The sequence below is a fragment of the Marinobacter sp. NP-4(2019) genome (assembly GCF_003994855.1).
In the GTDB taxonomy this organism is placed as follows: Bacteria; Pseudomonadota; Gammaproteobacteria; order Pseudomonadales; family Oleiphilaceae; genus Marinobacter.
The window spans coordinates 922,062-979,732 of sequence record NZ_CP034142.1 but is presented as its reverse complement, the minus strand read 5'-3'; the positions used below and the strand labels follow the sequence as shown (position 1 = coordinate 979,732).

Below are 57,671 nucleotides of genomic sequence, written 5' to 3'. Positions count from 1 at the left end.
GGCGCCCGCCTGTCCGCAGCCGAGTAACTGAATGCTTCGTATGCCTTGAACTCCGGCAAAGGTTCAACGTGACCTCTTGGCTTGGCTCTGGTATCAGCCATGAATTTGTCAAGATCAGAGAAACCATTTCCCTGGGAACAAGCCGTCAAAAGGGATACCAGACAAATACCCAGCCAGGCCTTTCCCGCATGCTGTCCTGCCATGCTCATTCTCCAGCCCGGTAGCGATAGGTACGGGCAACAACCTGCATATCAAGTCGCTCACCGTCCCCGCCAGTTGGTTTAATGGTTAAATCGTGCAGCGTCACAATCCGCGGCAAACTGGCCACACTACTGACAAACGAAGCCAGCTCATGGTAGGAGCCCGACACACGGATGTTAATCGGCAACTCCGAATAGAAATCACGACGCTGTTCGGGTTGGAGCTTAACCTCCTGCAATGCAAGACCACTGCCCAGCGCAGTGTTGGTAATATCCTCCAGCAACCCCGGCACCTCGGTTTCACTGGGCAACTGCCGCACCAACGCCCCAAAGGTTTCCTCCATTTCTTCCATCTGCGCCCTGAAGACATCAAGGTTCGCCACCTGGTAGGCCTTGTCTTCGTATTTCTTCCTTAATTCCTGCTCGGTACGCTCAACACGTTCCAGCTGCCCATACTGATCCTTAATGAAGAACCAGTAGCCGCCGCCCAGTATCAGGCCAAAGACAATCAGGACAACGATTGCTTTTACCGGTGCCGGCCAGATACCCGCGTTGTTGACATCAAGATCGTTGATATCAAATTCGTTAAGACTTTTGAGTGAGTCCGCGAGGCTCATTACTTATCCTCCCCTTCGGGCTCTGGAGTTTGTTGCTGAACCGACAGGTTGAACTGGCTGTAACCGGCTCGACGATTGTCCGCCGCAGAGACATTTGACAGGTTTGGATTGGTAAACCAGTCCGACTCATCAAAGCGCCGCATCAGGGTCGAAATCCGACTGTTGGATTCGGCCATACCAACGATATCAACCCGGTCACCGGTCTTCTTGAGATCGGTATAGTAGAGCCCATCGGGCAATGTCCGCACCAGCTCGTCAAACACTCGCACAATAACCGGTCGCTTGCCCTGGAGATCCTGGATCACCTGCATACGCGACAGCAGTTCATCACGCTTGCGTTTCAGGTTCTCAATTTCCTTGATCTGCTTATCCAGTTCCTTGGTCGCGGTTTCGATATAGGCGTTGCGTGACTGCTGATAGGCAATCCGGTTGTCCATATCCGTTTTCCAGAGAAACGCCAGGCCCGCAGCCACAATGGCGGCACCCAGTATCATCACGACAAACTGTTTCTGCTTTTCGGCCCGAAGCTCTTCACGCCATGGTCTGAGGTTAATCTTTGCCATCAGTCAAAGCTCCTCATCGCCAGCCCACATGCAATCATCAACGAGGGCGCATCACTCGCAAGCGCTGACGCGTTGACCCTGGAGCCTACGGACATATCGGAAAATGGGTTGGCAACCAGAGTCGGCGTTCCCGTTTTCTCTTCGACCATTTCTGTCAGGCCCTGTATCGACGCAGTACCACCGGCCAGAATCACGTAATCCACCGCATTGTACTGACTTGCACCAAAGAAGAACTGGAGTGCCCTGGCCACTTGCTGCACGACGGCCTCCCGGAAGGGGGTCAGCACTTCGGACTCGTAGTCATCCGGTAATCCCCCCTGTTTCTTGGCGAGCCCGGCCTCTTCCACAGACAAGCCATAGCGACGCTGGATCTCCTCGGTCAACTGCTTGCCGCCGAAAATCTGTTCACGGGTATAGACCGTCCTGCCGTCAGCCAGAACACTCAGGGTGGTCATAGTGGCGCCGATGTCGACGATGGCCACAACCAATTCCTCCCCCTGGGAGTCCAATTGAGGCTCAATCAAGGTGTAGGCCCGCTCAAGTGCGTAGGCCTCGACATCAACAACCTTGGTGGTGAGTGACGCAATCTCCAACGCGTCTTCACGGATGTCGACGTTTTCCTTACGGCATGCCGCCAGGAGCACATCGACCTGATCAGGATTGGTTTCGGAGGGTCCCTGCACCTCAAAATCGATAGCGACTTCGTCCAGAGGGTACGGAATATACTGATCCGCCTCCAGCGCGATCTGGTCTTCCATTTCAAACTCATTAAGGCCGCCGTCCATCTGAATAACCTTGGTTATGACGGCAGAACCCGACACAGCAACAGCGACCTGCTTCACGCCGGTGCGGGATTTGGAGGCGACGCGCTTGAGGACTTCGCCGACCGCTTCCACATCTGTGATATTTTTTTCAACAACAGCGTTAGCCGGCAAAGGCTCCACTGCGTAACTTTCGACCTTGTATCGGTCTCCGTTCTTTGAGAGTTCCAACAGCTTGACTGAACTGGAGCTGATGTCCACACCCAAGACGGCACTGGATTTTTTTCCAAACAATCCGAACACGCGCTCACCCTATACCTGGTTACATGCACCCGGTTACGTAACTTATGTGTTTTTTATTTAAGAGAATTTCTTCAGTTTTCCGTCTACAATGCGAGTTCTTCTTAAATTGAGAGACATTGCGACAGTGAAGCGACTCATCCTTCCTAAAGCAATTTCTCAAATGATAGACCTATATCCAACAGTTGTCAGAAAAAAATGTCTCATTTGTTGCGTACATCCCGCCTGTTTGCCTGGTTATTTATCACCGGACTCAGCCTTTCTACAATCGTAGCGTCAGGCTTCTATCTCTATCTGCGCCCCGGGCTTCCTCCCGTGGATCAACTTCTTGATATCAAGTTGCAGACACCGCTGAGGGTCTACAGCGCAGACAACAGATTAATAGCAGAATTCGGTGAAAAGAGAAGGGCACCGGTCACAATCGAACAGATCCCTACAATTCAGTTACATGCCTTTATGGCGGCTGAAGACGCCCGTTTCTACGAGCATTTCGGAGTCGACTTCAAAGGCCTGATGCGGGCTGCCATCGAACTGGTCTCCACCGGCGAGATCCAGTCTGGAGGCAGTACCATCACAATGCAGGTTGCAAAAAATTACTTTTTGTCACGTGACCGGACCTTTATACGAAAGTTCAATGAGATACTCCTGGCACTTCAGATAGAACGTGAACTGAGCAAGGAGCGCATTCTCGAACTCTACCTGAACAAGATTTACCTTGGTAATCGCGCCTACGGTATCGCAGCTGCCGCACAGGTTTACTACGACAAACCGGTCACCGACCTGTCACTGGCCCAGATGGCCATGCTGGCCGGACTGCCCAAAGCACCGTCGGCCTATAACCCCCTGGCCAACCCCGAACGAGCGCAAATTCGACGCAACTGGATTCTGGGCCGCATGAGGGATCTGGGTTACATCACGGAAGACGCCTACACCCTTGCAGCTTCCGCCCCCCTGACCGCCAGCTACAATGCCGCCGACACCGAGGTGGACGCGGACTTTGTTGCCGAAATGGCCAGAACAGAGATGGTTCAGCGGTTCGGTGACAAGGCGTACACCGATGGCTACAAGGTCACCCTGACCGTCGACAGCAAAAAACAGCAGCAGGCCACCCTGGCCCTGCGCAATGGCCTGGAGGCTTACGACCGGAGACATGGTTTCCGCGGTCCGATCGGGCAGATTGACGAAGCGGAACTCCAGCCCGAAAACCTGGAGGAGCTGATTGCAAACTACCCGCGAGTTGAGGCTCTGATTCCGGCCGTTGTGACTCGGATCAGCGACGAAGAGGGCGAAGTCGAAGTCTTTGCACGCACCCTTGGCAAGACAATCATGCCTTTTGAGACCATGACCTGGGCCAGACGCTATAAAACAGAAAACCTGACCGGCCCGAAACCGGAGAAACCATCGGACGTTGTCGGCATCGGCGATGTTGTCTACGTCAAACCCTCCGCTGACCCCGCCCTCGACACCATGGATGACGACTCATCCGCGGCAGATGAAGCCGACAGTCAGATCAACACGATCGACATCCGAACAGTGGGACTGGCTCAAATCCCACGGGCGGAAGGCGCGCTGATTTCCCTTGATGCGGATACCGGTGCCATCGAAGCGCTCGCGGGCGGCTACAGTTTCAGCCAAAGCAAATACAACCGCGCCCTCCAGGCGAAAAGACAGCCCGGCTCCAACTTCAAACCGTTCCTCTATCTTGCCGCCCTGGAGCGCGGTATGACGCCAGCTACAATCTACAACGATGCGCCCATCGTGTTTGACGACGAACAACTGGGAACATCATGGCGTCCGGAAAACTCCTCGGGGCGGTTTGAAGGGCCCACCCGCCTGAGAAAGGCGCTGTACCAATCAAGAAACCTGGTATCCGTTCGACTGCTACGTGATCTGGGCATCCAGTCCACGCTGGACTACCTGGAGCAACTCAAGATACCGACCGCAGATATGCAAAAAGACCTCTCCCTTTCTCTGGGAAGCGGCCTGCTAACCCCTATGGAAGTCGCCAGGGGCTACGCCGTGATCGCCAACGGTGGCTATGACGTTCAGCCATTTCTGATCCAAAGCATCTCTGACGTTAACAGCGAAGTACTCTTTAGCGCGCCAGAGGTCATTCTCTGTGACAGTGACTGCAACGACTTTGATAATAAGGAAATGGAAGAGAATGCCAGCAAACTCGACGAGCAGGATCGCTCAGTAATAGTTGCCCGCCGCCTGGCGGATGAACGAAGCGTCTACCTCATGCATTCCATTCTGAAGGATGTCATTACCAGAGGAACAGGGCGCCGGGCCCTGGCATTGGGGCGTAGCGATATAGCAGGCAAAACCGGCACAACCAATGAGCAAAGGGATACCTGGTTTTCCGGTTTCAACCATGACATCGCCACTACTGCCTGGGTTGGCTTCGATCAACCCGCCCCCCTTGGCCGCCGCGAGTTTGGCGCCAGCACCGCGCTGCCAATCTGGATGGACTACATGGAGGTTGCCCTTGAAGGCACCCCCTCATCACATATGCCGCGCCCCAACGGGCTCGTCAACGTACGCATTGACCCGGAAACGGGAAAACGCGCCCGCCCTGGCCAGGACGGTATATTCGAACTCTTCAAGGAAGAGGATGCCCCACCGCCCCTGGACCCGCGGGAGGCGTCCGGCAACGGTGACAATGGCAACGGTGACGACCTGTCCCGCCAGATATTCTGAGCTGTCACTCATCCACAAAAAAACCGGCGGGATCACCGCCGGTTTTTTTGTGCTCAGTCACTAACCAAGAACCTACTGAATGTCTTCCATCGACGTCAGCGGGTAGTGAGAGGGGTACGGGTTGCGAGCGACACCGGAATCCACCGCTGCGCGCGCAACCGCAGCCGGAACCACTTCCAGCAGACGCACGTCCATTGGTTTGGGAATGATGTACTCCCTACCAAACTCAAAGGTTGCCACATCGTATGCTTCACAGATTTCCTGCGGCACCGGCTCTTTCGCCAGCTCACGAATCGCGTGAACCGCTGCAACCTTCATTTCCTCATTGATGGCAGTGGCACGTACGTCCAGAGCACCACGGAAAATGAACGGGAAACCCAGCACGTTGTTCACCTGGTTCGGATAATCCGAACGACCGGTTGCCATGATCAGGTCATCACGGGTTGCCAGGGCAACTTCCGGGCTGATTTCCGGATCCGGGTTGGAGCAGGCGAATACAATCGGGTTCGGCGCCATCTTCTTCAACTGATCCGCACTCAGCAGATCCGGGCCAGACAGCCCCAGGAAGACATCCGCACCATCGATTGCGTCGTCAAGGGTACGACGGTCAGTATCGTTGGCGAACATCGCCTTGTACTGATTCAGATCATCACGACCAGAGTGGATCACACCCTTGCGGTCGAGCATGAAGATGTTTTCAGAGCGAATACCGCAGCTGATCAGCAGCTTCATGCAGGCAATCGCAGCAGCACCGGCACCCAGGCACACCACTTTTGCTTCTTCAATCTTCTTACCCTGAAGCTCGAGAGCGTTGAGCATACCGGCCGCAGTTACAATTGCGGTGCCGTGCTGATCATCGTGGAAGATTGGCACATTGCACTTCTCGATCAGAGCACGCTCGATTTCGAAACACTCCGGCGCCTTGATGTCTTCCAGGTTGATACCACCGAAGGTATCGGCAATACGCTCTACCGTTTCAATAAACGCCTGGGGGCTTTCGGAATCGACCTCGATATCAAAGACGTCAATACCAGCAAAGCGCTTGAACAGTACGCCTTTGCCTTCCATTACCGGCTTGCTCGCCAGGGGACCGAGGTTACCCAGACCAAGAATGGCGGAACCGTCGGAAATAACGGCCACCAGGTTACCCTTGGCAGTGTATTTGTATGCGTTCTCGGGGTCCTTCGCGATCTCGCGGACCGGTTCGGCAACCCCGGGGCTGTACGCCAGGGAAAGGTCGCGGGAGGTCTGGGTCGCCTTGGTGATTTCAACACTCAGCTTACCAGGCCGCGGCTTGGCGTGATATTCAAGGGCTGCTTCTTTCAGATCTTGAGACATTGCCACTGTTCCGTTTGTCACGTTTAAGAGGTAATAAACCGCCGGGACCCGTCCCAGCGGAGCGCGCCATTATGGCGCGAAGGTTCACATCAAACAAGGGCCGGTTGCGCAATTACTGAACAGTCAATAGGGCAAACTGCGTATAGATGAAGACTGACAGGCCCGCTGAGGAAGCCCAGACACAAAAAAAGCGCCGTTGCAGGCGCTTTTTCTGTGTCGAAAGCTTGAATCAGCCCTTCTTGCCACCGATGCGGCCGCCGAAACGCTTCTGGAAACGGTCGATACGACCACCGGTATCCATGACTTTCTGCTTGCCGGTATAAAACGGATGGCACTGGGAGCAAACATCCAATTGCAGATCATGCCCGATGGTGGAACGGGTCTTGATGACATTACCGCAGGAACAGGTAGCGGTGATGTCTTCGTACTTGGGGTGGATACCTTCTTTCATGGCGAACCTCTGTCGGTCATGCCGCCACCTGATCACGGGAGCTTCTTCACTCCAGGCGCCAGGCACCGCATGTTTGAATCAATTGAGAAGACGGGGCACAATCATGCCCTGCCGGAAACAGACCGCGAATCTTACTTGCAAACGCTACGGCAGGCAAGTCCCAACCCCGGGGGCAATCAGCCTGATTCATCGCCCGGGCCTGCGCGCAGGCAAAACCAAGGATACGCAAATACCGTGACAGCCTCACTACAGCGGAGTTCCAGTGTGCGGGAGCGCCCCCCGTTAACCGCGCGCATAGCCCTCAACCGACCTTTGAGGCGGCTCTTTGACTACCTGATTCCCGAGAACCTCACGCTTACACCGGGCCAACGCGTGAGCATCCCGTTTGGCAGGCAATCCGCAACCGGCCTTGTTGTCGAAACCGGCGTGAAACCACCCCGGGGCATCACCCTGAAACCCGTTCACTCAGCCCATGAACCCTGGCCCGCATTACCCACCGAAACCTTTCAGTTGTTGACCTGGGCATCGGACTACTATCAGCACCCGCTCGGGGAATGTCTGTTTACCGCCCTACCCCCGGCCCTGCGCCGTGGCAGGCCAGCATCAGAAAAACGGGATACCTGGTGGAAAGCCATCGCTGGCCCTGAAGCACTCGCTGGCAACGCTCATCGACAGAGAGCACTGCTGGCATGGCTACAGAAGCACCCAAAGGGCACAAGTACCTCAAACCTGACAGCCGCCGGTTTCACCCGAGAGCAAATCAGGACGTTACAGAAAAAGGAACTCATAGAGGAAACTGTAGCCGCAGAGGCCGGGGATAACCCTGGCAACGCCGACGTGGGAGGTGAGCAGCCGGGGCCACTTCTCTCACCCGCCCAACAGCTGGCCGCAGACCAGATCCCCTGCCCCAGCGACGGCTTCAGCGCTTCTCTTTTATACGGGATTACCGGAAGCGGCAAAACCGAACTGTACCTTCACTATCTGAAGCAGCAGTTAAGCGCCTCAGCCCAAGCACTGGTGTTGGTACCTGAAATCAACCTTACACCTCAGACTGTGGCCAGATTCCAGCGCTACTTCGGCAACCGCATTGTCGTCTGGCACTCAGCACTTAATGACGGCAAGCGCCTGTCGACCTGGCTGAAAATCCGCAATGGCGAGCCTGTTATCCTCATCGGCACCCGATCCGCCGTTTTACTGCCCTTTACCAGACTGCAAACGATTGTTGTGGACGAGGAACACGATAGCTCCTACAAGCAGGGGGAAGGCTTTCGTTATTCCGGGCGGGACATGGCAGTATACCGTGCGCACTTGAATCAGTGCCCGGTCATCCTTGGCTCGGCCACGCCATCCCTTGAGTCCTACCAGAACGCTTTGACCGGGAAATACCACCTGATCAGGCTTGAAGAGCGGGCGGGTAATGCAAAGCCGCCCACCATCGACCTCCTGGATATTCGCAGTCGCCCGCTGGAAGGCGGTCTGTCACGTCCCGCGATACAGGCGATCAAACAATGCCTGGCCGATGGGCAGCAGGCGCTGGTATTCGTCAACAGGCGTGGTTTTGCGCCAGTCATGATGTGCTTCGACTGCGGCCATATGGTGGAATGCCCTCGTTGCGACACGCGCCTGACCTACCATCGGCGGGACCGCGCCATGCGCTGCCACCACTGCGATTATCAGGCAGCTGCCACCGAGCACTGTCCCAAATGCCGCAGTGAGGCGTTCAAACCCGTTGGGCAAGGCACGGAAAGAACCGAGGACATATTGGCTTCAGCTTTCCCCGATACGCCGGTGGTTCGAGTGGACAGAGACAGCACCCAGCGCAAGGGCAGCATCCAGGGCATTCTGAAAAAGGTGAATACCGGGGAGCCCTGCGTGCTGGTAGGCACCCAGATGCTCGCCAAGGGCCATGACTTTCCGAACGTTACCCTGGTGGTCGTGGTCAACGCCGACGGCGGCCTGTTCAGTGTGGATTTTCGCGCCCCGGAACAGCTCATCCAGACGCTACTGCAGGTGAGTGGTCGCGCCGGCCGTGGTGAAAAATCCGGACAGGTATTGGTCCAGACATGCCACAGCGATCACCCCATACTGAAATCGTTACGTCAGGGGCAGTACCTCACACTGGCCGATCAATTGCTGACGGAACGGGAAACCGGGCAGTTTCCCCCGTTCCGCGCCATGGCCATATTCAGGGCCGAGGCAGATACCATGGCCAAAAGCCTGGAACTACTGGACATGATCAAGCCCCAAGCCAACAGCGTGCCTGGCATTGAGACCTGGGGACCACTACCCGCTCTGATTGCCAGGCGCGCCGACCGCCACCGAGCCCAGCTGGTGCTCTGCTGCGACAATCGAAAGCGACTGAATCATGTTCTGAGCCATCTATGCCAGAGCCTGGACCAGCAAAAACTACCCTCGGGTGTGAAATGGATGATTGATGTGGACCCTCAGGAAACTGGCTGAGAATCGGCCACAAATATGACATCATTTTACATTTCGCCGGCCAACTCCGCCGTAACCTCTCGATTCCTGTGCTAATATCCTGACAATCTATCAACATTACATTAGGTGACAAAATCATCTATGCGGTTCTCATGGAGAGAACCTGCCGTAAGGAACGCTTAATAATCACAACACGGACTAAGGGAGAAAACAGATGTCAGGGAATTTCCTTGCACGTGCGTCGGCGTTGTCGCTGGCGCTGGTTTTGGCAGCATGCGGGGGTGACGATAGTTCATCTTCGTTGGCAGGCACGGGAAACAATAATAGTGGCGGAAGCAACTCTACGGAGGAGGATACAACTTCAGAAACGTCTGTCAGCCTTGAGCTAGGTACGGGGACCGAATCAAATTTCCAGTCGGGCCGCATTCAGGCCTCCGCAACCCAACTGTCATCAGGCGGCTCAACGCGCCTTGAGTTCAACGTAGTTGATGCGGCCGCCGGCAACAGTATCTTCAATGCCGAACCCACAACCATATCTATAACATCCACTTGCGAAACTTCCGTTTTCGACTCCGAAGTCACTACAAGTTCGGGCAGCGTTAGTACGACCTATGAAGCCAACTGTTCAGGCAGTGATACGGTAACAGCCAGACTCCCGAATGGAGCATCGGCCATAACAACACTGAACATTGCATCCCCAGAAGCTGGCTCACTCAATTTTGTGAGTGTCGATCCAGACTCTATTGCCTTAAGCGGATCATCAGATAGCTCAAGAGGAAGCGTTTCGGATGTGACATTCCGGCTTGATGACAAGAGCGGTAACCCAATTGTAGATGGTGAAATAACTGTATCTTTCGCTTTGACTACGACCGTCGGTGGCATATCACTCTCACACACAGAAGCGGGTGTAAATTCCAGCGGGGAAGTCACGACTAGAGTTAATTCCGGCTCTGTTCCAACCGTCGTCAGTGTCGTTGCCACTGTTGAGCTTGATACCGGGGAAACACTACAAACTACCTCCGACCCAATTTCGATTAGTTCCAGCATTCCCGACCAGGACAGCTTCTCAATATCCGTTGAAGATACCTTTTTACCCAATGCTCGCAACTATGATGGGGTTGAGGTTCCAATCACAATCAGAGCTGCCGATCGCAACAATAACCGTGTCGACAATGCGGTAGTCAACTTCCTTACTAATGGCGGGTCTGTTCAAAGCGAATGCACCATTCAGGACGGTGCGTGCACAATTGAATGGAGAAGCCAGGACCCCCGACCTGATAGCGGGACAGTTTTAATCCTTGCGAGGACGGTTGGAGAAGAAAGCTTCGAAGACCTCAATAGCGACGGAAAATATGATGATAGCAATGACAACTTTGACGTTGCCAGGGATGATCGTGGCGAAGCCTTCCTCGACAAGAATCTGAATGGAAGCAGGGACGGTGATGAGCCCTATTTTGATTACAACAGCAATGACCAATACGATGCCCCGAATGGCATTTACAATGGTACGGCCTGCCTGACTGAGGCAACCTGTTCAACTGACTTGCTTGAGATTTCGGAAACTGCCCGGCTTTTCATTGCCAGCGATGACATCCAAATTACCTTCCTCACAGCTGAGCCTGCAGGCCCAGGAGCTGTGTGTGTGGAAATCGCTGGCATCTTCAATGACAGCACCGGCACACTGGTCGAGGGCCCGCCCCCTGGCGGTACCAATGTCGCGTTCGAGACGTCCAACGGAACCCTTCTGGAACCGACGTCCTTCAGCACAACCAGCAAGTATCAGGAAGTTCCCGTAGAAATATGCGCTGAATTGGAAGCTGACGACACCCCCTCCACGGGAAAAGTGACGGTCACGGTTACGCCTCCAGCACCTTACTCCGGCGCACCGTTTATCGAGCGTATCGATTTCACGGACTAGATTGGCGAGCATTAACCAAATGCGAGGCTCCCAAGGAAGGTGCCTCGCATTAATTTGAGTCCCTCAAGTCTTTCCGCGATAATACCCGCCTCCGATTACAGGCGATTTCCCGCCTTATCCCAATTCTCTTGTAAACCGAGTCATCCGACAGCATGAAAGAGACCGTATCCGATCTGATCCAGTCTGCACTGGCCACGCTGCAGTCCGAAGGCACCCTGCCAGCGGACCAGTCGTTCACTCCGCAGGTGGGCAACACCAAGGACAAATCCCATGGTGACTATGCCTGCAATATCGCCCTGGTGGCGGCCAAGGCAGCAGGCTGCCCTCCGCGACAGCTGGCGGAAGCCCTGGTGGAGCGACTTCCGGAGAGTTCAGCCGTAGAGAAGGTGGAAATCGCCGGACCCGGTTTCATCAACTTTTTCATGAGCACCGCCAGCGCCTTTGAGGTGGTTAATACCATTCTCGAAGAAGCAGATCAGTTCGGTCGTAACCGCAACGGCCAGGGCGAAAAGGTGCAGGTGGAGTTCGTATCCGCCAACCCCACGGGGCCGCTGCACGTAGGCCATGGCCGTGGCGCGGCCATTGGTGACTGCCTGTGTCGCCTGTTGGAGGCCAACGGGTATGACGTCACCCGGGAATTCTATTACAACGACGCGGGGGCCCAGATCAACAATCTCGCGCTGTCAGTACAGTCACGGGTGAAGGGGCTGACACCGGACGATGACAACTGGCCTGCCGATGGCTATCGTGGTGATTACATCATCGATGTTGCCAAAGCATATCTTGCGGGTGAAACGGTCACAGCAGATGACCGGGAAGTTACCGGCAAGGCCGACCCGGACGATATGGACGCGATTCGCGAGTTTGCCGTGGCCTACCTCCGTCGGGAACAGGACCTTGACCTCAAGGCCTTTGGCGTCGAGTTTGACGTTTACTTCCTGGAGTCTTCCCTGTACGAGGACGGTAAAGTGGAAGCAATCGTGCAACGCCTGCAGGAAAACGGCTATACCTACGAGCACGACGGCGCCATGTGGCTGAAAACCACCGAATTCGGTGACGACAAGGACCGCGTCATGCGCAAGAAGGATGGTGGTTACACCTATTTCCTGCCGGACGTGGCTTACCATTTGGACAAATGGCAGCGCGGCTTCACCACGGTGATCAACGAACAGGGTGCCGACCACCACTCCACTGTCACCCGTGTACGGGCAGGTCTGCAGGCACTGAACGCCGGCATTCCCAAAGGTTGGCCGGATTATGTCCTGCATCAAATGGTGATGGTTACCCGCTCCGGGCAGGAAGTTAAGATCTCAAAGCGTGCCGGAAGCTACGTCACTGTGCGCGACCTGATTGACGAAGTCGGGCGGGACGCCACCCGCTTCTTCCTCGCAGCTCGTCGTGTGGATTCACAATTGACCTTCGACATCGATCTGGCCCGTTCCCAGACCAATGAAAACCCGGTCTATTACATTCAGTATGCCCATGCTCGCATCTGCAGCGTACTGCGCAAGCTGGCCGAGGAAGGCGTTGAACGGGGCCGGAACGAGTGCCTGGGCGACCTGTCGCTGCTGACCCTGGACGAAGAGAAGGAATTGGCCAATCAGCTGGCAAAATATCCCCAACTGATCGCCAACTCCGCAGCCCAACGGGAGCCGCATCACCTGACTCATTACCTCAGGGATCTGGCAGGACAGTTCCACACCTACTACAACGCCCATAAGGTGTTGATTGAGGATACCGCCATCCGGGATGCTCGCATCAGCCTGTACCTGGCGGTTCGCCAGGTCATTGCCAATGGCCTGGATCTGCTGGGCGTCAGTGCCCCGGAAGAAATGTAAGACAGGAAGCGCCAGGATATGTCCCGAGACTATGCCCGCAAGAATCCTAAAGGCAAGGCAGCCGCCACGCCCCACAAGGCAACACGGAGCCAGAGGAGCAGCAAGCCGGCACGGCCAGAGCGGCGGACGCCTGCGCGCGCGCAACAGGGCGGCCTGTCTCTCAAGTGGATTCTGTCCCTGGCCGCCGTTGGTGGCTTTATTGGCTTTATTGTTTACCTCAACTCACTACCCGCCCCGGAACCCACCCGGCAGACCAGCGAGCCAGTACCGGTGACGCCACCGACCAAAGAGCAGGAAACCGCCACTGGCGAGGAAAAAAAGCAGCGGTACCGCTTTTATGAAATGCTCCCCGAGAGCGAAGTAGTGCCTCCCAAAGTGGAGGAGTACACGCCTGGCCCGGCACAACGAGATTTCACGTACCTAGTCCAGTCTGGCTCGTTTCGCAGCCAGAAGGATGCTGAACGCCAGCGCGCACAGATTGCCTTCCAGGGCCTGCGAGCCAACGTCCAGCGAATTGACCTGGATAACGGCAGCACCTGGTACCGGGTTAACGTCGGGCCATTCAATTCCCGCAGCCAGATGAATTCCGCCATCGACAAGCTGGTGTCCATCAACATTGAGCCGCTGGTGCGGAAAATTCCCAAAGAGGGCTGAATGGCCCTCTTTGCATGACAGCTCGGTCAGCCTGCCGCCCCACTGCCCTTGAAAAAAAACCACTCGCCTCCATAACTGCTGAATACCGTTTTCTATCAGGCAACTGGAGCCCACATGACTACCATACTTTCCGTCAGGCGCGACAACGAAGTCGCCATGGGTGGCGATGGCCAGGTTTCCCTGGGCAACACCGTAATGAAAGGAAATGCACGCAAGGTTCGCCGCCTGTATAACGGCAAGGTACTGGCAGGATTCGCCGGTGGTACCGCCGATGCATTCACCTTGTTCGAACGATTCGAGGCCCAGCTGGAAAAGCACCAGGGCAACCTGACACGGGCAGCGGTTGAGCTGGCCAAGGACTGGCGAACGGACCGGGCGCTACGTCGGCTCGAAGCCCTTCTGGCAGTCGCCGATAAAACCGCTTCGCTGATCATTACCGGTAATGGTGACGTCATCGAGCCGGAACAGGGCCTGATTGCCATCGGTTCCGGAGGCCCATTTGCACAGGCCTCAGCGCGTGCCCTGCTTGAAAACACCGACCTGAAAGCCAGTGACATTGTGGAAAAAGGCCTGGATATCGCGGCCGACATCTGCATTTACACCAACCACAATCGCACCCTTGAAGTGCTTTCCGCCAACGACTGATTCGGAGCAACCATGTCTGCAATGACTCCCCGTGAGATCGTTCACGAACTCAACAAGCACATCGTAGGTCAGGATGAAGCCAAGCGGGCGGTTGCCATTGCCCTACGGAATCGCTGGCGTCGGATGCAGCTGGACAGCAGCCTGCGCGAGGAAATTACCCCCAAGAACATCCTGATGATTGGTCCCACCGGCGTGGGTAAAACCGAGATTGCCCGCCGTCTGGCCAAGCTCGCCGACGCTCCCTTCCTGAAGGTAGAGGCCACCAAGTTTACGGAAGTGGGTTATGTGGGCCGCGATGTGGAGTCCATCATCCGCGACCTGGCGGACATGGCGGTTAAAATGCTTCGCGAGAAAGAAAAGAAGCGCCATGAACATCGTGCGCTGGATGCGGCGGAAGAACGTATTCTGGACGCTCTGCTGCCCCCGGCCCGGGATTTCAACGAAGACAGTCAGCGCCCCGAGGATTCATCCACGCGGCAGCTATTCCGCAAAAAACTGCGGGAAGGCGAACTGGATGACAAGGAAATCGAAATCGACCTTCGCAGCAGCGGTCCGGGTGTTGAGATCATGGCACCGCCAGGCATGGAAGAGATGACCAGCCAGCTGCAAAGCATGTTCTCCAACATGTCCTCCGACAAACGTAAAACCCGCAAAATGAAAGTGGCCGATGCCCTGAAGCAGGTTCAGGACGAGGAAGCCGCAAAGCTGGTAAATGAGGAAGAAATCAAGCAGAAGGCGGTTCAGTCTGTGGAGCAGAACGGGATCGTGTTTATCGATGAAATCGACAAGGTCGCCAAGCGCTCCGAGAACACGTCTTCCGATGTTTCCCGCGAAGGCGTACAGCGCGATCTGCTACCGTTGATCGAAGGCAGCACTGTCAGCACCAAGTACGGCACGATCCGTACGGATCACATCCTGTTTATTGCCTCTGGCGCATTTCACCTGTCCAAGCCATCGGACCTGATTCCGGAACTCCAGGGTCGCCTCCCTATTCGGGTTGAGCTGCAGGCACTGACCCCGGATGACTTCAAGCGCATCCTGACCGAGCCGGACGCCTCTCTGGTGCAACAATACGAGGCACTGATGGGCACGGAAGGCGTGAAACTGACGTTCGCGGAAGACGCTATCACCCGGATTGCGGAAGTGGCCTGGAAAGTGAACGAGACCACCGAGAATATTGGTGCGCGCCGCCTGCATACCGTGCTTGAACGCCTGCTGGAAAGCCTATCGTACGAAGCGGGTGACCAGGTTACCGACGGCTTTGAGGTGACGGCGGCGTTCGTGGATGAGAAGCTTGGGGAACTGGCAGAGGATGAGGATCTGAGCCGGTATATACTCTGATATTGATAGTCGATAGTGTCGGATTACGGCTTTGCCTAATCCGACCTACGGGCATAGCAAGCGGTCCAGGGGTAAGACGTGCGCTCTATGCGTGTAGGTTGGATTAGCAAAGCGTAATCCAACAACATGCCAGCATACCTTACCCTTCTCTACTCCGCCCGTGAAAACAGGTGCGTCACATTCTCCAGCCCGGTAGCCAGCTTGCCCTTCTGCGCCTGCTTCTTGCGCCCCTTCGCCACGTACAATGGCAACATTTCTCCATAAAGACTGGTACTGATAGTGCGCTGCTCGTCCTCAAGACGATCACGGCGCAGCTTGATACCGTATTTCTCCAGCTTCGGCTCCAATTCGTCCGCACGGGCCAGCAGATCACGACGGGTCATCTGGTAGGCATGCTCACACACCATACGCCGGGACTGGAAGCTGAACACATTGGAGAAAAACAGCTTGGCATCGTCGCGGGTGGGCTCAAACAGCAGGATATCCTTATCAGGATAATCTCGTGCATATTGGGCAATACCGGACTGCATCCGTGAATAAACCATTGTCCGGAACATCTGGGACAGCAGGTTTGGCATACCCGACCGGGTCAACTCACCCGGTCTCATAGTCCCTGCCCTGACCGCCGCACTGGCGTCTATCGGCACCTGGGGGTTCACCGCAAACACCAGATCGGCTCCATCCTCAAACGCAACCGAGGCGTGAAGCCCCTTACGCAGGGTGCCATCCACATAATAACGGCCGTCAATGTTGACTGGCACATAGAGACCAGGAGAGGACATGCTGGCCTGTATCGCACGGGAAATCGGCACATGGTCAAAGCCTGGTGCGCCAAAACAGACGGCGTCGGTGCTTTCGACATCCGCCGCCACAATGTAGAGGCTGCGCTTGAGTTGGCGGAAATCGTTGGTGCGCCCCAACATGGTGAACGCCCGTTTCAGATATTCATGCAGCCCTTCGTTATCAAACAGTCCGGCAGGTGCGGCCTGGGCGAGAATGGTCATCGCCTCCAGCAGGCTTTGATCGTAAGGATTATTGATGAAGCGACGAACCGCTGTGGTGAGCAATCCCGGTACCGCTAACAGTCGGCTGCCAAACTCGCGGAGGGCCGGGCGATAAAACACCTCAGGATGGAAAGGATGCACTTCGGCTTCGTTGCGCACAAAAATACGGCACAACTGCGCTGTGGTCATCTGGTTTGCCAGGTTTGCAGCGGCAAAGGAACCGGCGTTGACCCCCACGTAGACGTCAATATTATTGAAATCGAGCCCATCAAGTGCCTCATCAAGCGCTCGCAGGGCACCGATTTCATAGATCCCACCCAAAGGACCACCGCCGCCCAGCGCAAGGCCGATGCGGGGTCTGGGCTTGATATCAGTGGTCGCTGACGTCATACAACTTTCCCTTCCGGGTTTTTATACGTTTAATGCCGATAAGGTAACAACCGGTTTTAGAGTCTACACCCTATTATTTAACCAGAACGCGGCAATGGCTCATGACGCCGCCTGTTCTGCCAGGGCAACCGGGGTCGTCCTGCTGGGGCGCAGGTAACGACCGAAACCGGCATTGCGTAGCGCCAGGTCCACGCAACTCTTGATAACATGTGGCGAATCCAGCAGCAGGACATCTTCCAGAAGTTGGCTTGCCCACTCACGGCTGACACTGCGAATGACAGACTTTACCTTGGGCAAACTGGCGGCGTTCATGGACAGGGAGTCGTACCCCATGGCCATCAGCAACAGGGCGCCACCCGGGTCACCCGCCAACTCACCGCAAATACCGACCGGTTTCCCAACGGAATGGGCATCCTGGGCGATGCGAACCAGAGCCTGCAGTACCGCCGGGTGATAGGAATGATATAACTGAGCAACACGGGGATTGTTGCGGTCCACCGCCAGAAGGTATTGGGTCAGGTCGTTGGAGCCGACCGAGAGGAAGTCCACCCGGTCCGCCAGCTCGCGAATCTGGTAGACCGCTGCCGGAATTTCCACCATGACACCGACCTTGGGCATGTGAATCTCGTAACCCTCTTCCCTGACCTCATGATAAACCCGGTAAATCAGATGCAGCGACTCTTCCACTTCTGAAATATTGCTGATCATCGGCAGCATGATCTGCAGATTGTTCAGACCCTCGCTGGCCTTGAGCATAGCTCTGACCTGCACCAGGAAAATCTCTGGATGATCCAGAGTAACGCGAATGCCGCGCCAGCCCAGGAAGGGGTTCTCTTCCTCAATCGGGAAATAGGTCAGCGCCTTGTCACCACCGATGTCCAGCGTGCGCATGGTAACCGGGCTCGGCGCAAAGGCCTCCAGTTGCTCCCGGTAATACTCACGCTGCTCCTGCTCAGAAGGGAAGCGATCCTTGATCATGAATGGCACTTCGGTGCGATAAAGACCGATACCTTCAGCGCCATGATTCAGTGAACGGACGACGTCGGTCATCAGCCCCGTGTTAACGAGTAACGACACCCGATGACCGTCGGTCGTTTCGCAGGGCTTGTCTCGCAGGACCTCAAGCCCCTTGATCAGCTCGTCTTCCTCGTCACAGATTTCCTGGTAGTAAGCCCGAAGTTCGTCAGAGGGCGAGGCGAAAATCTGACCCTCAAAACCGTCAACCACGAGGTCCCGACCATCAAGCTGATTGACCGGAATATCCACCAGCCCCATAACGGTTGGTACTCCCATCGCACGCGCCAGGATAGCGACGTGGGAGTTACTCGACCCCTTGACCGACACCAGCCCAACCAACTGCCCCTTGGGCACCTCACCCAACATGGCAGGAGTCAGTTCTTCGCTCACCAGCACGGTTCGTTCCGGGTAGTCCTGGTCTTTCTGCTCCCCCTCCTGGAGGTGGGACAGCAAACGACGACCAAGGTCGCGGATATCCACGGCCCGCTCCTGAAGGTAATGGTCATCCATCATCTCAAAGTGGCGCACGTACTGCTGAACCACCTGTTTCAGGGCTCCCTGTGCCCAGTACCCTTCTCGGATCTTGTTGGCGACCTCGCCGGGCATGGCATCATCACCCAGCATGCGCAGATATACATCAAACAGGGCCTGCTCTTCCGGACGCAACTGGGAAGCAAGTCGGCTGGCGACCCGTTCGATGTCTTCACGGACCGCGGTAACCGCCTCGGCAAACAGCTCAAGCTCCAGATCTATATCGTCTGTCGGCTTTTCAGGCACCACGTCGAGGTCAGCTGCAGGATAGACGACTACCCCTGTGCCAATAGCAACGCCCGGGGCGCCGGGCACACCATTGAAACTGACGTCCCTGGCCTCTTCCCCCGTGAGGGACAAACCGCTGATGGCACCCGTTGCTTCGCTGTGCGCGATAACACCAGCCAACTGCGCTGAAACCGTAACAAGGAAAGCTTCTTCCCCTTCATCAAAACACCGTGAGCTTTCCCGCTGCTGTACGACCAGCACACCCAGAACCCGACGATGGTGGATAATTGGCACGCCGAGGAAAGAACGGAAGCGCTCTTCACCGGTTTCAGGAAAATAACGATAGCGGGGGTGGGAAGGGGCATCTTCCAGATTAATCGGCTCTTCACGGGAGCCAACCAGCCCGACAAGACCTTCGGAATAGGCCAGGCTGACCTGTCCGACCGCCTTACGATAAAGACCTTCCGTCGCCATCAGGATGTAGCGGTTGGTAGCAGGATCCAGCAAGTAAACGGAACAGACTTCGGTCCCCATGGCCTTTTGCACCCGCGATACAATGATATCCAGCGCTTCCTGCAAGTCGCGGGCGCTGTTTACCTCTTGTACCAGATTTCGCAGTATGCTCAGCATGGCGGTTTCAGCCCGTCATTTCTGTTGGTCCTTTAAGCGCTGATTCTGCTCGCTCCGATACCACTGTTCCATGTTGTAGAACAGTCGCGGTGCGAGCTCCCTCAACGCACGTCTATACACTTCACGCTTGAATGAGACCACTTGCCCCAAGGGGTACCAGTAGCTCACCCACTGCCAGCCGTCGAATTCCGGCGAATCCGTGCGGTCTACACGCACTTGCGCGTCCGGCGATAACATCCTCAGCAGGAACCATTTCTGTTTTTGTCCCACACACACGGGATGCGAGTTATGTCGCACCATCCGCCGCGGGAGGCGATACCTCAGCCAGCCCCGGGTACAGCTGATGATTTCGACATCCGCCGCACTCAAGCCTATTTCTTCCCCCAATTCCCGATACAACGCATCTTCCGGCGATTCGTTGTGCTTGATACCACCCTGCGGGAACTGCCAGGAGTCCTGCCCTATTCGCCTAGCCCAGAGAACCTCGCCCCTGTGGTTGGCCAGAATGATTCCGACGTTGGGTCTGAAACCGTCTGAGTCGATCACGGCACAGTCCTCATATAAGTCGGTGGACCAGTACAAAAATTCACCGGTCGGAATTGTCCAAGTTGCTATCATTCTTACAGAATCCCAAGGGTTCGGCAAACGAAGCCGTTACCTACATGTCGTGGTAGACTGTCACCTTTTCCCGCAATCCCTGCCATAACCGGAGGTAACACCCTTGACGCTTGCGATCTTTGACCTTGATAACACCCTGCTCGCCGGGGACAGCGACCATGCCTGGGGCGAGTTTCTGGTGGAGGAAGGCATTGTTGATGCCGAGGAATACCGCAAGGCCAACGATCGCTTCTATCAGGAGTATCTGAATGGAGAACTGGACATCCTGCATTACCTGGGCTTTGCGCTGCAGCCGCTGGCTAAACATGCCATGGAGGACTTGCTGGCCTGGCGCGAACGCTTCATGGACAAAAAAGTACGGCCCATGCTGCAGGATAAAGCCTTTCAGTTACTGGAAAAGCACCGGAACCAGGGCCATACCCTGATGATCATCACCGCCACCAACCGGTTTGTGACCGAGCCGATTGCCGAGGTTCTGGGCATTGAGCACTTGATCGCCACCGATCCGGAACTGGTCAATGGTCGCTACACGGGCAAAGTGGCCGGTATTCCCAGCTTTCAGGACGGCAAGGTGACCCGACTTGACGACTGGCTGGCCTCGAACAGCGAGACTCTGGATGGTGCCTGGTTCTACAGCGATTCCCACAACGATGCGCCATTATTGAGAAAAGTCGACAACCCGGTGGCCGTTGACCCGGATCCGACACTGGAAAAGCTGGCAAAGGAAAGTGGCTGGAAAGTGATGTCTCTCAGAGACTAGCTGCCAAACTCTGCACCCGCTGGTGGGCTTCTCCCAAATTGGAGGGCTAGAAAAACCCAGTCAACGACCGCACAAAGCAGGATTTGATGTAATCCGTCTCCGGAATACCCGGAATCACCGGATGATCCGGCGCCTGGTGGCCCTGCTCCAGCAGCTGGACAAACCGATCGATCTTGCGGCCGCTGCCACGAATAATGTCCGTCAGCTTTTCCTGGGATAGATGCATCGAACAGGATGCGGAAATCAGCAAACCGTCCCGCTCCAGCAGCCGCAGCCCCAACTGATTCAGCCGCGCGTAAGCCTGCTCACCCGCTTTCTGGTCACGGCGACGGGGAATCAACGCCGGCGGGTCCAGCACGACAATGTCGTACTTTTCTTTCTCATCCGCCAGCGCCTTCAGGGCCTCAAACGCATCCCCCTCAACGGTTTCCACATTGTCCAGGCCGTTCAGTTTTGCGTTATGGTGAACCGAATCAATCGCCGACGAAGAACTGTCCACACAAGTCACCTGACTGGCCCCGGCACAGGCTGCCTGAATCCCCCAGCCACCCACATAACTGAACACATCCAGCACCCGCTTACCGGGCGCATAAGCCTGCAGACGCTGACGATTCATACGGTGATCGTAGAACCAGCCGGTTTTCTGACCACCTTCCAACGGCACCTCAAAACGCACACCGTTCTCTTCCACCTTCAGCAGACTGGCTTCCGCACCGTGGGCCTGCTCGACGTAGGTATCCAGTCCTTCCACTTTGCGCATTTTGCCATCGTTTTTCAGGATAATCGCAGAAGGATGCGCCAGACGCTGTACCGCGCGAACAATCGCCTCTTTCATCAACTCCATACCGGCGGTGGAAATCTGCACCACCACGGTATCGTCAAAACGATCGATCACCAGCCCCGAAAGCCCGTCACTGTCCCCGAACACCCAGCGGTAAAAGGGCTTATCAAACAGCCGCTCACGCAACGCCAGGGCGGCCTCCATACGTTGGGTCAGACGCTGTGGCGTCATGCCATGGTTGGCATTCCGACTGATCAGACGACCGCAAATCAGTGCATGGGGATTCACAAACACCGTCCCCATCGGCTTGTCATTGGCCGCCCGCAACTCCGCCTGTGTCCCGGCCTCGAAGTCCGTTAGCGGCGTCCGACGGGTATCCACTTCGTTGCTGTAAACCCACAGGTGACCGGCTTTAAGCCTGCGCTCAGCGCCTTTGCGTAGGTATAGGACAGGGAAATTCATAACGGCTTCCTGATGGATAACAAAAAGGGGAAGGATTATACATGACGCGGGCGGCAAGAATGATACCGATCACCGGAGTTTGGGGAGCGAGCGGGCAGGGCTACCCAAAACTGTGCGGAGCCAGGGATGGCGGAGCCAAGCGTACAGGGACGTATCCACAGGGTGTTTTGGGTAGCCCTGCCCGCTCGCTCTTCCACCAAACGTCAGAGATTACTCTTCGGCAGCCACATGCTCCGCATAGGCGACCGCATCCATCAGCCCATCCAGCTCGCCCTGGTCTTCCAGACGAACCTTGAACAGCCAGCCATCCCCGTAAGGATCCTCATTCACCTTCTCCGGCTCGTCCTCCAGGCTCTCATTCACCTCGATCACCTCACCGGTCACCGGACTGAACACATCCGACGCCGACTTGACGGACTCCGCCACACCGGCCTCTTCACCGCCATTCACGGTAATACCCAGTTCAGGCACGCCGATGTAAACCACATCCCCCAATTGCTCCTGGGCAAAATCGGTAATGCCCACGGTGGCCGTGCCGTCGTCGGACACACGCACCCACTGATGGGTTTCGATATATTTCAGATCTGCGGGTATATCACTCATGATCGGATTCCCTGTTGATTTTTTCGCGCAGTTTAACCGAAGACGCTAATGCCAGCGAACCCCTCGGGCCATGTTCATGAACGAATTCAGGTAATCTACTTCACGATCACGGTCACGAAGGCCTAAAAAGATCTGCTTCTGGATCCCCTGCTTCCCCAACCGGACCGGTGCCAGGGGCATTTTCTCCCCGTACTCATCCACCAGCCAGCGCGGCAGGGCCGCTACCCCCCGACCCGCTGCCACCATCTGTAACATGATATCCGTGGTTTCGATGGTCTTGTGCCTGGCCGGACTGGCGTGAGCCGGTAGCAGGAAATGGGTGTAGATATCCAAACGCTCCACCTCCACAGGGTAGGTAATCAGGGTCTCATCCGCCAGATCCGACGGATCAGCCCAGGCTTTCGAAGCAAGCGGATGGTCAGCCGAAACCACAAGCACCTGTTCATAATCAAAAACCGGCTCAAATACCAGGCCGGGGCGATGCAGCGGGTCCGGGGTGACCAGCAGATCAATCTCGTGCCCGAAAAGCGCGCCTATACCCCCGAACTGAAAACGCTGCTTCACATCCACGTCCACCGTCGGCCATTGCTCCAGGTAAGGCCCCACCACTTTCAACAGCCATTGATAGCAGGGATGGCATTCCATACCGATGCGCAGGGTGCCGCGCTGCCCCTTCGCAAACTGCCCGATCAGCATTTCCGCGTGCTCGAACTGTGGCAATAGACGCGTTGCCAGCGACAGTAAGTACTGACCTGCCTGGGTCAACCTCAGCTGACGCCCCTCCCGCTCCCAGACTGGTGTGCCCAGTTGGGACTCCAGCTTCTTGACTGCGTGACTCAACGCCGACTGGGTCAGATGCAACGATTCAGCCGCTGCCGTCAGCGAGCCCTGGCGCTCCACCTCCCTGAGAATTTCCAGATGGTTCCGCTCAATCATGGCTCGTCGCCACCTCGCCATTTATGTGAATTAAATTCATGGATTGTTGAAATAATACCATTATTTTTCATCATACCAGAGGCGTAACCTTGGTGCTTCTTCCCGAAACCCCATGGACACACGCAAGGACAACACCATGATTACGACACACAATCTGGGCTTTCCCCGGATAGGCGCGCGACGAGAACTCAAGTTCGCCCAGGAAGCCTTCTGGAAAGGCGAACTCACTGTTGACGAACTGAACATTACCGCGGCCGATCTGCGCCGTCGGCACTGGCAGCAGCAATCGTCACTGACATTCGCCCCCGTTGGCGACTTCTCCTATTACGACCAGGTGCTGGACATGAGCTTCACCCTTGGCCACTTGCCTGCCCGTGCCCGGGATACCAGCGGCAGCGAGCTGGACCGCTATTTCCGGGTCGCCCGGGGCCGCTCCGCCAACGATACCGCGTGCTGCGCCATCCATGCCGGCGAAATGACCAAGTGGTTCGACACCAACTACCACTACATCGTGCCGGAATTCGACCGTAGCACCCGGTTCCAGCTCAACCCCGAACGCCTGCTGGCGCAACTGGCGGAAGCCCGGGCCCAGGACGTGAATGCCAAACCCGTGATCATCGGCCCCGTGACTTATCTCTGGCTGGGCAAAGGCAAGGACGACAGCGACCGGCTGACCCTGCTGGACGATCTGCTGCCGGTATACGCGGAACTGCTCAACCTGCTGGCAGAACAGGGGGTGGACTGGGTTCAAATCGACGAGCCCGCCCTGGTCACCGAACTCGACGGCGACTGGCGGCACGCCTTCAACCTGGCTTATCACCAGCTGAAAGCCTGCCCGGTCAAACTGCTGCTGACCACCTACTTCGGCGAGCTGAGAGAAAACCTGCAACTGGCCTGTGAATTGCCGGTCGCCGGGTTGCACCTGGATGCTATCAGCGCCGCAGGCGAAGTGAGCCAGGTGACCGACTGGCTGCCCGCCCATAAGATACTGTCCCTCGGAGTGATCAACGGTCGCAACGTCTGGAAAACCGACCTTGAGGCCACGCTGAACTGGCTGGAACCGATACACGAGCGCCTTGGTGAACGGCTCTGGCTGGCACCTTCCTGCTCACTGCTCCACGTCCCCGTGGACCTGTCGTCGGAAACGGCCATGGATCCGGAGGTTCACTCCTGGCTGGCGTTTGCCGTACAAAAGCTTGATGAGCTGCAGACCCTGGCCAACGCCCTGAACCATGGGCGTGCGGCCGCCGTTGAGCCACTGGCACAGAATGCCCTGGCCATTGCCAGCCGCAGGAACTCCACCCGCGTACACAACCCCGATGTCACCCGGGCTGTTGCCGCGATTACACCAGAGCTGGGCCAGCGCAAAAGCCCATACGCCCAACGCCTGGAACGCCAGAAGCAACACCTTGACCTGCCGGCCTTCCCGACTACTACGATCGGTTCGTTCCCACAGACCCGGGAAATCCGCCAGACCCGGCTCCAGTACCGCAAGGGCGACCTCAGCGAACGGGAGTACACCGCCCGCATTCGTAACGAGATTGCCCGCTGCGTACAGGAACAGGAAACGTTGGGACTGGATGTGCTGGTACACGGCGAAGCCGAGCGCAACGATATGGTGGAATACTTCGGTGAGCAACTGGAGGGCTATGTATTCAGCAAGTTCGGCTGGGTTCAGTCCTATGGCTCCCGTTGTGTGAAACCACCGATCCTCTTTGGTGACATCCAGCGCCCGCAGGCGATGACGGTGGACTGGATACGCTATGCCCAGTCACTGACCGACAAACCACTGAAAGGCATGCTCACCGGTCCGGTAACCATTCTCAACTGGTCTTTCGTGAGGGATGACCAGCCCAGGAAAGACACCTGCCTGCAACTGGCCCTGGCGATTCGAGAGGAGGTCCTGGACCTGGAAGAGTCCGGCGTACGAATTATCCAGATCGACGAAGCCGCCCTGCGGGAAGGCCTGCCATTGCGCCAGTCGGACTGGCAGGGTTACCTGGACTGGGCCGTGGAGTCCTTCCGCATCAGCGCCAACGGTGTCAGCGACGAAACCCAGATTCACACCCACATGTGCTATTCGGAGTTCAACGACATCATCGAAGCCATCGCCCGTATGGACGCAGATGTAATCACCATCGAAACATCACGCTCGGACATGGAATTGCTCGACGCCTTCAAGGGCTTCCAGTACCCGAACGACATCGGCCCCGGCGTGTACGACATCCATTCGCCGAACATTCCGGCAAAACAGCAGATGGTGTCTCTCATGCAGAAAGCGGCGGAACGGATACCCGCTGAAAGGCTCTGGGTGAACCCGGACTGCGGCCTGAAAACGCGGAGCTGGGAGGAAGTCATCCCGGCGCTGCAGGGAATGGTGGATGCTGCCCGGGAATTGCGGGGAAGCTGATTTTGCGGAGAGAGGCCCTCTGGCCTCTCTCCGACATCGTTCATTCACCCGGAGTAAAGAGCACACGAACTTCCTCGCCACGGCTGTAACCCGGAGGATTGCTGCCGCTTGAAGACCGAAATTCCATCGGACTACCCGGCTCATACTCCAATCGGACAATGGGATAATAGGCATTGGAATCACTGGACCGCGAGCGAATCAGATCAGTCACAACCCCGGGCTGGCTGTTGCGGTTTCAAGAAAGGTTGACGTGCTCTGGAATGTGAAAAAGGCACCGGCCAGCATGCCGAGGCCCACGAGCGTCAATATCACCCGCAGGGTGTTGAAGGTTTTCGTATCAGTTCCTTTGATGGTTGCTTCCGTACCCGATAACGACCTGTTTTCGGGAGGCGGGAATTATACCCGGTTCCTCTTGAAACTGTGAAGTTTGCGGGCAATCCTGCATGGAGTGGTCACCTCAAGTCGGGTAGAATTGCCCACTCCACGACAAATGACGGAAAGGACGCCGCATTCATGCTCGATTTGACACCCTCGTACCGGTTACTCCCAGCCCTGATCCTGAGTTTTTCCACCCTGCCCGGATGCAGCTTTTATTATGATGCCAAGGCCGAAGACATGGCGGAGCGTCAGATGGAGACCATGGTGTTTGTGGAAGGGGGCGAATTCATGATGGGTAACCCTGGGGGCTGGGATGGTAGCCGGGACAGCTGGCCGCCTCACCAGGTAGTTCTGGATGACTTTCACATCCAGAAATACGAAGTGACTCAGAAGGACTTTGAGTTGTTCATGGCGCAGACAGGCTATGAGCCATCCGACAAGCGCTATGAAGAAATGATTGATGAGAATCCAGAGCGCTTTGCCGGCGAGCTACCAGCAGTAGCTTCCTGGACAGATGCCAATACTTTTTGCCAGTGGCTGGGCGAACAAACCGGCAAGAACGTCACGCTACCCACGGAAGCGCAGTGGGAATACGCCGCTCGCGCCGGTGGCCAGATGCTTCGATATGCAACCCGCAATGGCAAGGCCATTCCGGACGAGACTATGGCTGCCGGGCCAACCCCCCATGCACGGGACGGTCGCCCCTACGATGAGATGCTTCCAGTGAAGCCAGGTTCCTTTCCTCCAAATCCATTGGGACTCTACGACATGTCAGGGAACGTGGGGGAGTGGGTCAGCGACAATTATTCCAAAGATTACTATCAGGAATCTCCGGTGAGCAATCCAAGTGGCCCCGAGGAAGGACAGAAGGATATCTTTGATGGAGATCCCTACCGCGTCCTTCGTGGTGGCAATTTCCAGGATTTCGGCGGAAATACAACGGTTACCCGCAGGAAGGGATCCCAACCTCTAGCGTCTGAAACCCGCGGCTTTCGATGCACCTTTAGCGAAAGAGCAAGTTAATCACGTGTATCAACTCAGGCGTATAGATTAGATAACCACGCTTCCGTTCGCTGCGCCTGAGCGGATCTGAATAATCGCTGGATTATCAGTTTCGAATAGTTGTTCTTCAGGTCCTGAAACCCTCCCTTTTTTCCGTCATTTCCTATCCGTTTGAGTATCTCAATAAATTCACGATCACTCTTGACCGTTTCCAGTACCTTTATTGCTGCTTCATCCGCCAGCCCCCTGTATGGGTCTTCAAAACTTAACGTCGCGGAGCTGTCTCTCATAAGAATTTCAAGTACCTCTGCCTTGGCACCCGGTAAAAGTTTGTGAACATCAGGGCTTGCGATAATACTATTCCCAGCAACTCTTACTCTTGTGTCTGCCTTATTCAGGCCTTCCCAAAAGCTCTCAATTTTTTCGATTCCTTGATCGACAAAATCCGTGAAATCGGCTTTGGTAAACACAAATGCCTTGAGCAGAAAAGTTACGCGTTCAAACGCACTTTCCTCAATCCAATCCAGAAACCGGAAATCACTCTTTTCCAATGACCACCGAATAAACTTCACCAGTTCCCATATCTGCTCACCGTTCAATTCCGCAGCGATGCCGCCACCTCCACCAGCGCCTACAACCAAGCTCCCTTTCAATGCCATGTATAACTTGCCGCCCGACAAGAAAAGCTTGTAATCAAAACCCGCACCTATTCCAGCAGAGATCGCGATTTCGAGTTTAACATCTAACAGTGACAGATAATCCGAGTCCGCTTCACTTTGGGCCTCACTGACTTTGGAGGACTGGCCACCCTCAACCTCTTGATATGCCGCCTTCCATTTAACCCCGAAGGAGGCCTCATTGCTCACACTGGCACCAGCAAAGGCTTCGCCGTTGGTTTCACCGGAAATACCCACTTCGCCCGGGGCGCTGGAGACCCTGGCCCGCGCGGCCAGGGAGGCGCAAGCGCCGGCAAACCCGCGAATACAGTACTCTGCATCAGTCCGGAAATATCCACAGTGCACCTTCTGCTCTACTCCTTCGTGGTTTTCATAGCGGAGGATCAGGCGTGAGCCCTTACCGTCTGGCAGCTTGGCTTTGAGGGTCGCCTCCCCTTGTAACAGGCTGTAGGCACCTTGCATCTGGCCGCCGATATAGGCTTCCTGCCTCTTCGGATCGTAGGCAGCTTCCAGGCCACACTGGGCGGCAAAGCGGAACATCTGAGCTTCAGCACTGGCCGCAAAACGGCCATCCGCTGTGGCGGCTTCCTTCTTGAGCAGTTCCACCTCCAACTGGTTGAAGAAGTTATCTTCCTTGCTCTTCCACTCCTTCAGCTTGAGCTTCAAAGTGGTATTAGCTTTCAGCGATTCCCTGGCCTCGCCCCAGGCACGTTTGAACTCTTTGCCTGCCATTGCGGCACGCACATCAGCGGTTTTCAGGGGCTTCCAATTGCGGCGCAGCTGATCACCGACCTCTCGACGCATGTATCGGTAACCACCAGTACCTGTGTGTTTGACCTCCACAAGGGGATGGGCTCTCATTGAAGCTATCTGAGGCCTGGCGACCTGCTCCACAGGTGCGGAGGAACTGGTGTTGACCAGTCGGGTCAGTGTCTTTTCTATGTCAACCATCAGGGCACGGCGCTCTTCCTGGCGCTGTCGGTGCTTTTCCGTTCGCGCCCGGTGCATGACAGCTATCAGCGCTATCAGCGTGACGGTATTGCTGACCTCCTCCATGTACCTTTCAAGACAGTCCCGGTATGGAATCCGCTCGTCGCCCAGCTCATTAAGCCTTTGCTGCTTTCGCACCAGGTCATTAACATCCTTTTCGGCAATATAGTTTGGCCACAGCGTGGATTGTTTTAATTCGTTTGCTTCGTAACTGAGTTGTTTCACCTCAGCAGCCGTTGTGTCACCGGAATTCTTCGCCACTCGATAACGAACTTCGGCTTCCAGAGCCGCTCGAAGGAGCTTAAGTCGGCGCTCCATGCGGGTGAGCTCTTCCCGTCGTTCGACTGTAGCTTCTTCGTGAGCAGAAATCCTGTCTTCCACCACGGTAAGGGTGGTCTCCAACTCGCCGCAAAACGTCACAAACACCTTTACCGAAAGTCGGTCTTTCGGCTCGGTCAGGTTGCGCTGACTGGCGGGAAAAAGAATCTGACGGCGAATCTGATCGATTTCGTACTCAATCCGTTTTTTGCGACGACGCTGGTGCTCCAGCCGCGCCTGCTCACGCTGCCAGCGAACCTCATATTCCTTAAGCAGTTCTTCAGCAGTGGTACTGTGTTCCGGTCTGGGGAGGGCGCCCAGTTCCCGGAGCTTCTTCCAGGTTTTTTCCCGAGCAGCGGGAATATCCGATTCGTTTCCTTCTTCGGCTTTTTTCAGTTCAGCCATCGGCGCGTTCAGTATCTCGATTTCATCATTCAGATGCCTGAACTGAGTCTCTGTCAGTGCATAGACTGCATCGTCTTCGCCAGTGACCTGAACCAGCGCAACACACTCCAATGCACAATCCGAGATTTCGACGTCATCCGTGGTATCGTCATTGGCGGACTGGGCGGCTGGCATGTCGTTCTTGCTTGCGGAACTCTCTGGTACTGACAGGGTCCACCCCGCCTCAATGTCATTCACGTCCTTGATGATCGGATTTTCCGCCTGCATAGCATCCAGTGATACCTGGTATTGGGCGGCAATACCGGACAGGGTTTCGCCTGCCAGAACCTTATGCTGTGGCATTCGGAGACTCCATTAAGCTTTCCATAGCATTCAAACGATCCGCCGGTGCCAAGTCCGGCGCGTTCATGATTTCCCTGTGCTCGGGCCTTGATAGCAAGGGCGCCTGATTGCGAATCCCCAGGCGCAGCCACCTCTCCTGCTGAGAGGCAGATTGGAACCCCAGACCAGCGGCTTCCTGCAACTGCTCCAGCACCCACACACGGTGATCGCTCACTTCCGGGAGATGGTCCCGATAGATAGCGGCGTAACTAATGGCCCTGTCCGCCATACGATAGCCCGGCAGGTCGGCAAGCTCCGCCCGGGATAACCGTACAGGCTCGATTGTCGCAGCCTCATGCTGCTCCCGTGGCCAGGATTGCCAGACACCATGATGAGACCAGTACACGATGGTTCCGGGGCTTACCAGGGATTTGCGCTTCTCCCCCAACGTTGCCAGAAGCGGGCCAAGGGATCGGGGATCATAAAACCGGAACAGGTATTCATCCGAATCGGCCATCGCAAGCAGCAGCGAATGTGCCCATCCAAATACCTGATCGAAGGACTCTCCGGCTTCCAGCAGAATTCCCAGCGGCGATGCGTTGAGCCTGACTTTAAGGCTGTCCAAGAAGTTGGGGTGTTCAGAGAACCCGATAAGTATGGGGCCCGCCTGCCAGCCTGACTGCCAGCGGGTATTCTCCAGCAGGCTCCGCCACTGGATATTACTCTGGCTGGCTGCCTCGTAGAGGTACCGTAGAAAATCACTATCCAGAGCCAGGTCGATGATCGCATATTCAACCTGAGCGGGCTCTGCCTTCGATACCTTGAGCCGGTCAAGCGTGTCGATGTACTTTGCAGCGTCCATTCTCATCGTACTCACAGTCGGAAATCACGGAAGCGCCACGGTTGGCGGACTCTTCCAGCACGGAGGTGTAATCGGTTACAGGTATCGGGCTAACTTTGTCGGCGTTGGCACGCTGTCCGGTTTCGGCCATGGCAGCCCCTCCTCCACCCTCAACTTCCGGGTTGATGCTCTGCGGGGCTTCCGGCTGCATAGGGGCCGCTGCCGTCCCACTCCCCGGCCCACCCCCAGAATTCATTTTCACCATGGGCCCGGACACGGTCACACCACTCGGATCCACCTTCACAAAACTGCCACCGGCCTTGAGAGTCACTTCCGCACCGGCTTCGATCACGATTTTCATTCCGGCCTTGTGGTGGATCTCGCTGCCAGCTTCGATGAGCTGATTTTTTCCCTGCTTGCTGTGATGGCTGCCGTTGACGGTTAGGCTGGCGTCGCCGCCCATGGATTCGCGCTTCTCACCATCCACCGTGACGTGGTCATTGCCCTTGATGTGGGCCTTGCGGTGGTTGTCGACGGTGAGGTGGCTGTCGTTGCGGATGACCTCGGTGCGGTTGTTCTCGGTCAGCAGGTCCAGGTCTTTCTGGGCGTGGACGTAAATCTGTTCTTTGTCGGCTTCGTCCTCGAACCTCAGTTCGTTGCTGCCCTCGCCCTTGTGGGTCTGGGTCTTCAGGGTGGTGCGGGTCTTGTGTTCCGGCAGCGCGTACGGCGGGGTGTTGGTGGCGTGGTAGGTGCGGCCGGTGATGATCGGCTGGTCCGGGTCGCCGTCCAGGAAGGAGACAATCACTTCGTGGCCGATTCTTGGGATGGCCATGAAGCCGTACTGGCCGCCGGCCCAGCCCTGGCTGACCCGGAGCCAGGCGCTGCTGTGCTCGTCGTTCTTTGAATAGCGATCCCACGGGAATCTGACTTTCACCCGGCCGTGTTCGTCGCAGTGAATCTCTTCCCCCTCCGGGCCGGTGACCATCGCCATCTGCGGGCCGTCCATTCTTGGGCGGTGTTTGATTTGCGAGCGCCAGGTGCGGTCGGCGGGGATGGCGTCGAAGCTGTTGCTGTAGCTGGTGGGTTCGGCCCCGCCCTCTTCTTCCAGCGCCTGGGGCTGTTTGCCGGTGTGGGTGATGGCGGTCAGCAGCCATTCCCGGTTGAGGGTGTCGCTGTCGTGGTCGGTGAGGGTGATCCTGGCGCCGGCGGTGAAGTCGGCGCGGTTGCTCTTGCCACGGGCGGTGCTGGCGTCGTGTCGCAGGGCGTCCAGCCGGGCCTCGGTGAAGGGCTGGCCGCTGGCGTCGGCCTTGAAGCGGCCGGGGTAGTCGTAGTGCTGGTAGTCTTCCCGGTGGTTGGGGCTGCCCGCCTGCTGTTCGTGCATCAGCGCGTAGGCGGGATTCTGGAAGGTATAATCCTTCAGCGCCACGGCGCTGGCGCGGACCCGTTCCTGGTGGGCGAAGCGGAACACGCAGGGCGTTCGGGTGCTGCCGCCGGCCTTGCCGTTGTAGGTCACCGGGTCCAGTTTCGGGGCGTCGCCGTGATGATCGGCGATGATCAGGGCCGGCTGCTCCTCGCCGTCCACAGAGCCGTGATGGTAACGGTAGTGCCAGCCTTCCTCAGCCGCCAGCCGCGCCACAAACCCCAGGTCGCTTTCCCGGTGCTGGACGCAGTATTCCCGCTCTTCCGGGTGTCGCTTGAGATCGAACACGGTATCGACGATGCCCCGCTCTTCCAGCAGGGTGCGCACGATGGCGTCGGTGGTCCGGGTCTGGAAGATGCGGCTGTTGTGCATCAGGCCCAGGCGCCACAGCGGGGGCTGGACGATGACTTCGTAACGGGTGCGGCGGTGGCCGGTATCGCCGCGGGCGAATTCGTTGACCACGCCGGTGAAGCGCCGCAGGGGCGCGCCGTCCTGCCAGATCACCAGATCCACGGCCTGCTCCAACACATCCATTGCCGCCACCGACGGGTCGGTGCTGGCCAGCTCGAGCTTGCCGTGACACAGATCGGACAGGGCTTCGGTCAGCGTAAAGCCGACCACGGAGAAATGATCAGAGGAAAATCCGCCAATGGTGGCGGTGAACTGCAGTCCGCTTGCCTGGGGCATGTCTTCGGTCCCTGAAGAGTGTGGTGTTGGTTCCATCAATCGCTCATCCTGAGCGGTGCCGATTATATACAGATTCCGTCGGTACTTAACAGTCGGCACAACCAAACTGTGATCAATAACCGGTACTGTTGACGTCCAGCTCAAACTCAAAGTCAGTTGCCCGCTGCACTTCCGTCTGGAACTGTCCGGACGTTTCGAGTTCGAACCAGCGGTATCCCGGTGGCAATGCTTCCACGGCAAACGTGGGGGAACCCGAAGTAAACTGAATACAGGTGGAAGGCGTAGCCAGCAACCTTACCCCGCGCCGCTCCAGGTCATGCTCCTGATGGATATGCCCCCACAAAACAATTTTTACCTGAGGGAAACATTCAACGATTTGCCAGAACGCATCCCGGTTGCGAAGGCCTATACCCTCCATCCAATCCGATCCAATATCCACCGGATGGTGGTGCAAGGCAACCAGGGCTGGCAAGTCCGGGTTCTGCGCCAGCGTTGACGCCAGAAATTCGAGCTCAGACTCTGCCAGCTCACCATACACCTGCCCGTGAACCGACGAGTCCAGCAGAATGAATTGCCACCCACCCTGGACAATATGACGGCGATTCGCCTGATGCTCACCGGCAACCTGTGCCAGGACATCCGAATCATCATGGTTGCCCGCAATCCACGCCGAAGCACAGGGAAAGGCACTCAACTTCTCGCCAAACACCCGGTAAGCCTCTTCCGATCCATCCTGCGCAATATCCCCTGTGGCCAGCACAAGGTCCGGCTGACCGTGGTCCCTGACGACCTTATCAATAACGGCATCAAGGCTGTCCCGGGTGTTCACGCCGAGCAACCCGCCAGCGGGATCGGCCAGGAGATGGGGATCGGTGATCTGCAGTACCCGGAGGGCCCGGGGTTTGTCCTTTCTGGTCATGGCGCTCTGTTTCGTATCGGGTCAAGACGCTAGGCTTTAGACCGGCTATACGGTGAGGGTAATCCGTTTTCTCACCTCTGAACTAAACCATGATCACATTATGCCTATCGTTACAGGACATATTGCATCATTTGACAACTATGACACAGCCTTTGGACTCCACCATCACACCTTAGTACACCCTGAAAGGGCGCCCTCAGTCCACTCCCTCACCAGCCGACCATAGGGAATGTTCCATGGGCAGGTGCCCGAAACGCAGGCAGTAGTCCAGCCAGTCGGCCAGAAAACTGTTCACCTGAACCTTTTCGTCCGGGTGGTGCATGAAGCGGTTGGGGTAATCGTTGACCGGCGCAATCTGACGATCCCGGTAACAACTGATGACTTCCGCCATGGCTGCATCGTGATACACACGCACCGTCAGTTGGGGATTATTGAGCCAACGGCCGGCGTTGTGGATCTGCTCCAGCAGCAGGGTTTCGGTAAACCTCGCGGTCTGCAGCACCTTGATACGAACACGTCCGAGGTACTGCTCTTCCCGATGCAACTCAAACTCGGACACGGGCTTGCCAGCCGACTCCAGCTTCCGCAGTTGGTTCAGACGCAGATAATTACCATCGCACAGCGCCCCAAATTGCCTGAGATTCGGCACATAGCGCTTGGGTTTCATGGCCCACTCACTCATCAAACCCACCCTTCCCTTAATCGGGCATGGTTGAGCTGAAGCCATTGCAACGCAATGATCGCAGCTGCGTTGTTGATACGGCCGTCCTGGATCATGGCAATTGCTTCCTCTGAGCTGAATACGTGGGCACGGATGTCTTCGTGTTCGTGTTCCATGCCAAACAGGCCGCCGGCGGATTCCGTGCTGATACGGCCACAATACAGGTGTATGAGTTCCGTGCTGCCGCCGGGCGATACCAGATAATCACAGATTTTATCCAGCTTGCTGAAGGTCAGACCAGCTTCTTCCTGCCCTTCCCTCTGCGCAACCTCTTCCGGTGTTTCACCATCTTCGTTCATGCCGGCAACCAGTTCCAGCAGCCATGGCGACTGGTCACGCCCCATGGCACCGAGACGAAACTGCTCCAGCAATACCACTTCGTCTCGCTCGGGGTCGTAGGGAAGCACGCAGGTGGCGTCACCACGGATAAACAGTTCGCGGGTGAATACGGGCATGTCGCGACCATCAAAACGCGGGTGGGTCAGCCACAGCTTGTCCATACGGAAGAAGCCCTGGAAGACGGTTTCGCGCTTTTCGACGTTGACGTCGCTGGCTTTGAACTGAAACGGTTTGGTCATCGTTCACCCGGTTGCTGAATCAACTTTGAACGATAGCCGGTACACGGGGGCAACTGCAAGCTCTGGCTCCGGCCTGAGGATTGCGGGGGTTGGCCGCATTGGGAATTGTCTTCTGAAACATCAACTTTGGGTGCAAGACAGGCATTGGGGCCCTTCTCCCAAAACACGCTCAAGCACATCCATGTGGCGCTTGGGCTCCGCCATCCATGGCTCCGCACAGTTTTGGGAGAAGGGCCCCAATGCCTGCCCCGTAGTTTGCCCGAGCCGGGGTGGCAGGGCTGTTCAGGAGTGTGCGGAGCCAGGGATGGCGGAGCCCAAGCCGCACAGGGACGTCTTGAGGCGTCTCCTGAACAGCCCTGCCACCCCGGCTCCCACCACTAAGCGATCAGGCTAGCGGATCACAAACTCCGAGCTCAGATCTTGTCATAGAGCTTACTCCCGGACTCCACAAACTCCCGGGACTTCTCCTGCATCCCGGCGTCCACTGCAGACACCTCGTCAAGGCCGTGCTCCTTCGCGTACTCCCGAACTTCCTGGGAAATCTGCATGGAACAAAACTTGGGCCCGCACATGGAGCAGAAGTGAGCCACCTTGGCGGACTCCTTGGGCAGGGTTTCGTCATGGTAGGCACGAGCGGTGTCCGGATCGAGGCCGAGGTTGAACTGGTCTTCCCAGCGGAACTCGAAACGGGCCTTGGACAGAGCGTTGTCGCGGATCTGGGCACCGGGATGGCCTTTCGCAAGGTCGGCGGCGTGGGCGGCGATCTTGTAGGTGATGATACCGGTTTTGACGTCGTCCTTGTTGGGCAGGCCCAGGTGCTCTTTCGGGGTGACGTAGCAAAGCATGGCACAGCCGTACCAGCCGATCATCGCGGCACCGATGCCGGAGGTGATGTGGTCATAGCCCGGGGCGATGTCGGTGATCAGCGGGCCGAGGGTGTAGAACGGCGCCTCGTCACAGCATTCCAGCTGCTTGTCCATGTTCTCTTTGACCAACTGCATGGGCACGTGGCCGGGGCCTTCGATCATGCACTGGACGTCATGCTTCCAGGCAATTTTGGTGAGTTCGCCCAGGGTTTCCAGTTCGCCGAACTGCGCTTCGTCGTTGGCGTCGGCAATCGAGCCGGGGCGTAGGCCATCGCCGAGGCTGAAGGACACGTCGTAGGCTTTCATGATTTCGCAGATGTCTTCGAAATGCTCGTACAGGAAGCTTTCCTTGTGATGAGCCAGGCACCATTTCGCCATGATGGAGCCACCGCGCGACACGATGCCGGTGGTGCGTTTTGCGGTCATCGGCACGTGGTGCAGGCGTACACCGGCATGGATGGTGAAGTAATCCACGCCCTGCTCGGCCTGTTCGATCAGTGTATCCCGGAAGATTTCCCAGGTCAGGTCTTCAGCCACACCGCCGACTTTTTCCAGCGCCTGATAGATCGGCACCGTGCCGATGGGTACCGGGGAGTTGCGGATGATCCATTCACGGGTTTCGTGGATGTTCTTGCCGGTGGACAGATCCATGATGGTATCCGCGCCCCAGCGGATGCCCCAGGTAAGTTTCTCGACTTCTTCCTCGATGGAGGAACTGACAGCGGAATTACCGATATTGCCGTTGATTTTCACCAGGAAGTTGCGGCCAATAATCATCGGCTCGGTTTCCGGGTGGTTGATGTTGGCGGGGATAATGGCCCGACCGCGGGCAACTTCGTCACGCACGAATTCCGGCGTGATTTCCGCCGGCAGCGACGCTCCGAAAGACTGGCCGGGATGCTGGTCCTCTAGCAGCCCATTCTCCTTTGCTTCCTGCAACTTCAGGTTTTCCCGGATGGCGATGTACTCCATTTCCGGGGTGATAATGCCCTGGCGGGCGTAGTGCATCTGGCTGACATTCTTACCGGACTTGGCTCTCAGAGGTTTGCGCTCATCCATGAAACGAAGCGGGTCAAGCTGGGGGTCTTTCATCCGCCGGCGGGTGAACTCCGACGTGTAGCCGTCCAACTGCTCGACATCGCCACGCTCTTCTATCCAGGCGGCGCGGATCGGCTGCAGACCTTTGCGCAGATCAATGGTGGCTTCGGGATCGGTGTAAGGGCCGGAGGTGTCGTACACCATGACCGGCGGGTTTTTTTCTCCCCCCATTTCGGTCGGCGTGTCCTGCACAGTAATTTCCCGCATAGGCACCCGCAGGTCCGGCCGGCTACCCTGCACGTAGATCTTTCGTGAGCATGGTAACGGTTTGATTGCGGCCGAATCGACTTTGGCTGAATCACTCAGGTAGGAAGGTAAGTCTGTCATCATGCGCTCCCGGAACAGTTTTGGGGAATATCGGGTCGCGTATGACGGAGCCGCAGGCACTGTGTTTTCCCTGTCAGGGCCCCGCTGAAGGATGTCATTTCAGGGGGTTCCACGTGGCTTACAGCAATGTTGTCTCAATTCCTACGCCGGTATTATCCGGATCAGGTCGCGGGTTCTGCGTTGCAATCTCAGCCAGCCTGATTTCATCCAGGCCAGCACCCCGTCAAGACGCGAATTCGTATTGAGTGACACTCTAAATGAGTGCCGTCTGCAAGTGTAGAGATACGGGCAATTATTGTCCATAATGGCCAGCCAGACGTGTTCGCTGTTGCCCGAAAGTATCCATCAGAATGCAACATAAGCGCTCCGGAGTGGAGCAGACGTGCTTACGTACCAGGAGATACAATGAAGAAACGATTGCTTTCAGGAATGATTGGCTTGCTTGCGGCACACCCCGCCTTTGCCATGGATCTGATCGAAACCTACGAGAAAGCGCTTTCCTACGACTCCGGAATCGCTGCCGCCCGTGCCAGCTTCGAGGCCCAGGAAGCCGGCACTGATGTGAGCCGGGCGAACCTGCTACCCCAGATCAACGCCTTCGGCGAAGCCAATTATACGGATACCGACAATTCCGGGCAGGATGTGGACTACACGACGCTGGCCTATGGCGTGCAGCTGACACAACCCCTGTTCCGCGCAGATGCCTGGTATGGGTATGATGCCAGCAAGTTCCAGAGCGAGGCTGCCCGTGCAGATTACAATCTGGCGCAACAGCAGCTGATTCTGGATGTCGCGACCGCCTATTTCAACGTGCTGCGGGCTGCCGACACCCTGACCACCGCCCGCGCCACGGAAGCGGCAATCCAGCGCCAGTATGAACAGGCCCAGGAGCGTTTCGATGTCGGCCTGATTGCGATCACAGAAGTGTATGAGGCCCGGGCCAGCTACGATGACAGCAAAAGCCAGCGGATCGCAGCAGAAAGCAATCTGGATATAGCCCGCGAACAACTGGCGCGTCTGACCGGTGAGTACACGGAAGAGCTGGACAACCTGCGGCAAAATTTCCCACTGGGCCGCCCCGAGCCAATGGATCCGACCCAGTGGGAAATGACCGCGCTGGAGCAAAACTGGTCGATTCAATCCGCGATGTACCAACTGAACACCAGCGAAGCGAACCTGAAAGTGTCCAAGGCTGGCCATTACCCGACCCTGGACCTCAACGCATCTTACGGACAGAGTGACATTAATGGCCTCGATAATGGTGCAACGCCGGTGCAGCAGCGCTCAGACGGCACGACAACCGAGGCGGTAATCGGTGTGACTCTGAACGTACCGCTTTACATGGGCGGCGGCACCCAGGCCGGGGTTCGTCAACAGCGTTCACTGGTGACGGTAGCCGAGCAAAGCCTGGAAACCACCCGCCGTGACGTTCGGGTCAACACCCGCAGCCTGTTCCGCACCGTGAATACTAATATTGAAACAGCGTCGGCCCTGGAGCAGACCATCATCTCCCGTCGCAGCGCACTGGATGCAACCCGCGCCGGCTATGAGGTCGGCACACGTAATATCGTTGAGGTGTTGGACGCCGAGCGTGCGTACTATGTGGCACTGCGGGATTACGCCGACTCCCGTTATGACTATGTGATCAATACCCTCAGCCTGAAGCAGGCCGCCGGCACCCTGAGTCCTCAGGACCTGATCGACCTGAACAATTGGTTGAGCGCATCGGCTCCAGGCATTGAAGCGCTGGCCAACGAAGAGAAAACCATTGAGGACCCGACTGAATAAGTCAACGTCCTGCCTCCCCTTCGGCGCCCGGCGTCGGAGGGGGTATCACACCCTCTCGACAATGCCATCCACGACCTTTTCCAGTGCGCCTCGATTGGCATTCACCACCGCCAGGGCATTGTCCCCTGACCGCTTAGCGGAATCGGGATCCCCCATCAGAGCCATCACACAGTCCGCCAGCGCGTCCGATGAAGGCGTCAGATATAAGCCATGCCCGGCATTCAGGCGGTTGTAAATGGTTTCAAAGTTGAAAATGTGAGGCCCAGACAGAACCGGCATGCCCCAGGCAGCCGGCTCCAGGGGGTTATGACCACCTCGCTCGATCAACGATCCACCGACAAACGCAATATCAGAGGCGCCATATAGCATCAGTAACTCGCCCATGGTATCCCCCAGATAGACGTGTACATCTTCCGGGACAGGACCCACCGCCCCTGATCGGCGCATTAGTTTCAGCCCAACCGACTCGGTCAACTCAGCAACGTCATCAAAACGCTCAGGGTGTCTGGGTACGATCACCAACAGGGCGGCGGGAAATTTCCGGAGTACCGCCTTGTGGGCTTCCAGAATCTGTCGGTCCTCGCCTTCATGGGTACTGGCTGCAATCCAGACCGGGCGATGCTCTCCGAGTTGTTTCCTCAGGGTGGAAGCTTCTGCCCTGAGCTGTGCGGAGATATCCACATCAAACTTGATACTCCCCGTCACCGAAACGGATCCCGACTCGGCACCGATTCTCAGGAAACGGCCGGCATCCTCCTCCGCCTGGGCGGCAATCCAGCATATGCTCTGCAATAACGGCCTGACCAGAGAGGGCACCCTCTCATAGCCCCTGGCGGATCGTTCTGACAGGCGGGCATTAATCAAGAAAATGGGCACGTCATGACGACTGGTATTGGCAATCATATTGGGCCAGAGTTCGGTTTCCATAATCACCAGCGCCATCGGACGCACCCGCTCGGCAAACCGGCGGACCGCACCTGGCGTATCGTAAGGGGAATAGGCATAGCGCACCTGGTCGCCGAACATTGCCTTGGCCCGGGCGGATCCGGTCGGCGTCATCGCTGTCATCAGCACAGGGGTTTGAGGATTGCGGCGCAGCAGGGCCTTCACCAGGGGTGCCGCAGCAATGGTTTCCCCTACGGACACCGCGTGCACCCAGATCACCGGCTCCGGGGAGCGTTCAACGTACCCTAACCGCTCCTCCCAGTGGTTCCAGGCTTCAGGGTTACGTCGCCCGTGCCACCATAGACGCAATAGCACAAACGGCAGCGCAAGGCGGAAAAACAGGGAGTACAAAAAATGCAGCATGAGGTCTCCGGGGCGGCAATTCTGAGGCATTCTACCGAAACATCAGGCAGTTCGCCTGCATTGCTACTTTAGTCCACACGAAGCACCCTGCTAAACTCCTGTTTCGTAACCGGACCATAAACGAGATGACCCAAGCGTGAGCAAGCGCCCCTCGCAAAAACGTGATACCCGATATACCAGCTACTGCCATCCCCGTTGGTGGCCCACCTGGCTTGGCATCGCCCTGATGTGGCTGATGTCGCGGCTGCCGCTGAACCTGCAGTGGCGAATTGGAAAACTGATTGGTGAGCTTGCGTACCGGCTGATTCCCCGCCGCCGTCACATCACCGAAGTCAACATTCGCCTGTGCTTTCCTGAACTCTCCCGCCGGGAACAACAGCAGTTGGTTCGTAAAGCCTTTCATTCCAACGGCATCGGCATAATGGAAATCGGCCTGGCATGGTTTCGCGATCCCAAAGCCTTTTTGCCGCTGACGGCTGTGCACGGCCTGGAACACGTCGACGCAGCGCTCGAAAAAGGCCGGGGCATTCTGTTGCTGGGGGGGCACTACAGTACGCTCGACCTGGGTGGCAGCCTCGTGACGGAATTTATTGAAGCCGACGTCATGCAGCGGGATCACAACAATCCGTTGATGAATGCAGTTATGACTCGTGCGCGGGAACGTCGCTACGGCGTGGCACTGGACAGCAAGAACTTACGGGGCCTGCTGAAGCAACTGAAACAGAACCGGATCGTCTGGTATGCCACCGATCAGGATTACGGACGCAAGGGCATCGTGTTTGCGCCCTTCTTTGGCGTTCCGGCAGGGTCCATCACCGCAACATCCCGAATCGCGGAACGCAGCGGGTGTGCGGTTGTGCCCTTCAGCCACTTCCGGCGCGAAAATCAGCCCGGGTACGATATCTACTTCCACCCACCACTGGAGAACTTCCCGTCGGGAGACGATTTGGCAGACGCCACACTGGTCAACCACACTATCGAGCAGGAAGTCCGCCGTTATCCGGACCAGTATCTCTGGATGCACAGACGCTTCAAAACCCGGCCCTCGAAAGACGATCCGGATCTCTATCGCAAGGACCCGCATTGAATGCACACTGATGCGCCAGTGGTCTGGCTGCTGACCGATAACAAACCGGGACACCGGAACCAGTTGAAAGGAATCGGCAACCGCCTGCGGGTTCGGGCCGGGGCATCGCTCCACTGGATTGATGCCTGCGAGCGGCGCGTGCCGTTATGGCGTGCCTTGCTGGGCATTGCCCCGGTGATACCTGCGTCATTACCCTCGCCGGCTCTCATCATGGCCGCTGGAACCTCCACGCATCGGCTGTTGTTAGCGTTACGCCGTACCGCTCGGGCAAAAACCGTGGTGCTGATGAAACCAGCCTTTCCGATGAAATGGGCAGATGCCGTGATCCTCCCGGAGCATGACGGAGTCAGCCCTGGCAAGCGGATTCTCACCACACAAGGTGTTATCAACAGCATCACGCCCCTGGCACGTATCACTGAAAAACCCGAGGCTTTGGCTCTGATAGGCGGCCCATCCCCTCACTTTGAATGGGATGACAACGTGGTGTTCGATCAGCTCAGCCAGCTGATCGCGGATTACCCGACCTGGCGCTGGACCATCAGCAGCTCCCGCCGCACGCCACCAGGGCTCGCGCAACGTCTGGAAGAGCTGGGCAGCCTCCGGGTGAGCGTTGTAGACCCCAAGCGCACTCACGAAGACTGGCTTTCCCATCAGCTATCCGCCTCACGCGCCGTTTGGGTCACCCCTGACAGTATGTCGATGGTGTGTGAAGCGGCCACTTCCGGCGTTCCAACCGGGCTGCTCCAGCTGCCCCCGAAGGCTGGCAGTCGAGTAGCACTGGGTATTGATCTGTTGGTAGAACGGGGACAGGTCGCTCGCTGGAGTGACCATATAAGCATCATGGAGCGTTCTTCCGGGGAAAAACCGCGGCTGTGGGAAGCGGACCGGGCGGCTCAGTGGCTTATCCGCCTGTTCCTCAGTCGAGGTAAGCGATGAGAGTTCTCCAGATCCTGCCTGCTCTCCACAGTGGCGGAGTTGAGCGCGGCACCGTGGAATTTGCCGCCGAACTGGTCAAACGGGATCACGAGTCGCTCGTGATATCCAGTGGTGGTCCCCTGGTCCGTCAGTTGGAAACTCAAGGGTCGGTTCATCTCACGATGCCGATCCATCGCAAATCCCCGGCGTCGTTCGGGCAGATCCTGCCCATGCGGCGCCTGCTGGAAGAGATCCGTCCGGATGTGGTTCACATTCGCTCCCGCATGCCCGCCTGGATCACCTGGCTGGCCTGGCGCGGACTGCCTGAGCACGAACGCCCGGCATTGGTCTCAACGTTCCATGGCATGTATTCGGTCAATCCCTACAGCGCCATCATGGCCAAGGCTGACCATATCATTGCGGTATCAGATTGCGTGCGGGATTACATCATTCGTAACTTCCGGGTTCCCGAGGAAAAACTGACCGTGATTCAGCGCGGGGTGGACGTCGACGGGTTTCGTAACCGGATACTCAATTCCGAATGGCAATCACAGATTCTGGCCGAATACCCGCAGCTTGACGATAAACGCGTCATCATGATGCCCGGGCGGATCTCCCGCTGGAAAGGCCAACTGATGTTTCTGGACGCGATGGCCGAGATCATCCACAAGGCCCCTGATTGCCACGGGATCATTGTCGGTGGTGTGGAGCCCGGCAAGGACCGCTTCATGGAAGAACTGGAGCAAAGACGGGACGAACTTGGTCTGACAAACCGCATTACCTTTCTGGGGCAGCGCAATGACATGGCTGAGCTGTATCTGCTGTCAGACCTGGTCTGCCACATGTCGACCAAACCGGAACCTTTCGGGCGGACCGTTACCGAGGCGCTGGCTTCCGGAACACCAGTGGTGGCCTTCGACCGTGGCGGTGCTGCGGAAACCCTGCGCGCCTGTTTCCCCGAGGGGCTGGTTGAGCCGAATAATACTCACCAGTTTGCGGAAGCGGCGCTCAAACTCCTCGGCGCACCAACGCCCCCGATCCAGGTTCCGCATCGCTTCCGGCTGGAGGCGCAGACAGAAGCAACACTGGCAATCTACGAGCGCTTGTTAGCCGAACGACGGTCTGAACCATGGCTCACTCGCTGACCATAGCCTTGATAATGGCCACCCCTGGGAGTGGCTGGGGCGGCATGGAAAAACACACAGCGGATCTTTCAGTTGCCCTGGCTGAAAGAGGACACCGGATACATGTTCTTGCCCATTCCTGCTACCGGAACCAGTTTTCTGCCGATGTGACCTTCCACCCCTTGCCGTTTCAGTTCGGCCGGCGTAATCCATGGTTACAGCTCAGATTGAAACGATTGCTGACCTCGATCAGGGCAGACATTGCCCATGCACAAGGTAACAAGGCGGCCAGCCTGTTGAGTGCCGCGCGATACTCAAGCGGCGCTACCGTTGGGACCGTCCACGGTACAAAAACGTCCCATAAAGCGTTTAATGAACTGGACGGTGTCATTGGTGTCAGCCGGGAAATTCTGGATTCGATCAAACACCACAACAAACAGCTTGTCTACAACGGGCTCAGCAGGCCCCCGACCGGCGAGAACAACAATACCAATGACACCATCATTCCGATTCCGGCGGACAGACCGCTATTGCTCGCCGCCGGCAGGATGGAGCCGGTCAAGCAATTCGACCGGTTGATCAAGGCCTGGGCGGACGCATCGCCTCCAGGACAGCTCGTCATTCTTGGCGACGGGCGTGAGCGACCTTCTCTATTGGCGTTGGTCAAGGAGCTGGATATGGAAGAGCGCGTTCTGCTTCCGGGATACGAAACCAACATGTATCCCTGGCTCAAAGTGGCATCGGCTTGTGTCATCAGCTCTAGTCGGGAGGGTTTCCCCTACGTTATGGTGGAATCATTGCTGGCTCGTTGCCCGGTCCTGTCCACTCCGGTGAGTGGTGTCAGCGATTTTCTTCCTGCAAGTTGCCTGGCCGACTCTGACCGTATTGGCGACCTTTCCAATCTGCTAACCACACACCTGAACTCCTCCGTGCCGCTGCGGGAATTACAGGCCAACAGTTTCACCCGAGCTGCAGAAACCCTGACACTCAACGCGATGACAGAGAAGACTGAACAGTTCTATCTCAAACTGACGGATGCTCCGTCATCAGGGCACGAATAACCATTTCAGCCACCAATTCATGTCCCACAGACGTGAGGTGCGTGCCATCACTCATCAGGCATTCCGCTCGGCGCTCCCAAATAGCGTCGTACGCATCCGCCAACACCGCATTGGGCTCACGCTCGGATATTTGCCGCAACCCCCGATTGTAGACCTCGATTCGCGGATTCCGCGGCTCATCCCGATTGGGCGGCGTTGCGACCAGAACGAATTGGGTCGCCGGAGCCGATCTTACGATCCCCTCAATGTTCGCCAAATACTCCGGCAACGGAACCAGTTCGACGGCACCTAACCGATCAAGCAGACGAAAACGACGCCCAAGCTTTTTGATTTTTTTGACAAGCTTGCGCGCGAATTTTCGGAGGGGGTTATCCGGGTAATAAAGAACGTAGGGTGCGCCTCGAAAGGTTAGCCAGGAGTCCACCAATCCATACTGGATAAACGCGACCTGATAGTGTTCTGGAGGAAAAGCACGGACATACTGGAGCAACTCACGAGTCGTACTCATAGTGTGCCCGCAGTTTTCCAGACGCAGCCCAAGGCGATCTGCGACCAACGCCGGCCACACCGGTTCGTGGTAATCTTGCACCCCTTCAGTATTACAATCGCCGTATGCAATACAGCCCTTCATGTTGCGAGTTCCATATGATAGCGAGGAATCCGGTGCCGAACACAATTGACCTGAGCAACCATCAACCCTTTGCCTCAGGCTATAATCGCCAGTGCTTTCGGCATCCCGAAAATCCGTCATTGTGTCTGAAAATCCTGCGCCCTGAAAATATCGAAGCTCGCTTTCACCGCCAGTCTTTTCCGAAAAAACTTCTTGGTAAACGGCGAATCGATGATAACGCCCAAGAACTAAGAGCCCACCAGCAACAGGCCATTCGCCGGTTGATATCGCAAGGCCAGGCAGAAACGGTATGGCGTCACCTGCCCCGCTTTCACGGATCGGTACAAACCTCGCTGGGTACCGCCAACGTCAGCGAACTGTTGCAGGATGAACACAATCGGCCTGCGGAGACTCTGGAACAATACCTTCAACGTCAAAGGTTTGATCACCCCATGCAGGAAGCCGTCGAGCGCTTCTGCGACTGGCTCCAGAATACCGGCATTCTCACCCGCAACCTGCTGCCCCACAACCTGGTGGTGGTAGAGCGGGCGAATCAGCCGGAGCTGTACCTGGTGGACGGACTCGGCGCCCCCACCATTCCGGGCAAGCTCGCAATCATTACCGCCTGGCGGCGACGATACATCGGTCGGCGTATCCAGCGCTTTTATCTACGAATAGAGTGGGAATTGAGTGACCGGCCACAAAGCTGGGAGCAGTCTCAGAAACTATAGATTCCCGAAACCGTCTTGCCGCTCCGCCCCGATGGTGATAGCTTCCGCTCAGTCTGACTATTAGCAATGGTTCCCCAATTGATGGCCTCCTCAAAAGCAACGATTCTTATCCTGGCACTCAAAATACTAGGAAAACTCCCACTGCGCGCGGCGCAGCTGATTGGACGATTCCTTGGCTTCATTGGGTGGGCACTCCACACCGGATCCCGTAAAGTTACCGAAACCAATCTCGACATATGTTTCCCGGGACTTAGTGACCAGGAGAAAGCACGATTAGTACGTTCGAGCCTGAGACATACTGGACAAACCATGATGGAAATTCCGCTGATGTGGGAGTGGCCGGTCGAAAAATGCCTGGGTCTGATCCGCGAGATCGAAGGGGAAGAACTGCTCAAAGAGGCTACGGCAGATGGCAAAGGCCTTATACTTCTTGCCCCCCACCTGGGCAACTGGGAACTCGCAGGTCTGTACTTTTCCTCTCGGTATAAGATGGCAGCGTTATACAGTCCGCCCCACATTAAAGAGTTTGAGGACTATATGATCCGGGTAAGGGGACGCCTGGGGTCAGAACTGGTTCGGGGTGACCGGAGGGGCCTGGCTCGTCTCATTACCCTTCTGCGGGAAGGTGAAGTCGCCGGTATACTGCCGGACCAGAGTCCGCGGGGGAAAGGCAACGCCTATGCGCCTTTCTTCGGAATGGACGTTCGCACTATGACGCTCGTTGCCAAACTCATGCAAAAATCCGGTGCTGCCGCGTTAATGACCTACGCCGAGCGCCTGAAGGACGGAGAAGGCTTTCGGCTTGTGATCCGCAAATGCGCTCCGGGCATGGCCGATCCCGACCCTGTGGTTGCCACCACCGCCCTCAACCTCTCGGTAGAGAACTGTGTCCGGGAAGCTCCGGAGCAGTACCAGTGGGAATATAAACGAATGCGCCATCGCCCGCCGGGCGAGGTGAACCCATACAAACCGGACCGGATCTGCTAATCCAATGCTGAAATCCAACCTTATGATTCAGGCGCTTTTACTGGCAGGGCTCGGGGGCGCGCTGGTTTCCTCCAGCCTCCTGGCTGCCGCCACACTCCTGATTACAGTTGCAGGCATAGTCGCTATCAAAAGGCGTACCCTGGAGCAAACCGATTGGGACACCCCGAAAGAACTGCGACTGATCCATTTTGCCTTCTGGTTCTTTGTGCTGGTCAGCACCATTGCGTGGTTGATTGACGGTTTCTCCTATGAAGGCCTGAAAACCCTCGGCACCCACGCCCGATTCATTCTTTTCTGGCCCCTGGTGATTGCGCTCACCGCGGCCGCCCTGAAAGCCGCAGGAGCTTTCTCGTCGATGATACTGGCCGCTGTCGCCGCCAGCGCCATCCTGGTGATCGACCTCCTCGCCTATCAAGGAGGCTTTGATTCATTCTTCCACTACCGTTTTGGCGGTGGCATCAACCCCATCACCTTCGGCAACCTCACACTGCTTGCCAGCGTTATATCCTGGGTGGCCTGCTTCCACTTCTGGCACAACAATCAAAAAGGACTCGCAATACTGGCACTGGCCATTGGTTCCACGGGCATCCTTATCGCCCTGCTCTCGCAGACCCGTAGCAATCTGATTGCTCTTCCGGTTCTACTGCTGTTTTTCCTCGCTCTGGTGCCTGCCCGTGCACGCATCCCGGCCATCCTGGCAATCGCGGTCCTCATCGTCAGCGCTGTGTTATCCAGCAACCGGGTTACAGATACCATTGAGCAGGTGTCCGAGGGTGAGCTTGATCCCAGCATCCAGCTGCGCTTCGAGGCCTGGCAGGTCGCCTGGAACACGTTCGGTGACAATCCCCTGACCGGGGCGGGCCTGAATGGCTACAAACTGGCTGCGCAAGCACATGGCGAGTCTGACGATGTACACAGAAACTTCCTGTCATGCTGCACAGACCACGCCCACAACGATTTCCTGCAGGCAGCGGCCACCCGGGGAACTCTCGGCATCCTCAGCTGGCTGTTTCTGCTCGGCATTCCGTTTGCCGTATTTGCCCGACAACTCCGTAACCCCCACAAACCGGTCGCCTGCCTGGCCATTGCCGGTGCCATGCTCCCCACAGGGTATCTGACCTTCGGGCTCACCGAAGCGACCTTCGACCGCAGCCTGTTTCTCACTTTCTATTTGCTAGGGGTTGCCGGTTTTGTCAGCGCCATGTTTAACGAACTGGCTGCCTCCTACACCCGTCAGCGCAAGGTCAGCGTATCCGCGACCGTGATCACCATGAACGAAGAAGATCACATCGAGGACTGTCTCAAATCAGCGCGATTGGTCGCCGATGAAATCATAGTTCTGGACAGCGGCAGTTCCGACAGGACGGTCGAGATTGCCCGTCAATACGCCGATGTTGTTGAAGTAACTGACTGGCCAGGGTTTGGTATTCAGAAGCAACGCGCTCTTGATAAGGCAAGCGGTGACTGGGTTCTGTCTCTGGATGCTGACGAACGCGTTACACCTGAGCTGGCGAGAGAAATTAACCACCATCTATCAGAGCCTGATGCCGATGCCTATAAGCTGCCCTGGGCGGTGACCATATATGGAAAGCGCCTGGATTTCGGGCGCAGTGGACGGGCGCCTCTACGGTTGTTCCGACGGGAAGGAGTGCGATTCTCCGATGCGCTGGTTCACGAGCGCATCCTGATTCCGGAAGGCCGCAAGGTTAAAACCCTTCGCGGCCGACTCACCCACTATACTCATCGGGACTTCGGGCATTCCCTGGAGAAAAGCGCCAAGTACGCTTGGCTGGGCGCCAGGGAGAAGCACCGCAAAGGTAAGAAAACCCGGACCATGATCTATCCCACCCTACGCGGTTTGATGACCTTTGTGCAGGTCTACTTTATCCGTTTTGGTTTTCTGGATGGTGCGGTGGGATATCTGACCGCCGTAACCTATGCTCAGGTTACGTTCAACAAATACGCCGGCCTGTGGACACTGGGAAAGCTATCGAAAAGTAATTAACGAAGTCCTCAGGGATTTAACGACCCAAGCGAAAACGCGTATTGTGTAGAAAGCGTTTGCTGACCTCACAAGCCGCGAACCACTCACGCTTTATAGTTAACCCTATCGATCTTTTAGGCCGATCAGCGGCATACCCTATCATAGATTCAAAAATATACTCGTGCTTTACAACGGGCTCGTTCAAACCAAAACACTCAACGCCGTTTTTCCAAAACCGGTCCATATATATGTCAACAGGCAAGAACCAAGGTTTAGAGTTTTTTATGAACTTACTTGCGCCAGCCGGCGTCAAGTAATATCCCATGGCACTCATAGGCCCCTTTGTATATTTGACAATACGAAAACTGCCACAATCTTCAAGCGGTATTTCACGATGACTCTTGGAGTTATTGGCAAACAACCGTATACACTCATAACGGGAGTCAAGCAAAGGAGCACGCTGCAGAAACTCAGAAAAATGCGGCTCAACAATCGTTACATCATCTTCCAAAATAACAACCGAGCTCTTAAGCTCTACACATTTCTTCCACGCAAGATAGTGACTTGCGAAACAGCCAAGCTGCCCCCTAGAGAGCCCCTCTCCTTTACATTTTTTCCTCAAATCATGATCGTAATTTATGAAAAGTGGGTGGTCGTAGTGCTTCCCATCAACTGCCTCCAAGCGACTGACGTTCTTTCCGTACGCATGTAGCTGGGAAGATATATTGCTCCACCGCTCTTTTGCAGAATCGATATTGATTACAAGAATAGGGATCACCGTTTTAAAGCTCCCTTTTTCAGCTCTTGCTTCAATCGACGTCTAACCTTCACTTTTCTTATAAAGTTCAATGGCTTACTTTTTAGCTTCATACGATCGTGCGCCAGAAAATGGTCAACGGCATCAAGTATACGGCTACTTGACTTGCCATCGGAAAAGCTATGCAACTCCTTGCATAAAGCTCGCGTTGCGTCCATTAGCTCAGGCAAAGCCATAAGGGCTTCCTGAAGAGCAGGCTCAACCTTTCCAACCTCATCCACGTCAATCAGATAAGGCCCCGGCATCTTCGTCTTGAACGTCACCACTGGACGATCCAGGAACATAAACTCAAACATGATGGACGAGGTGTCACAGAGCATTACATCTGCCTCGGGCAGAATGGGCAAAAGATCTTCATGGCTCTCCACGAACCGTAAGTTCTCGCCCGCCAACGCGCGGTACTGCTCCACCACTGAGGGGTCCATCTTGGGATGGAGAGTAACGATGAACTTCCACCGACCGCTACGAGATAACTCCCCAATCTTATCAACCAGATCTGGAGCCGAAGTGACGGAACGACTAAAGGTTGAAGCGTAAAACACAACGGGCAGAGCGTCGTCACTTCGCTCCCTGGGCCCTCTGACGCCTTTCTCCAGCAATGGATCCAGCTTCGGCCACCCGGTCTTCGCAACGGCAAAGTGACGGTGCTTGTCAGCCAGTTCCTGAAACTTGGCTGTGTCTTTTTCAGCATGGGTACAGTAGAGATCAAACCACCCACGTATACGGTAATGGTCGCTTTCACTCTCACTGCTATGGCCCCGCTTGTTGCGAGCCATACCATGGAAGACCTCAACCTTGATCCCAGGAAAAAAATAGGGAACCCAGTCTCCCGGAACAAACGTCGCGTCTGCGTTGTACTCCATGACCTCCTGAACGGTCTTCAAATGATGCTCATCAGCCCGCAAGGGAGCCGCCGTGCAACCGGCGACAAACCAGGCTGCCTCCCCCCCTCGCTTGCGGATTTCATCCTGCAGGGGGCGGAGTATCGAATAGGAATAGGGTTGGTTAACAAAAAACAGATAACGTCGCATTCAACGCCTGCCCGCCAGAGATCTGTATAGTTCACCCGTTTCGCGAACCGTTTGCGAGGTATGGAAGTGTTTGGCAATCCGCTCACGGGCAGCCTTCCCCATACCCGACAATAAACCACGGTTACGATAGAGCCGCTCAATCGCTGAAGACAAGGAAGACGGACTCTTAGGGGCCACCACTATACCACCGAGACCATCGTCAACCAGCTCTGGCATCCCCCCCACGGCCGTTACCACGGGGGTTGTGCCATAGGCCATGGCCTCGATAACCGCCCGCGGCAAACCTTCACGCTCCGTTGAAGGCAATACGAAAACATCGCTGGCCGCGGCAATGGCCGGCGCGTCCTGACGATAACCGGTAAAGTGAATGCGTTCGGGGTGAGAGGTTTCTTCCACCTGAGCCTGAAGCTTTTTATTATCGATAAGATCGCCGACCAGCAGCAGGTGCACCTCCACATCGTCGGGGAGCTCATCCACTGCCCGGATCAACACATCGAACCCCTTTCTCGGTGAGTTGCGCCCCGTACAGCACACAACGAAGGCACCCTCCGGCACACCAAACTGGCTCAGATCGGCTGGCTCATCCTGATACCAGCTCAGATCGTGGCCTTTGTATATACGCTGCAACTTATGGTCGGGGATGTGCAACCAAAGAAACCGCAGGCTGGCCAGATATTCCTTGATGGCGTCAGCGACACAAACAATTTTGCTGACCCGCGGATGAAGAAAGGTAATCCAGGATTCCGGATTGAGAAAACTGATGTTGCCTATCACCCCCCGATAAGCCACAACCTCAAGATCCATATCCTTGGACGCCCGCAAACCACAAGCCAGAGCTCTCGGGTTGTAGGCATGAATAATGTCGTACTTTTTGCGAGTGAGCTGATCTCGGATGGCTTCCGTACCGGCCTTGTCAAAACGGTTCTGCAGGGCCATCGGCTGTACCACCATATTTTCATCAACCAGACGCTGATAGTTCCGTCCTTTCGGGTTGCACATGACGTCCACGTCAAACCCGGCTTTTTTCAGGCCGATAAAAAGCTCTGATTCAGGACGATCGCAGGAATCAGTCAGACAAAGAATGGCCGGAAGCGAATTACTTTTTTGTTGATCACTCAAGTGGACTGACTCCCATAATATCCAAGCACAAATGACTCCCAGACACGCGCCTGAGCAGCCTCCCCTGCAACTTTCCTCAAAGATCGGGCAAAGCGTTCAAGATTGGAGGCTTTCCAGCGAGCAGATGCCGTCCCATCCATGATGCGCCCCTTATCAAAATCAATCAGAAAGAACTCGCCATCCCGGACCAGCACATTAAAACAGTTCAGGTCAGCGTGACGGACACCAGCGTCATGAAAACGGCGTATGGTGCCGCCCAAGAGCTGCCATGCCCCATCATCCAGACTGGTTATCAGCTCTGCCAGGGGCGTAGTTCCCTCCAGCTTTTCAATAATAAGGGCGGCCTGATATTGTAGTAACGAGGTTTTCCGATACCAGGCAGCGACCGGCCGGGGCACAGGTAGTGCCATGCCGGCCAACTGATTCAGAAGCCGAAACTCCGCGAACGAGCGGACGGTAGATTCACCCGTGAAGACGTAGGCCTTTTGGGAGATCTTCGCGATCAGCCCCCCTCGGCGATACTCCCGTAACACCATCTCGTGGCTGCCCGCAGTAATAAACCACGCACCGCCACGGCCGCCACTGCTGACCGGTCGTGCCCGGCCACCCCAATATCCGGGATTAAACCAGGCACCAGTTACTTCATCTCTGTAATCAGGGTGAACCAACAACCGTGAGCCGTTTTCCCGAAGACAAATTTCAGACTCAGCCATGACTTCCCGAATTCCAGAAATTAATAACAGCAACTTCACCCTGCAGGTCCGCCGGGACGTGAGTATGCGAGTACGCTAGAATGGCGGCCAGTTTACCAATGATTACCAGCAAAGCTCCACAAACCCGCTTTTAAAACTTGTACGGATTAATAATCAATGAATTCCATCTGCATCCTGCGCCTATCCGCCATCGGCGATGTGACCCATGTGATTCCGGTGGTTCTGAGCCTTCAGGAGCAGTGCCCCGGCATAAAGATCACCTGGGTCATTGGCAAGATCGAAGCCAAGCTGATCGGCGATCTCCCGGGCGTGGAGTTTATAGTCTTTGACAAGAAAGCCGGCCGCAAGGGCTACGCCGAGCTTCGCCAGACGCTGCGTGGGCGGCATTTTGACGCCCTCCTCCACATGCAGGTGGCTTTTCGGGCCAATCTGGCCGCCGCGCTGATCCCGGCAAAAGTGAAGGTGGGTCATGACAAGGCCCGCAGCAAGGACCTTCACAGCCTGTTTATCAACAAGCGTATTGCACCAACCCCGAAGCAACACGTGCGGGACTGTCTCGCCAGTTTTCTGGAGCCGCTGGGGCTGAAAGCCGCGCCACCCCGTTGGACCATTCCCCTGACCGAGGCCGATCATACGTTTGCCCGGGAGCAGTTGGCGGACGATCGCCTGAACCTGGTGATCAGTCCCTGCGCCAGTCACATCCTGAGAAACTGGCCAGCGGAGCGCTACGCTCAGCTTGCGGACCATGCCGTCCGACATCACGGCATGAAGGTGACCCTGGTCGGCAGCCCGGCACCATTTGAGGTGGAATACTGCGCCGCTATTGAAAGCGCGATGAAAGAAAAAGCTCACAACATCTGTGGCAATGACACCCTCAAGCAGCTGACCGCTCTGCTCACCCATGCTGACCTCGCGGTCGCCCCCGACACTGGCCCGGCCCATATTGCCAGCGCGGTGGGCACCGACGTGCTGGGCATCTATGCCGCCAGCAATCCCTACCGCTCAGGCCCCTACAACTCCCTGGAATGGTGTGTGAATCGCTATCCGGAGGCGCTGGAGAAGTTTACCGGCAAGACCGTGGACAACGCTCGCTGGGGTGCCAAAGCGGAATTCGAAGGTGCGATGGAACTGGTGACGGTAGAGGATGCCACTGCCATGCTGGATCGGTGGGTTGAGGCTCGGCGGGTTGCAGGGGCGGAAGTGGCGGCGGATTTGGGGTGATCTGATGCCCCCCTCTCCCTGGCCCTCTCCCGCGAGGGGAGAGGGAATTAATACTCAAACAGTTTTTGTAGGTCGCCTGCCCAGTCACGCAATTACTTGCGGGCGGTGTAGTCCTGGTAGGACTTTTCTTCCACGAAGCGGGAGCCCAGTGCCAGGTTGATTTCTTTCTTGATGGCGGCACGTTTGTCGTTAGTGACATAAACCGCGCGCGCCAGTTCGATGAACTTCGGGCCGAAGTCCTGTGCCGCTTCCTGGTCACGGATGTCGTCCTCGATCACCCACAGCTCTTCATTAACGGCCTTCAGCTGCTTACGCAGGTCGGCTATCTCTGCCGCCTTGTCTTTCACCGCTTCATCCCAGGTGGCGCTCAGTTCATCCAGTTCGAGACGGACGTTTTTGACTTTGGCCTCGTCCTGGATGCGCTCGGATTTGATTTCGAGAATGGTGATTTTGTCCAGCACCTCACCAAACGATACCGGTACCTTGATTACGTCTGCCATTTGCTCGTCCTGCAGGTCAATATGATTTGGAAATAACAAAGCCGCCGGGCTGTGACAGTCAACGGCGGCTTGCGAACGCTCCGTCCGGGATCAGCCCTTTACGTGGGTCAGCCAGCCGCTGTGCCCGGGGGACTTGCCCTTCACCGCATCGAAGTACATCGCCTGCAGCTTCTCGGTGACCGGACCACGCTTGCCGGCGCCAATCACGCGACCGTCCAGCTCACGGATCGGCAGCACCTCGGCGGCGGTGCCGGTGAAGAAGGCCTCATCCGCGATATAAACCTCGTCGCGGGTAATGCGGCGCTCTTTCACCGGAATGTTCAGCTCCCGCGCGAACTCCAGAATAGTGGCGCGGGTGATGCCTTCCAGGCAGGACGTCAGCTCCGGAGTGTGCAGTACACCGTCGCGCATGATGAAGATGTTCTCACCGGAACCTTCGGCCACATAACCTTCGTTATCCAGCAACAACGCCTCTTCGCAACCGCTTGCGATGGCTTCATTCAGCGCCAGCATGGAGTTGATGTAGTTGCCGTTGGCCTTCGCCTTACACATGGTGATGTTGACATGATGGCGAGTATAGGAGGAGGTCCGCACCTTGATGCCCATTTCCTTGGCTTCCGGCGACATGTAGGACGGCCAGCTCCAGGCTGCAACCATGACGTGCACCTGCAGATTATCTGCGCGCAGGCCCATGCCTTCGGATCCCAGGAACACCATCGGACGCAGGTAGGCCTCGTCCAGGTTATTCTCGCGAACGGCCGCGCACTGAGCCTCGTTCAGCTGTTCCTTGGTGAACGGCATTTTCATGTTCAGGATGTGAGCAGAGCGGAACAGGCGGTCGGTGTGTTCCTTCAGGCGGAAAATCGCCGGGCCGTTGGCGGTGTTGTAGGCACGCACGCCTTCAAAACAACCCAGACCATAATGCAGGGTGTGAGTCAGTACGTGGGTTTTGGCTTCCCGCCAGGGAACCATTTCACCATCCAGCCAGATCAGGCCATCGCGATCAGCCATCGACATTGTTTCTGCTCCATAACAAGCGGTTTTCGGGAAACCGGCATTCTATCAGGAAAGTTCCGTGGAACCGAAGCGTAGTAGACTAATCTACCATCACCTGCTGCCACATTCTGCTGATGTAGGCGCGCTCCTCCGGGAACGCGTCACCCTCGACCTGACTGTTCAGATTCTGCAATGCCCTGCGATGAATCGTTGAGCGCAGGGTAATGTAGGACTCTCGCAGTTTCCCGGCATCCTCCACATCGATAACCCCGGCGCGGCCGAGCTCCTCCAGTTGCCGGATGTTGTCAGACCACTGGGTCAACTCCGGATGCTCAGAGCTGTAGGCGAGCATGAGGTACTGAACCATGAACTCAATATCCACGATGCCACCGTTGTCATGCTTGATGTGGAAGGTCTCTTTACGCTGACTTTCTGGCGTTCCCAGGCTGGCTCGCATTTTTTCACGCATGTCCACCACATCGGCCCGCAACCTGGACCGATCCCGACGCTGACACAGCACGTCATGCCGCAGAGCCTCGAAATCCGCCAGCGTGGTTCTGCACCCGGCCACACCGCGAGCTCTGGCCAGGGCCTGGTGCTCCCACGTCCAGGCATCGTTGCGCTGATATTTTTCGAAGGCGGTCAGGGTGCTGACCAGAAGCCCGGAGTTACCGGATGGACGCAGGCGCATGTCGACCTCGTACAGCTGACCAGACGGAGTCTGGGTGCTGAGAATATGCACAATACGCTGGCCAAGTCGGGTGTAGAAAACCGCATTATCAATGGGCCGGTCCCCATCGCTGGCCAGCTCCGGGTCCGCGTTATGCACGAACACCAGGTCCAGGTCCGAGGTATAGCCCAGCTCAATACCACCGAGCTTGCCATAGCCGATGATGGCAAAATCGGTATCGCAGGCGGAGCCATCGGCCCGGCGGGGATAGCCGTGACGACCAACCAGGTTGGCGAAAGCCACATCGACAACGTGATCAAGCACCACTTCAGCAATCCAGGTCAGGTAGTCACTCACCTTCATCAGTGGCAACGTACCCTTCAGCTCTGATGCGGCGACCCTGAGGATATGGGCTTTCTTGAAGTGCCGCAGGGATTCCATCTGCTCTTCCAGATCCTCAAAGGGAATCCTCAGCATTTGCTGGCGCAGATCATCCTGCAATTCCTCCTTGGCCGGCGGGTGATACAGGCTTTCCGCATTCAGCAATTCGTCAAGCAACAGTGGCGTTTCCGCCAGCTGCCGGGCGATCCAGGGGCTTTCACTACACAGCTTGACCAGCTGGGTTCTCGCGCCCGGGTTTTCCAACAGCAGGACCATATAAGCCGTGCGTCGCAAAATGGCCTCTACCAATTGCAATACACGGCCCAGGGTTTGTGACGGTGCGTCCACCTGGGTCAAGGCCTCCAGCAGCACTGGCATGAACTGGTTCAGGCGTTTCCGCCCCTGCGTCTGCATAACCTGAATAGTGCGGCTGTCGCGCAAGTTACACAGCAGCTCATGACTGCCCGCCGGATCTTCAAAGCCGTGCTGCTCCAGCCATTGCCTGGCGGTGTCCTCATCCATTTCAGCCAACCAGAGTTCGTGCCAGCCTTCCTCAAGGGCGCCGGATTCCTGCTCTTCCTCTTCAGTAGCAATGATATCCGCGAAATGTCTGGCAACACGCTCTCGATGGGACTCCAGCTCCTGCACACAGGCGTCCCAGCTATCAAAGCCCATCACCAGGGCTACACGGGCCTGAGTCAGCTCATCATCCGGCAGTAATTGGGTTTGCTTGTCTTCAATGCCCTGGAGAGCATGCTCCAGATTGCGCAAAAATACGTAGGCCTCGCGCAGCTCCCTGACCACAGGAGAAGGCAGTAACTCCAGCGCTTCCAGCTCCTGGAGGATCACCAGTAATTCGCGCTGCTGGAGCTCCCGGTCACGGCCGCCACGAATGAGCTGAAACGCCTGCACCACGAACTCGATTTCACGAATCCCACCACTGCC

The 57,671-nt window shown here is 56.6% G+C and carries 47 protein-coding genes and 1 riboswitch (2 of these 48 cut by a window edge); of the genes, 19 read left to right on the top strand and 28 right to left on the bottom strand.

Annotated elements, in window-relative coordinates; translation table 11 throughout:
- The 4 genes in view from EHN06_RS04425 to EHN06_RS04410 are tightly spaced (at most 2 nt apart) and all read right to left on the bottom strand, a layout consistent with a single transcriptional unit that may run on beyond the window.
- Positions 1-203, bottom strand: partial view of a pilus assembly protein PilP gene (locus EHN06_RS04425; RefSeq protein WP_127330526.1) — the beginning only. Its footprint begins 346 nt before the window's first position; the window shows 203 of its 549 coding nt (coding positions 1-203); it begins with the start codon at positions 201-203; its stop codon lies beyond the left edge, outside the window.
- A 2-nt stretch (positions 204-205) separates the two neighbouring features.
- Positions 206-817: a type 4a pilus biogenesis protein PilO gene (locus tag EHN06_RS04420; protein WP_127330524.1), complete on the bottom strand. Its 612-nt coding sequence runs from the start codon at positions 815-817 to the stop codon at positions 206-208.
- A complete protein-coding gene (locus EHN06_RS04415; protein WP_127330522.1) occupies positions 817-1,380 on the bottom strand; it encodes a PilN domain-containing protein in 564 nt (187 codons plus the stop codon). The genes EHN06_RS04420 and EHN06_RS04415 overlap by 1 nt, the downstream gene beginning before the upstream one ends.
- Positions 1,380-2,444: a pilus assembly protein PilM gene (locus EHN06_RS04410; RefSeq protein ID WP_127330520.1), complete on the bottom strand. Its 1,065-nt coding sequence runs from the start codon at positions 2,442-2,444 to the stop codon at positions 1,380-1,382. The genes EHN06_RS04415 and EHN06_RS04410 overlap by 1 nt, the downstream gene beginning before the upstream one ends.
- A 195-nt stretch (positions 2,445-2,639) precedes the next feature.
- Between EHN06_RS04410 and EHN06_RS04405 the strand changes: the two genes are divergently transcribed.
- Positions 2,640-5,141 (top strand): penicillin-binding protein 1A, encoded by a 2,502-nt coding sequence (locus EHN06_RS04405; protein ID WP_127330518.1) that lies wholly within the window; start codon positions 2,640-2,642, stop codon positions 5,139-5,141.
- A gap of 72 nt (positions 5,142-5,213) precedes the next feature.
- On the opposite strand, the gene EHN06_RS04400 is transcribed toward EHN06_RS04405, so the two are convergent.
- Both EHN06_RS04400 and rpmE read right to left on the bottom strand, forming a co-directional pair.
- On the bottom strand, positions 5,214-6,479 hold the full coding sequence (locus EHN06_RS04400; RefSeq protein ID WP_127330516.1) for a malic enzyme-like NAD(P)-binding protein: 1,266 nt from the start codon (positions 6,477-6,479) through the stop codon (positions 5,214-5,216).
- 229 nt (positions 6,480-6,708) lie between these two features.
- A complete protein-coding gene (gene rpmE / locus EHN06_RS04395) occupies positions 6,709-6,930 on the bottom strand; it encodes a 50S ribosomal protein L31 (RefSeq protein WP_127330514.1) in 222 nt (73 codons plus the stop codon).
- 264 nt (positions 6,931-7,194) lie between these two features.
- Between rpmE and EHN06_RS04390 the strand changes: the two genes are divergently transcribed.
- The 6 genes from EHN06_RS04390 to hslU all read left to right on the top strand — a co-directional run bounded on the left by EHN06_RS04390 (position 7,195) and on the right by hslU (position 15,765).
- Positions 7,195-9,390: a primosomal protein N' gene (locus EHN06_RS04390; protein WP_228257408.1), complete on the top strand. Its 2,196-nt coding sequence runs from the start codon at positions 7,195-7,197 to the stop codon at positions 9,388-9,390.
- 193 nt (positions 9,391-9,583) lie between these two features.
- A complete protein-coding gene (locus EHN06_RS04385) occupies positions 9,584-11,287 on the top strand; it encodes a hypothetical protein (protein ID WP_127330510.1) in 1,704 nt (567 codons plus the stop codon).
- 152 nt (positions 11,288-11,439) lie between these two features.
- Complete coding sequence (gene argS / locus EHN06_RS04380; RefSeq protein ID WP_127330508.1) at positions 11,440-13,125, top strand: arginine--tRNA ligase; 1,686 nt, start codon at positions 11,440-11,442, stop codon at positions 13,123-13,125.
- An 18-nt stretch (positions 13,126-13,143) separates the two neighbouring features.
- Positions 13,144-13,779, top strand: a complete 636-nt coding sequence (locus tag EHN06_RS04375) for an SPOR domain-containing protein (protein WP_127330506.1) — start codon at positions 13,144-13,146, stop codon at positions 13,777-13,779.
- Between the two features lie 114 nt (positions 13,780-13,893).
- Positions 13,894-14,424, top strand: coding sequence for an ATP-dependent protease subunit HslV (gene hslV, locus EHN06_RS04370; protein WP_127330504.1), 531 nt, complete (start codon positions 13,894-13,896; stop codon positions 14,422-14,424).
- Between the two features lie 12 nt (positions 14,425-14,436).
- Positions 14,437-15,765, top strand: a complete 1,329-nt coding sequence (gene hslU / locus EHN06_RS04365) for an ATP-dependent protease ATPase subunit HslU (protein WP_127330502.1) — start codon at positions 14,437-14,439, stop codon at positions 15,763-15,765.
- Positions 15,766-15,914: 149 nt separating this feature from the next.
- On the opposite strand, the gene EHN06_RS04360 is transcribed toward hslU, so the two are convergent.
- From EHN06_RS04360 to EHN06_RS04350, 3 genes are all read right to left on the bottom strand, one after another.
- Positions 15,915-17,159 carry a patatin-like phospholipase family protein gene (locus tag EHN06_RS04360; RefSeq protein ID WP_127330500.1) on the bottom strand — a complete coding sequence of 415 codons (1,245 nt, stop codon included), beginning with the start codon at positions 17,157-17,159 and terminating at the stop codon, positions 15,915-15,917.
- Between the two features lie 99 nt (positions 17,160-17,258).
- Positions 17,259-19,565: a phosphoenolpyruvate--protein phosphotransferase gene (gene ptsP / locus EHN06_RS04355; protein WP_127330498.1), complete on the bottom strand. Its 2,307-nt coding sequence runs from the start codon at positions 19,563-19,565 to the stop codon at positions 17,259-17,261.
- Between the two features lie 15 nt (positions 19,566-19,580).
- Positions 19,581-20,111 carry an RNA pyrophosphohydrolase gene (locus EHN06_RS04350; RefSeq protein WP_127330496.1) on the bottom strand — a complete coding sequence of 177 codons (531 nt, stop codon included), beginning with the start codon at positions 20,109-20,111 and terminating at the stop codon, positions 19,581-19,583.
- A gap of 175 nt (positions 20,112-20,286) precedes the next feature.
- Between EHN06_RS04350 and EHN06_RS04345 the strand changes: the two genes are divergently transcribed.
- Positions 20,287-20,943: an HAD family hydrolase gene (locus EHN06_RS04345; protein ID WP_127330494.1), complete on the top strand. Its 657-nt coding sequence runs from the start codon at positions 20,287-20,289 to the stop codon at positions 20,941-20,943.
- Positions 20,944-20,989: 46 nt separating this feature from the next.
- Here EHN06_RS04345 and EHN06_RS04340 read toward each other — a convergent pair whose 3' ends face one another.
- The 3 genes from EHN06_RS04340 to EHN06_RS04330 form a co-directional block, all read right to left on the bottom strand.
- Positions 20,990-22,186 (bottom strand): class I SAM-dependent rRNA methyltransferase, encoded by a 1,197-nt coding sequence (locus tag EHN06_RS04340; RefSeq protein WP_127330492.1) that lies wholly within the window; start codon positions 22,184-22,186, stop codon positions 20,990-20,992.
- A gap of 210 nt (positions 22,187-22,396) precedes the next feature.
- A complete protein-coding gene (gcvH, locus tag EHN06_RS04335; protein ID WP_127330490.1) occupies positions 22,397-22,789 on the bottom strand; it encodes a glycine cleavage system protein GcvH in 393 nt (130 codons plus the stop codon).
- A gap of 45 nt (positions 22,790-22,834) precedes the next feature.
- Entirely contained in the window at positions 22,835-23,725 is an 891-nt protein-coding gene (locus EHN06_RS04330) for a LysR family transcriptional regulator (RefSeq protein ID WP_127330488.1), read from the bottom strand.
- 136 nt (positions 23,726-23,861) lie between these two features.
- Between EHN06_RS04330 and metE the strand changes: the two genes are divergently transcribed.
- On the top strand, positions 23,862-26,135 hold the full coding sequence (gene metE / locus EHN06_RS04325) for a 5-methyltetrahydropteroyltriglutamate--homocysteine S-methyltransferase (RefSeq protein ID WP_127330486.1): 2,274 nt from the start codon (positions 23,862-23,864) through the stop codon (positions 26,133-26,135).
- Positions 26,136-26,648: 513 nt separating this feature from the next.
- Positions 26,649-27,536, top strand: coding sequence for a formylglycine-generating enzyme family protein (locus tag EHN06_RS04320; protein ID WP_127330484.1), 888 nt, complete (start codon positions 26,649-26,651; stop codon positions 27,534-27,536).
- Between the two features lie 14 nt (positions 27,537-27,550).
- Here the strand turns inward: EHN06_RS04320 and EHN06_RS04315 are convergent, their stop codons facing one another.
- The 7 genes from EHN06_RS04315 to thiC form a co-directional block, all read right to left on the bottom strand.
- Complete coding sequence (locus tag EHN06_RS04315) at positions 27,551-30,247, bottom strand: LysM peptidoglycan-binding domain-containing protein (protein WP_127330482.1); 2,697 nt, start codon at positions 30,245-30,247, stop codon at positions 27,551-27,553.
- Positions 30,234-31,088, bottom strand: a complete 855-nt coding sequence (locus tag EHN06_RS04310) for a DUF4123 domain-containing protein (RefSeq protein WP_164735583.1) — start codon at positions 31,086-31,088, stop codon at positions 30,234-30,236. The genes EHN06_RS04315 and EHN06_RS04310 overlap by 14 nt, the downstream gene beginning before the upstream one ends.
- A complete protein-coding gene (locus EHN06_RS04305) occupies positions 31,057-33,174 on the bottom strand; it encodes a type VI secretion system Vgr family protein (RefSeq protein ID WP_127334343.1) in 2,118 nt (705 codons plus the stop codon). The genes EHN06_RS04310 and EHN06_RS04305 overlap by 32 nt, the downstream gene beginning before the upstream one ends.
- 112 nt (positions 33,175-33,286) lie before the next feature.
- Positions 33,287-34,093 (bottom strand): 3',5'-cyclic-AMP phosphodiesterase, encoded by an 807-nt coding sequence (gene cpdA / locus EHN06_RS04300; protein ID WP_127330478.1) that lies wholly within the window; start codon positions 34,091-34,093, stop codon positions 33,287-33,289.
- Between the two features lie 196 nt (positions 34,094-34,289).
- A complete protein-coding gene (locus EHN06_RS04295) occupies positions 34,290-34,775 on the bottom strand; it encodes a DUF1249 domain-containing protein (protein ID WP_127330476.1) in 486 nt (161 codons plus the stop codon).
- Positions 34,775-35,392 (bottom strand): NUDIX domain-containing protein, encoded by a 618-nt coding sequence (locus EHN06_RS04290; RefSeq protein ID WP_127330474.1) that lies wholly within the window; start codon positions 35,390-35,392, stop codon positions 34,775-34,777. The genes EHN06_RS04295 and EHN06_RS04290 overlap by 1 nt, the downstream gene beginning before the upstream one ends.
- Positions 35,393-35,805: 413 nt before the next feature.
- A complete protein-coding gene (thiC, locus tag EHN06_RS04285; RefSeq protein ID WP_127334342.1) occupies positions 35,806-37,683 on the bottom strand; it encodes a phosphomethylpyrimidine synthase ThiC in 1,878 nt (625 codons plus the stop codon).
- A 121-nt stretch (positions 37,684-37,804) separates the two neighbouring features.
- Positions 37,805-37,916, bottom strand: a riboswitch (TPP riboswitch).
- 172 nt (positions 37,917-38,088) lie between these two features.
- Between thiC and EHN06_RS04280 the strand changes: the two genes are divergently transcribed.
- Positions 38,089-39,471, top strand: a complete 1,383-nt coding sequence (locus tag EHN06_RS04280; RefSeq protein ID WP_127330472.1) for a TolC family outer membrane protein — start codon at positions 38,089-38,091, stop codon at positions 39,469-39,471.
- Between the two features lie 45 nt (positions 39,472-39,516).
- Here the strand turns inward: EHN06_RS04280 and waaA are convergent, their stop codons facing one another.
- Positions 39,517-40,779, bottom strand: coding sequence for a lipid IV(A) 3-deoxy-D-manno-octulosonic acid transferase (gene waaA / locus EHN06_RS04275; RefSeq protein WP_127330470.1), 1,263 nt, complete (start codon positions 40,777-40,779; stop codon positions 39,517-39,519).
- Positions 40,780-40,915: 136 nt separating this feature from the next.
- On the opposite strand from waaA, the gene lpxL reads away from it, so the two are divergent.
- The 4 genes from lpxL to EHN06_RS04255 are packed head-to-tail and all read left to right on the top strand — an operon-like array spanning position 40,916 to position 44,966.
- Positions 40,916-41,866: an LpxL/LpxP family Kdo(2)-lipid IV(A) lauroyl/palmitoleoyl acyltransferase gene (lpxL, locus tag EHN06_RS04270; RefSeq protein WP_127330468.1), complete on the top strand. Its 951-nt coding sequence runs from the start codon at positions 40,916-40,918 to the stop codon at positions 41,864-41,866.
- Positions 41,867-42,802 (top strand): mitochondrial fission ELM1 family protein, encoded by a 936-nt coding sequence (locus EHN06_RS04265; protein WP_127330466.1) that lies wholly within the window; start codon positions 41,867-41,869, stop codon positions 42,800-42,802.
- Positions 42,799-43,926, top strand: a complete 1,128-nt coding sequence (locus tag EHN06_RS04260) for a glycosyltransferase family 4 protein (RefSeq protein ID WP_127330464.1) — start codon at positions 42,799-42,801, stop codon at positions 43,924-43,926. Before EHN06_RS04265 ends, EHN06_RS04260 begins: the two co-directional genes overlap by 4 nt.
- A gap of 44 nt (positions 43,927-43,970) precedes the next feature.
- Positions 43,971-44,966: a glycosyltransferase gene (locus tag EHN06_RS04255; protein WP_265936912.1), complete on the top strand. Its 996-nt coding sequence runs from the start codon at positions 43,971-43,973 to the stop codon at positions 44,964-44,966.
- On the opposite strand, the gene EHN06_RS04250 is transcribed toward EHN06_RS04255, so the two are convergent.
- Positions 44,929-45,597 carry an SGNH/GDSL hydrolase family protein gene (locus EHN06_RS04250; protein ID WP_127330460.1) on the bottom strand — a complete coding sequence of 223 codons (669 nt, stop codon included), beginning with the start codon at positions 45,595-45,597 and terminating at the stop codon, positions 44,929-44,931. The genes EHN06_RS04255 and EHN06_RS04250 overlap by 38 nt on opposite strands.
- Before the next feature lie 32 nt (positions 45,598-45,629).
- Here EHN06_RS04250 and EHN06_RS04245 point away from each other — a divergent pair, with 32 nt between their 5' ends.
- The 3 genes from EHN06_RS04245 to EHN06_RS04235 all read left to right on the top strand — a co-directional run bounded on the left by EHN06_RS04245 (position 45,630) and on the right by EHN06_RS04235 (position 49,299).
- Complete coding sequence (locus tag EHN06_RS04245) at positions 45,630-46,307, top strand: YrbL family protein (protein WP_228257407.1); 678 nt, start codon at positions 45,630-45,632, stop codon at positions 46,305-46,307.
- Between the two features lie 81 nt (positions 46,308-46,388).
- Positions 46,389-47,294 carry a lysophospholipid acyltransferase family protein gene (locus tag EHN06_RS04240; RefSeq protein ID WP_127330456.1) on the top strand — a complete coding sequence of 302 codons (906 nt, stop codon included), beginning with the start codon at positions 46,389-46,391 and terminating at the stop codon, positions 47,292-47,294.
- Between the two features lie 4 nt (positions 47,295-47,298).
- Positions 47,299-49,299, top strand: a complete 2,001-nt coding sequence (locus EHN06_RS04235) for an O-antigen ligase family protein (RefSeq protein ID WP_127330454.1) — start codon at positions 47,299-47,301, stop codon at positions 49,297-49,299.
- A gap of 16 nt (positions 49,300-49,315) precedes the next feature.
- Here the strand turns inward: EHN06_RS04235 and EHN06_RS04230 are convergent, their stop codons facing one another.
- The 4 genes from EHN06_RS04230 to EHN06_RS04215 are packed head-to-tail and all read right to left on the bottom strand — an operon-like array spanning position 49,316 to position 52,997.
- Positions 49,316-50,056: a glycosyltransferase family 25 protein gene (locus EHN06_RS04230; RefSeq protein WP_164735582.1), complete on the bottom strand. Its 741-nt coding sequence runs from the start codon at positions 50,054-50,056 to the stop codon at positions 49,316-49,318.
- Positions 50,053-51,126, bottom strand: coding sequence for a CDP-glycerol glycerophosphotransferase family protein (locus tag EHN06_RS04225; protein ID WP_127330450.1), 1,074 nt, complete (start codon positions 51,124-51,126; stop codon positions 50,053-50,055). Before EHN06_RS04225 ends, EHN06_RS04230 begins: the two co-directional genes overlap by 4 nt.
- Positions 51,127-52,245: a glycosyltransferase family 4 protein gene (locus EHN06_RS04220; RefSeq protein WP_127330448.1), complete on the bottom strand. Its 1,119-nt coding sequence runs from the start codon at positions 52,243-52,245 to the stop codon at positions 51,127-51,129.
- A complete protein-coding gene (locus tag EHN06_RS04215; RefSeq protein ID WP_228257406.1) occupies positions 52,242-52,997 on the bottom strand; it encodes a 3-deoxy-D-manno-octulosonic acid kinase in 756 nt (251 codons plus the stop codon). Before EHN06_RS04215 ends, EHN06_RS04220 begins: the two co-directional genes overlap by 4 nt.
- A gap of 117 nt (positions 52,998-53,114) precedes the next feature.
- Between EHN06_RS04215 and EHN06_RS04210 the strand changes: the two genes are divergently transcribed.
- Positions 53,115-54,179 (top strand): glycosyltransferase family 9 protein, encoded by a 1,065-nt coding sequence (locus tag EHN06_RS04210; protein ID WP_127330446.1) that lies wholly within the window; start codon positions 53,115-53,117, stop codon positions 54,177-54,179.
- A gap of 92 nt (positions 54,180-54,271) precedes the next feature.
- Here EHN06_RS04210 and EHN06_RS04205 read toward each other — a convergent pair whose 3' ends face one another.
- The 3 genes from EHN06_RS04205 to glnE all read right to left on the bottom strand — a co-directional run.
- A complete protein-coding gene (locus EHN06_RS04205) occupies positions 54,272-54,679 on the bottom strand; it encodes a DUF6165 family protein (RefSeq protein WP_127330444.1) in 408 nt (135 codons plus the stop codon).
- A 90-nt stretch (positions 54,680-54,769) separates the two neighbouring features.
- On the bottom strand, positions 54,770-55,696 hold the full coding sequence (locus EHN06_RS04200; RefSeq protein ID WP_127330442.1) for a branched-chain amino acid transaminase: 927 nt from the start codon (positions 55,694-55,696) through the stop codon (positions 54,770-54,772).
- 79 nt (positions 55,697-55,775) lie between these two features.
- Positions 55,776-57,671 carry the 3' portion of a bifunctional [glutamate--ammonia ligase]-adenylyl-L-tyrosine phosphorylase/[glutamate--ammonia-ligase] adenylyltransferase gene (gene glnE / locus EHN06_RS04195; RefSeq protein WP_127330440.1) on the bottom strand. 1,005 nt of this gene lie beyond the right edge of the window, so 1,896 of the gene's 2,901 nt are visible here — the last part of the coding sequence; the start codon falls outside the window, past its right edge — the gene reads right to left on this strand; it ends in the stop codon at positions 55,776-55,778.

What these genes read in the sequence shown, in the direction of transcription:
- EHN06_RS04240 (WP_127330456.1), top strand. Translation starts at nt 46,389, where the DNA reads ATGGCCTCCTCAAAAGCAACGATTCTTATCCTGGCACTCAAAATACTA.
- EHN06_RS04310 (WP_164735583.1), bottom strand. Translation starts at nt 31,088, where the DNA reads ATGGACGCTGCAAAGTACATCGACACGCTTGACCGGCTCAAGGTATCG.
- waaA (WP_127330470.1), bottom strand. Translation starts at nt 40,779, where the DNA reads ATGCTGCATTTTTTGTACTCCCTGTTTTTCCGCCTTGCGCTGCCGTTT.
- EHN06_RS04415 (WP_127330522.1), bottom strand. Translation starts at nt 1,380, where the DNA reads ATGGCAAAGATTAACCTCAGACCATGGCGTGAAGAGCTTCGGGCCGAA.
- EHN06_RS04200 (WP_127330442.1), bottom strand. Translation starts at nt 55,696, where the DNA reads ATGTCGATGGCTGATCGCGATGGCCTGATCTGGCTGGATGGTGAAATG.
- EHN06_RS04205 (WP_127330444.1), bottom strand. Translation starts at nt 54,679, where the DNA reads ATGGCAGACGTAATCAAGGTACCGGTATCGTTTGGTGAGGTGCTGGAC.
- ptsP (WP_127330498.1), bottom strand. Translation starts at nt 19,565, where the DNA reads ATGCTGAGCATACTGCGAAATCTGGTACAAGAGGTAAACAGCGCCCGC.
- EHN06_RS04225 (WP_127330450.1), bottom strand. Translation starts at nt 51,126, where the DNA reads ATGCGACGTTATCTGTTTTTTGTTAACCAACCCTATTCCTATTCGATA.
- hslU (WP_127330502.1), top strand. Translation starts at nt 14,437, where the DNA reads ATGTCTGCAATGACTCCCCGTGAGATCGTTCACGAACTCAACAAGCAC.
- cpdA (WP_127330478.1), bottom strand. Translation starts at nt 34,093, where the DNA reads ATGACCAGAAAGGACAAACCCCGGGCCCTCCGGGTACTGCAGATCACC.
- EHN06_RS04420 (WP_127330524.1), bottom strand. Translation starts at nt 817, where the DNA reads ATGAGCCTCGCGGACTCACTCAAAAGTCTTAACGAATTTGATATCAAC.
- metE (WP_127330486.1), top strand. Translation starts at nt 23,862, where the DNA reads ATGATTACGACACACAATCTGGGCTTTCCCCGGATAGGCGCGCGACGA.
- EHN06_RS04255 (WP_265936912.1), top strand. Translation starts at nt 43,971, where the DNA reads ATGGAAAAACACACAGCGGATCTTTCAGTTGCCCTGGCTGAAAGAGGA.
- EHN06_RS04405 (WP_127330518.1), top strand. Translation starts at nt 2,640, where the DNA reads ATGTCTCATTTGTTGCGTACATCCCGCCTGTTTGCCTGGTTATTTATC.
- gcvH (WP_127330490.1), bottom strand. Translation starts at nt 22,789, where the DNA reads ATGAGTGATATACCCGCAGATCTGAAATATATCGAAACCCATCAGTGG.
- EHN06_RS04320 (WP_127330484.1), top strand. Translation starts at nt 26,649, where the DNA reads ATGCTCGATTTGACACCCTCGTACCGGTTACTCCCAGCCCTGATCCTG.
- EHN06_RS04385 (WP_127330510.1), top strand. Translation starts at nt 9,584, where the DNA reads ATGTCAGGGAATTTCCTTGCACGTGCGTCGGCGTTGTCGCTGGCGCTG.
- EHN06_RS04235 (WP_127330454.1), top strand. Translation starts at nt 47,299, where the DNA reads ATGCTGAAATCCAACCTTATGATTCAGGCGCTTTTACTGGCAGGGCTC.
- argS (WP_127330508.1), top strand. Translation starts at nt 11,440, where the DNA reads ATGAAAGAGACCGTATCCGATCTGATCCAGTCTGCACTGGCCACGCTG.
- hslV (WP_127330504.1), top strand. Translation starts at nt 13,894, where the DNA reads ATGACTACCATACTTTCCGTCAGGCGCGACAACGAAGTCGCCATGGGT.
- EHN06_RS04210 (WP_127330446.1), top strand. Translation starts at nt 53,115, where the DNA reads ATGAATTCCATCTGCATCCTGCGCCTATCCGCCATCGGCGATGTGACC.
- EHN06_RS04280 (WP_127330472.1), top strand. Translation starts at nt 38,089, where the DNA reads ATGAAGAAACGATTGCTTTCAGGAATGATTGGCTTGCTTGCGGCACAC.
- EHN06_RS04375 (WP_127330506.1), top strand. Translation starts at nt 13,144, where the DNA reads ATGTCCCGAGACTATGCCCGCAAGAATCCTAAAGGCAAGGCAGCCGCC.
- EHN06_RS04360 (WP_127330500.1), bottom strand. Translation starts at nt 17,159, where the DNA reads ATGACGTCAGCGACCACTGATATCAAGCCCAGACCCCGCATCGGCCTT.
- EHN06_RS04305 (WP_127334343.1), bottom strand. Translation starts at nt 33,174, where the DNA reads ATGCCCCAGGCAAGCGGACTGCAGTTCACCGCCACCATTGGCGGATTT.
- EHN06_RS04290 (WP_127330474.1), bottom strand. Translation starts at nt 35,392, where the DNA reads ATGACCAAACCGTTTCAGTTCAAAGCCAGCGACGTCAACGTCGAAAAG.
- EHN06_RS04250 (WP_127330460.1), bottom strand. Translation starts at nt 45,597, where the DNA reads ATGAAGGGCTGTATTGCATACGGCGATTGTAATACTGAAGGGGTGCAA.
- EHN06_RS04295 (WP_127330476.1), bottom strand. Translation starts at nt 34,775, where the DNA reads ATGAGTGAGTGGGCCATGAAACCCAAGCGCTATGTGCCGAATCTCAGG.
- thiC (WP_127334342.1), bottom strand. Translation starts at nt 37,683, where the DNA reads ATGACAGACTTACCTTCCTACCTGAGTGATTCAGCCAAAGTCGATTCG.
- EHN06_RS04330 (WP_127330488.1), bottom strand. Translation starts at nt 23,725, where the DNA reads ATGATTGAGCGGAACCATCTGGAAATTCTCAGGGAGGTGGAGCGCCAG.
- EHN06_RS04340 (WP_127330492.1), bottom strand. Translation starts at nt 22,186, where the DNA reads ATGAATTTCCCTGTCCTATACCTACGCAAAGGCGCTGAGCGCAGGCTT.
- EHN06_RS04315 (WP_127330482.1), bottom strand. Translation starts at nt 30,247, where the DNA reads ATGCCACAGCATAAGGTTCTGGCAGGCGAAACCCTGTCCGGTATTGCC.
- EHN06_RS04400 (WP_127330516.1), bottom strand. Translation starts at nt 6,479, where the DNA reads ATGTCTCAAGATCTGAAAGAAGCAGCCCTTGAATATCACGCCAAGCCG.
- EHN06_RS04260 (WP_127330464.1), top strand. Translation starts at nt 42,799, where the DNA reads ATGAGAGTTCTCCAGATCCTGCCTGCTCTCCACAGTGGCGGAGTTGAG.
- EHN06_RS04265 (WP_127330466.1), top strand. Translation starts at nt 41,867, where the DNA reads ATGCACACTGATGCGCCAGTGGTCTGGCTGCTGACCGATAACAAACCG.
- rpmE (WP_127330514.1), bottom strand. Translation starts at nt 6,930, where the DNA reads ATGAAAGAAGGTATCCACCCCAAGTACGAAGACATCACCGCTACCTGT.